Annotated in this window: 43 protein-coding genes and 1 pseudogene (2 of these 44 only partly in view); 19 read left to right on the top strand and 25 right to left on the bottom strand. The window is 71.5% G+C overall.

The features are described 5' to 3' along the window. Both OHB13_RS20180 and OHB13_RS20175 read left to right on the top strand, forming a co-directional pair. Nucleotides 1-568, top strand: partial view of a glycosyltransferase family 2 protein gene (locus tag OHB13_RS20180; protein WP_328378031.1) — the 3' portion only. Its footprint begins 194 nt before the window's first position; only the last 568 of its 762 coding nucleotides appear in the window; its start codon lies off the left edge, out of view; the stop codon is at nt 566-568. A gap of 140 nt (nt 569-708) precedes the next feature. Further along, entirely contained in the window at nt 709-1,641 is a 933-nt protein-coding gene (locus OHB13_RS20175; RefSeq protein ID WP_328378030.1) for an FkbM family methyltransferase, read from the top strand. 210 nt (nt 1,642-1,851) lie between these two features. Here the strand turns inward: OHB13_RS20175 and OHB13_RS20170 are convergent, their stop codons facing one another. Then, a complete protein-coding gene (locus OHB13_RS20170) occupies nt 1,852-3,075 on the bottom strand; it encodes an amidohydrolase family protein (RefSeq protein ID WP_266854859.1) in 1,224 nt (407 codons plus the stop codon). Nucleotides 3,076-3,289: 214 nt separating this feature from the next. On the opposite strand from OHB13_RS20170, the gene OHB13_RS20165 reads away from it, so the two are divergent. Beyond that, nucleotides 3,290-3,739: a DoxX family protein gene (locus tag OHB13_RS20165; protein WP_328378029.1), complete on the top strand. Its 450-nt coding sequence runs from the start codon at nt 3,290-3,292 to the stop codon at nt 3,737-3,739. Between the two features lie 95 nt (nt 3,740-3,834). Beyond that, the gene (locus OHB13_RS20160) at nt 3,835-4,389 is read left to right on the top strand and encodes a hypothetical protein (RefSeq protein WP_266860831.1); all 555 of its coding nucleotides are present in this window, start codon (nt 3,835-3,837) and stop codon (nt 4,387-4,389) included. Between the two features lie 147 nt (nt 4,390-4,536). Here the strand turns inward: OHB13_RS20160 and OHB13_RS20155 are convergent, their stop codons facing one another. Beyond that, entirely contained in the window at nt 4,537-5,490 is a 954-nt protein-coding gene (locus tag OHB13_RS20155; RefSeq protein ID WP_266854862.1) for a nucleoside hydrolase, read from the bottom strand. A 176-nt stretch (nt 5,491-5,666) separates the two neighbouring features. Beyond that, nucleotides 5,667-6,989 carry an MFS transporter gene (locus OHB13_RS20150; protein WP_266854864.1) on the bottom strand — a complete coding sequence of 441 codons (1,323 nt, stop codon included), beginning with the start codon at nt 6,987-6,989 and terminating at the stop codon, nt 5,667-5,669. A gap of 265 nt (nt 6,990-7,254) precedes the next feature. Between OHB13_RS20150 and OHB13_RS20145 the strand changes: the two genes are divergently transcribed. Continuing rightward, nucleotides 7,255-8,073, top strand: coding sequence for a GntR family transcriptional regulator (locus OHB13_RS20145; protein WP_266854866.1), 819 nt, complete (start codon nt 7,255-7,257; stop codon nt 8,071-8,073). A 239-nt stretch (nt 8,074-8,312) separates the two neighbouring features. Here OHB13_RS20145 and OHB13_RS20140 read toward each other — a convergent pair whose 3' ends face one another. Then, a complete protein-coding gene (locus OHB13_RS20140; protein WP_328378028.1) occupies nt 8,313-10,442 on the bottom strand; it encodes a glycoside hydrolase family 3 C-terminal domain-containing protein in 2,130 nt (709 codons plus the stop codon). A 462-nt stretch (nt 10,443-10,904) separates the two neighbouring features. Between OHB13_RS20140 and OHB13_RS20135 the strand changes: the two genes are divergently transcribed. Beyond that, on the top strand, nt 10,905-11,945 hold the full coding sequence (locus OHB13_RS20135; protein ID WP_328378027.1) for a glycoside hydrolase family 16 protein: 1,041 nt from the start codon (nt 10,905-10,907) through the stop codon (nt 11,943-11,945). 144 nt (nt 11,946-12,089) lie between these two features. Here OHB13_RS20135 and OHB13_RS20130 read toward each other — a convergent pair whose 3' ends face one another. The 4 genes and pseudogenes from OHB13_RS20130 to OHB13_RS20115 all read right to left on the bottom strand — a co-directional run. Beyond that, nucleotides 12,090-12,461, bottom strand: coding sequence for a chaplin (locus OHB13_RS20130; RefSeq protein WP_323183755.1), 372 nt, complete (start codon nt 12,459-12,461; stop codon nt 12,090-12,092). A 166-nt stretch (nt 12,462-12,627) separates the two neighbouring features. Further along, a complete protein-coding gene (locus OHB13_RS20125) occupies nt 12,628-17,670 on the bottom strand; it encodes a DNA repair ATPase (protein ID WP_328378026.1) in 5,043 nt (1,680 codons plus the stop codon). A 201-nt stretch (nt 17,671-17,871) separates the two neighbouring features. Then, nucleotides 17,872-19,950, bottom strand: coding sequence for a flotillin family protein (locus OHB13_RS20120; protein ID WP_328378025.1), 2,079 nt, complete (start codon nt 19,948-19,950; stop codon nt 17,872-17,874). A 125-nt stretch (nt 19,951-20,075) separates the two neighbouring features. Further along, nucleotides 20,076-20,696, bottom strand: a pseudogene (locus OHB13_RS20115) (hypothetical protein); the annotation flags it as partial. Nucleotides 20,697-21,089: 393 nt separating this feature from the next. Between OHB13_RS20115 and OHB13_RS20110 the strand changes: the two are divergent. The 4 genes from OHB13_RS20110 to OHB13_RS20095 all read left to right on the top strand — a co-directional run bounded on the left by OHB13_RS20110 (nt 21,090) and on the right by OHB13_RS20095 (nt 26,516). Then, nucleotides 21,090-22,199 carry a PucR family transcriptional regulator gene (locus tag OHB13_RS20110; RefSeq protein ID WP_328378024.1) on the top strand — a complete coding sequence of 370 codons (1,110 nt, stop codon included), beginning with the start codon at nt 21,090-21,092 and terminating at the stop codon, nt 22,197-22,199. Between the two features lie 241 nt (nt 22,200-22,440). Then, on the top strand, nt 22,441-23,739 hold the full coding sequence (locus OHB13_RS20105) for an ArsB/NhaD family transporter (protein WP_328378023.1): 1,299 nt from the start codon (nt 22,441-22,443) through the stop codon (nt 23,737-23,739). 52 nt (nt 23,740-23,791) lie between these two features. Continuing rightward, nucleotides 23,792-25,588, top strand: coding sequence for a S9 family peptidase (locus OHB13_RS20100; RefSeq protein WP_443062961.1), 1,797 nt, complete (start codon nt 23,792-23,794; stop codon nt 25,586-25,588). 88 nt (nt 25,589-25,676) lie between these two features. After that, entirely contained in the window at nt 25,677-26,516 is an 840-nt protein-coding gene (locus OHB13_RS20095; RefSeq protein WP_266854881.1) for an SURF1 family protein, read from the top strand. Nucleotides 26,517-26,568: 52 nt separating this feature from the next. Here OHB13_RS20095 and OHB13_RS20090 read toward each other — a convergent pair whose 3' ends face one another. The 5 genes from OHB13_RS20090 to OHB13_RS20070 form a co-directional block, all read right to left on the bottom strand. Next, on the bottom strand, nt 26,569-27,864 hold the full coding sequence (locus OHB13_RS20090) for a hypothetical protein (protein ID WP_266854882.1): 1,296 nt from the start codon (nt 27,862-27,864) through the stop codon (nt 26,569-26,571). Then, nucleotides 27,861-28,517, bottom strand: coding sequence for a SigE family RNA polymerase sigma factor (locus OHB13_RS20085; protein ID WP_401604863.1), 657 nt, complete (start codon nt 28,515-28,517; stop codon nt 27,861-27,863). The genes OHB13_RS20090 and OHB13_RS20085 overlap by 4 nt, the downstream gene beginning before the upstream one ends. A 305-nt stretch (nt 28,518-28,822) precedes the next feature. Next, nucleotides 28,823-29,911, bottom strand: a complete 1,089-nt coding sequence (locus tag OHB13_RS20080) for an aspartate-semialdehyde dehydrogenase (protein WP_328378021.1) — start codon at nt 29,909-29,911, stop codon at nt 28,823-28,825. After that, nucleotides 29,908-31,191, bottom strand: a complete 1,284-nt coding sequence (locus OHB13_RS20075; protein WP_266854884.1) for an aspartate kinase — start codon at nt 31,189-31,191, stop codon at nt 29,908-29,910. Before OHB13_RS20075 ends, OHB13_RS20080 begins: the two co-directional genes overlap by 4 nt. Nucleotides 31,192-31,386: 195 nt before the next feature. Further along, nucleotides 31,387-32,199 (bottom strand): helix-turn-helix transcriptional regulator, encoded by an 813-nt coding sequence (locus OHB13_RS20070; protein WP_328380344.1) that lies wholly within the window; start codon nt 32,197-32,199, stop codon nt 31,387-31,389. A gap of 250 nt (nt 32,200-32,449) precedes the next feature. Here OHB13_RS20070 and OHB13_RS20065 point away from each other — a divergent pair, with 250 nt between their 5' ends. Continuing rightward, nucleotides 32,450-33,529, top strand: a complete 1,080-nt coding sequence (locus OHB13_RS20065) for a zinc-binding alcohol dehydrogenase family protein (protein ID WP_328378020.1) — start codon at nt 32,450-32,452, stop codon at nt 33,527-33,529. A gap of 40 nt (nt 33,530-33,569) precedes the next feature. Here OHB13_RS20065 and OHB13_RS20060 read toward each other — a convergent pair whose 3' ends face one another. Together OHB13_RS20060 and OHB13_RS20055 are read right to left on the bottom strand one after the other, a co-directional pair. Beyond that, a complete protein-coding gene (locus tag OHB13_RS20060) occupies nt 33,570-34,271 on the bottom strand; it encodes a class F sortase (RefSeq protein WP_266854892.1) in 702 nt (233 codons plus the stop codon). 145 nt (nt 34,272-34,416) lie between these two features. Continuing rightward, complete coding sequence (locus OHB13_RS20055) at nt 34,417-34,695, bottom strand: hypothetical protein (protein WP_266854893.1); 279 nt, start codon at nt 34,693-34,695, stop codon at nt 34,417-34,419. Nucleotides 34,696-34,716: 21 nt separating this feature from the next. Here OHB13_RS20055 and OHB13_RS20050 point away from each other — a divergent pair, with 21 nt between their 5' ends. Both OHB13_RS20050 and OHB13_RS20045 read left to right on the top strand, forming a co-directional pair. Then, on the top strand, nt 34,717-35,382 hold the full coding sequence (locus OHB13_RS20050; protein ID WP_328378019.1) for a hypothetical protein: 666 nt from the start codon (nt 34,717-34,719) through the stop codon (nt 35,380-35,382). Between the two features lie 393 nt (nt 35,383-35,775). Continuing rightward, nucleotides 35,776-36,519, top strand: a complete 744-nt coding sequence (locus tag OHB13_RS20045; protein ID WP_328378018.1) for a phytanoyl-CoA dioxygenase family protein — start codon at nt 35,776-35,778, stop codon at nt 36,517-36,519. A gap of 80 nt (nt 36,520-36,599) precedes the next feature. Here the strand turns inward: OHB13_RS20045 and OHB13_RS20040 are convergent, their stop codons facing one another. The 3 genes from OHB13_RS20040 to OHB13_RS20030 all read right to left on the bottom strand — a co-directional run bounded on the left by OHB13_RS20040 (nt 36,600) and on the right by OHB13_RS20030 (nt 38,301). Continuing rightward, entirely contained in the window at nt 36,600-37,256 is a 657-nt protein-coding gene (locus tag OHB13_RS20040; protein WP_328378017.1) for a DUF5063 domain-containing protein, read from the bottom strand. After that, entirely contained in the window at nt 37,249-37,848 is a 600-nt protein-coding gene (gene recR / locus OHB13_RS20035; protein WP_266854898.1) for a recombination mediator RecR, read from the bottom strand. The genes OHB13_RS20040 and recR overlap by 8 nt, the downstream gene beginning before the upstream one ends. A 117-nt stretch (nt 37,849-37,965) precedes the next feature. Further along, complete coding sequence (locus tag OHB13_RS20030; protein ID WP_164262774.1) at nt 37,966-38,301, bottom strand: YbaB/EbfC family nucleoid-associated protein; 336 nt, start codon at nt 38,299-38,301, stop codon at nt 37,966-37,968. Between the two features lie 626 nt (nt 38,302-38,927). Between OHB13_RS20030 and OHB13_RS20025 the strand changes: the two genes are divergently transcribed. After that, entirely contained in the window at nt 38,928-39,650 is a 723-nt protein-coding gene (locus tag OHB13_RS20025) for an SLATT domain-containing protein (RefSeq protein ID WP_328378016.1), read from the top strand. Nucleotides 39,651-39,791: 141 nt separating this feature from the next. Here OHB13_RS20025 and hemC read toward each other — a convergent pair whose 3' ends face one another. After that, nucleotides 39,792-40,736 (bottom strand): hydroxymethylbilane synthase, encoded by a 945-nt coding sequence (hemC, locus tag OHB13_RS20020; RefSeq protein WP_328378015.1) that lies wholly within the window; start codon nt 40,734-40,736, stop codon nt 39,792-39,794. Nucleotides 40,737-40,834: 98 nt separating this feature from the next. Between hemC and OHB13_RS20015 the strand changes: the two genes are divergently transcribed. Together OHB13_RS20015 and OHB13_RS20010 are read left to right on the top strand one after the other, a co-directional pair. Continuing rightward, nucleotides 40,835-41,329, top strand: a complete 495-nt coding sequence (locus tag OHB13_RS20015) for a PLP-dependent transferase (RefSeq protein ID WP_328378014.1) — start codon at nt 40,835-40,837, stop codon at nt 41,327-41,329. 218 nt (nt 41,330-41,547) lie between these two features. Beyond that, nucleotides 41,548-42,726, top strand: a complete 1,179-nt coding sequence (locus tag OHB13_RS20010) for a benzoate/H(+) symporter BenE family transporter (protein ID WP_328380343.1) — start codon at nt 41,548-41,550, stop codon at nt 42,724-42,726. A gap of 173 nt (nt 42,727-42,899) precedes the next feature. Here the strand turns inward: OHB13_RS20010 and OHB13_RS20005 are convergent, their stop codons facing one another. The 4 genes from OHB13_RS20005 to OHB13_RS19990 all read right to left on the bottom strand — a co-directional run bounded on the left by OHB13_RS20005 (nt 42,900) and on the right by OHB13_RS19990 (nt 48,141). Continuing rightward, the gene (locus OHB13_RS20005) at nt 42,900-43,964 is read right to left on the bottom strand and encodes an NAD-dependent epimerase/dehydratase family protein (RefSeq protein WP_328378013.1); all 1,065 of its coding nucleotides are present in this window, start codon (nt 43,962-43,964) and stop codon (nt 42,900-42,902) included. Nucleotides 43,965-44,078: 114 nt separating this feature from the next. Continuing rightward, a complete protein-coding gene (locus tag OHB13_RS20000) occupies nt 44,079-44,729 on the bottom strand; it encodes a hypothetical protein (protein WP_266854903.1) in 651 nt (216 codons plus the stop codon). Nucleotides 44,730-44,959: 230 nt separating this feature from the next. Then, nucleotides 44,960-47,398 (bottom strand): dolichyl-phosphate beta-glucosyltransferase, encoded by a 2,439-nt coding sequence (locus OHB13_RS19995; RefSeq protein WP_328378012.1) that lies wholly within the window; start codon nt 47,396-47,398, stop codon nt 44,960-44,962. After that, nucleotides 47,395-48,141: a GntR family transcriptional regulator gene (locus OHB13_RS19990; RefSeq protein ID WP_328378011.1), complete on the bottom strand. Its 747-nt coding sequence runs from the start codon at nt 48,139-48,141 to the stop codon at nt 47,395-47,397. Before OHB13_RS19990 ends, OHB13_RS19995 begins: the two co-directional genes overlap by 4 nt. A 295-nt stretch (nt 48,142-48,436) precedes the next feature. Here OHB13_RS19990 and OHB13_RS19985 point away from each other — a divergent pair, with 295 nt between their 5' ends. Continuing rightward, a complete protein-coding gene (locus OHB13_RS19985) occupies nt 48,437-49,660 on the top strand; it encodes an MBL fold metallo-hydrolase (protein WP_328378010.1) in 1,224 nt (407 codons plus the stop codon). 46 nt (nt 49,661-49,706) lie between these two features. On the opposite strand, the gene OHB13_RS19980 is transcribed toward OHB13_RS19985, so the two are convergent. Then, complete coding sequence (locus OHB13_RS19980; RefSeq protein WP_328378009.1) at nt 49,707-51,032, bottom strand: glycosyltransferase family 39 protein; 1,326 nt, start codon at nt 51,030-51,032, stop codon at nt 49,707-49,709. Between the two features lie 511 nt (nt 51,033-51,543). Here OHB13_RS19980 and OHB13_RS19975 point away from each other — a divergent pair. Both OHB13_RS19975 and OHB13_RS19970 read left to right on the top strand, forming a co-directional pair. After that, nucleotides 51,544-52,929 carry an FAD-binding oxidoreductase gene (locus tag OHB13_RS19975; protein WP_328378008.1) on the top strand — a complete coding sequence of 462 codons (1,386 nt, stop codon included), beginning with the start codon at nt 51,544-51,546 and terminating at the stop codon, nt 52,927-52,929. A 97-nt stretch (nt 52,930-53,026) separates the two neighbouring features. Then, complete coding sequence (locus OHB13_RS19970) at nt 53,027-56,500, top strand: WD40 repeat domain-containing protein (protein ID WP_328378007.1); 3,474 nt, start codon at nt 53,027-53,029, stop codon at nt 56,498-56,500. 82 nt (nt 56,501-56,582) lie between these two features. On the opposite strand, the gene OHB13_RS19965 is transcribed toward OHB13_RS19970, so the two are convergent. Further along, nucleotides 56,583-57,671, bottom strand: the 3' portion of a protein-coding gene (locus tag OHB13_RS19965; protein WP_266854910.1) for an aspartate aminotransferase family protein. The gene runs 279 nt beyond the window's last position; the window shows 1,089 of its 1,368 coding nt (coding positions 280-1,368); its start codon lies beyond the right edge, outside the window; the stop codon is at nt 56,583-56,585.

Genomic DNA, 57,671 nt, shown 5'->3' with positions numbered 1-57,671 from the left:
CCGCCACGGTGGTCCCGGAGTCGCGCGCACCATCGCCCTGGCGCGCGCCGACGGCGAGTACGTGAAAGTCCTCGATGCCGACGATCAGCTTCCCCCGGGCGCGCTGGCCCGCGACCTCGCGGCGCTGGAGGCCGACCCGGCCATCGGCTGGGCGACCTCGCGCGTACTCGATCTGCTCCCCGACGGGTCGACCGCCGGCTTCCCGGGCGACCCGGACCACGGGCCGGTCGACCGCGGGGCCGTTCTCGACTACTGGGCGGCGCACGACTTCCGCGCGCAGGTCCACCCGGCGACGCTGTTCGTACGCCGCGATCTCCTCGTTGCCCTCGGCGGCTGGATGGCGCTTCCGGCCTCCGAGGACACCGGCCTGCTGCTCGCCCTGAACTCGGTCGCGCGCGGCTGGTTCTCGTCCGATGTGGGGCTCCTCTACCGAAAGTGGGAGGGCCAGGCCACCGGGCAGGCGGCGCACACCGACACCGCCGAGCGGGACGCCCGCATGGCGATCGTCGAGGCCCGGGCGCGGGCGCTGGGCTCCTTCCAGTGGCGCTATCCGGTCAGCAAGGAGTGACCGGAGGCGCCGGGCAGTTCGGGCCTGTCCCGGCGGTACTTCACGTGTCCGGCTCGGCTTCCGGGCCGGAGCATCGGCTCGGCTTCCCGGCTGGGACATCGGCTGTTGCCGGGGGCCGGTCCGCCTCATACCGTCACGACATGCCTCCTGCCGCCCGCCTTCGCGCATCGGACCTCATGGCCACGCTGGGCCGCGGATACGTCCGCAACGCCCCCGGCTCCTTCCTCAAAGGGCCTCTCGTCGCCACCTACCTGAACCCGTACCTCCGTGACCACCCGCGCCGGCGCGTGGTCACGACCCGGTTCGGCGCGCTCATGGCCTGCGATTCGCGGGATCTCATCCAACGGTTCGTCCAGCTGTCCGGCGTGTGGGAACCGCATATGACCCGTTGGCTTGAGGGGCGCCTGACCAGCGGCGATGTCTTGATAGACGTCGGTGCGAATGTCGGCTACTTCGCGTTGCTCGGATCGCGGCTCGTCGGCCCGACGGGCCGGGTGGTCACCGTCGAGGCGTCACCGGCGTTCCACGAGCGGGTGCTCCAGCACGCGGCACTCAACAACTGCGACAACATTCGCGCGGTGAACGCCGCGGTGTCGGACCGGCACGAGACGCTGACGTTCGTGCTCGCCAGCTCGGCCAACATGGGGGCCAACTCCATCGTGCCGTACGACGGACCGGCCGAGTCGGCCTTTGAGGCGAAGGCGTACCCGCTGGCGGAGTTGTTGGAGGCGGACGAGATCTCCCGGGCCCGTGTCGTCAAGATCGATGTCGAGGGCGCCGAGGGCGGCGTGGTCCGCGGGCTGGCCCCGGTACTCGACCGGATGCGCCAGGACGTGGAGATCGCGGTGGAGGTCACACCGGAGCGCATGACCAAACTCGGCCACTCCGTGGACGAGTTGATGGAGACCATGCGAAGCCGCGGCTTCCACGCGTACCGCCTGCCCAACGACTACCGGCCCGAGAGCTACCCACGCGCCCTGCGCCACCCGGAGCCGCCGCGCCGGTGGAACCGGCCGGTCGTCGGGGAGACGGAGCTGGTCTTCTCCCGCATCGACGCCGACGTGCTGGACTGACGCCGGCGCGGGTCTTCCCTCGACGGGGAAGGGCCGCACCGGCGGGTCTTCCTGCGCCGGGGGAAGGGCGGGCCGCACCGGCGACGATGGTGACCACTGATCGGGGATACGGACCTCCGGGCCGGAGACCGCTTCTCCGCGACCCGCGAAGCAGAGGTCGGATCAGTTGCGCCGCCATACAGACCGGGTGCGTGACGACGCGGCTGATGCCTACGCGATTCCCCCCGGCTTACGGTCACGGTCGAAGGGGAGATCCAGCATCCGGATGGCGTTGCCCCGCAGAAGCTTGTACGTCACCTCGTCGGACAGCCCGGCCATGTGGTCGGCCGCCACCTGCTTCGTGTGCGGCCAGGTCGAGTCGACGTGCGGATAGTCCGTCTCGAAGGTCGCGTTGTTGACGCCGACCGTCTCGATCGCCTCGATCCCGTGCTTGTCCCGGAAGAAGCAGCAGAAGATCTGCCGGTAGTAGTACGTCGAGGGCGGCTCAGGGATCAGATCCTTGACCCCGCCCCATGCCCGGTGCTCCTCCCATACGTCGTCGGCGCGCTCCAGGGCGTACGGAATCCACCCCATCTGGCCTTCGCTGTACGCCAGTTTGAGGCGCGGGAACTTCACCAGGACCCCGGAGAACAGGAAGTCCATCATCGACGCCATGGCGTTGTTGAAGCTCAGCGACGCCTGCACGGCGGGGGGAGCATCGGGTGACGCCGCAGGCATCTGCGACGACGACCCGATGTGCATGTTCACGACGGTCCCGGTCTCCTCGCAGGCCGCGAAGAACGGGTCCCAGTAGCCGGAGTGGATGGACGGGAGCCCGAGGTACGTCGGGATCTCGGAGAAGGTGACCGCCCGCACGCCGCGCGCGGCGTTGCGCCGGATCTCCGCGACGGCGAGGCCGACGTCCCAGAGCGGGATGAGGCACAGCGGGATCAGCCGGCCGCCGCTGTCACCGCACCACTCCTCAACCATCCAGTCGTTGTAGGCGCGGACGCAGGCGAGGCCCACCTCCTTGTCCTTGGCCTCCGCGAAGGTCTGCCCGCAGAAGCGCGGGAAGGTCGGGAAGCAGAGCGAGGCCTCGACATGGTTCAGCTCCATGTCCTCCAGCCGGGCCTTCGGGTCCCAGCAGCCACGACGCATCTGTTCGCGCGTGATGCCGTCGAGGGTCATCTCGTCCCGGGAGAAGCCGACTGCGGCAATGATCCGCTTGTACGGGAAGATGCTCCCCTCGTACTCCCACCAGTCCGTGATCTGCCCGTCCGGATCGGTGGTGAACTTGTACTTCCCGCCGACGTACTCAAGCTCGCCGATGCCCGCCGTGAACGGCTTCGGTCCCCGGTCCCGGTACTTGCTCGGTAGCCAGGTCTCGAAGAGATGCGCGGGTTCGATCACGTGGTCGTCCACGCTGATGACCCGGGGAAGCTCACTGCTTTCCATTTGCTTGCTGGCCTTGCTGACCACGCCACATACCCCCAACTGCCTGCCGGTTTCACCGACTCGAATCTGACGATCCATCAGATTCAGGGTATGGCGTACACCGAACGACGACAAGCACCCGACCGGAACCGACCCCCGGCGCACCCTTGCGGGATCAGGGCGCATCCGTTGAACTGACGCCCCATCAGTTCGATTCTTCGAGGGAGTGCCGCCGATGCATACGATGTGGATCAGCGGAGCCGAGTGGTTCGCCGTGCTCCGGATCGGTCTTGGCCTCTGGTGGCTGGAGAGCTGGCGCCACAAGGACAAGAAGACCTGGTTCGGCGGCGGCGGAGTCCAGTGGGCGGCCGGCATCGCCGACAAGCACCGCTGGGCCCTGGTCCGTTCGGGCTTCGACGTGGTGGTGAAACCCCGGCCGCGCACGATGGCGTACGTCGTCGCCTACGCGGAACTGGCCCTCGGCCTCGGGCTGATCGCCGGTTTCCTCACGCCGATCGCGCTGGTGGCCGGCCTGGTTCTCAGCCTGATCTATCTCGTCCTGATGATCCACGACGTGTCGGAGCAGGGCCAGAACCTGATGATGGCGCTGATCTCCGCCACCGGGCTGCTCGGCATGTGCTGGCAGGCGTGGTCACTCGACGCCGCGATGGGGCTGTTCGTCTGAGAGGTGGAGCCGGAGCGGCGATTCCCTACCCCGCGCCGACCCGCACTCATAAGATCGTCCAGGCCGATTCAGGAGTGGACCGACTGGGGGAATCCGTGGGTACCGGGGCGCAGTTCGTCACGATCGCCGCTGTGCTGCTGGGTGCGCTGACCACACACGTCACGAACTCCCTCATGGAGCGGCGCCGCATGAAGTACCAGCTCATGACGCGGTGGGACGACAAGAAGCTCGATGCGTACGACGGGTACGTGGACAGAGTCCGTGCCTGCATCTTCCTCGCGGTCCAGCTCTACGAGACGACGGAGGGCCTCCGCGAGCGCGAGCAGACCGATGCCGAGATTCTGGCCGAGATGAAAGAGGCCGGCCGTCTGCGCGGGCGGGCCTTCGAACGGGTCATGCTGCTCGGCGGAGATGACGTGATCGAAGCGGCACATGACCTCAGTTCGGCGTCGGTGAAGATCGACTGGCAGGCGAACGGGAAGGTCACGGGGACTCTGGAGGAGTGGCGCGACCTTCACCGGGCTGTGTTCCGTTCGATCAACGCGTTCCATGAGGCGGCGCGCGCGGACCTCGGTGTCAGCGGAAACGTGACCGGCGAACAGCACCCGCACCGCGACCTCCTCCTGCCGCCTCCTCGCACCGATGCGTGACGTACCCGTGGGCCGGCCGGCTCGAAGGACACGGCTCCCCGCACTCACCCTCTCCTCCGCCGCCTGCTCGGTGTTCGCCGCGCAGGCGGGTGCCGGCCAGGGCTGACGGAGGAGCGGGCGGAGGGGTGGGCGGAGCGATCGGACCGGTCAGAGGGTCAGGAGGCGCTCGACGAGGTGTGCGGCCGAGTCCGGGCCTGCCTTCAGTACGACGCGGCAGTGGGCGCCCTTCTGCGGCGGATAGTTGAGGAACTGGCCGCGCAGGTCGCAGATGGTCTGGCCGCGGCCGGGGCCCTGGGTCGCGTCGACCACGACGTCGACGTTGGGCGCGAGCGTCGGCACCACACCGCCGACGGCGATGGCCGCCGCCAGCGGGTCGTGCACCGCGCAGCAGCGGCGGCCGAACGTCTCCAGGTAGAAGTCGTAGTAGAGGTCCATCATCTCGCCCAGGGCGACGGGCAGCGGGCGGCCCGAGTCCAGCAGGCGCCGGCGGTCCGCCTCTTCGAGGGTGTGGGCGAGGGTGACGTCGAGCGGGACGAGCGTGATGTCCCAGGGCGCGGCGAGGACTTCGGCGGCGGCCTCGGGGTCGTTGTGGATGTTCGCCTCGGCGACCGGCGTGACGTTTCCGCTCTGCTGCGCGGCGCCGCCCATGATGGTGATGTCCTGCACCAGGGAGGGCAGTTCGGGCTCACGGCGGAGGGCCTCGGCCACGTTGGTGAGCGGGCCGGTGGTGAGCAGCCGCAGCTTTCCCCGGTGGGTGCGGGCCAGCTCGATGATCATGTCGGCGGCGTCCTGCGCGACGGCCGACTGGGCCGAGTCGGGCACGGTGATGTCGCCGATGCCGTTGTGGCCGTGGATGTGCGGCACGGAGCCCCCGTACGTACCGGCCTGGGGGTCGGCCGCGCCGACGGCGACGGGGATGGTGGCGCGCCCGGCGAGCTGGGTGAGCGCCAGGGTGTTACGGGCCGCCTGGGTGGAATTGACGTTGCCGCTGACGGTGCCGATGCCGGCTATCTCGATCTCGGGGGATGCCAGCAGATAGGCGAGTGCCATCGAGTCGTCGATGCCGGTGTCGCAGTCGAAGTAGAGCGGCTGGGCTGTCATGGGAGGACGTCCTTCGCGGTCGGGGCAGTGGATGCCGGTGGGGTGGGTATCGGGGCGGGTGGGTGTCGGGGCGGGTGTGGGCGCGGGGGCCGCGGTGGATGTGGCGGTGTGTGTCGCGCGGCTGGTGCCGGTGCGGCTGTCGGGCCGCTCGCCGGGTGCCTGTGCGGGTGTGCCGGTCAGTCTGCCCGCCGGGTGATGAACAGGCTGGCCACCAGGGCGAGGACGGTGATTCCCACCGAGATCCACAGGGCCGTGCTGTAGCCGGCGTGCGTGGCGCGGGCCGCGTACGGGGCGACGATACCGATGCCGGTACTCGCGCCGATCCCGAAGGCGGCGCTGTTGAGGCCCGGCAGCGCGGCGGGCGCGTCCTTGGGCGAGTTGAGGACGCCCAGGCCGTTCACCGTGGTCAGGACGAGGCCGTTGTACGTGATGCCGAGGAAGGCGACCGCCGCGAAGACGGTCCACTTCTCCAGCGGGTACGAGGCAATGACGCACAGCGCCACGATGCTCAGGACCAGACCCACGCGGAGTGTGATCAGCCAGCCCCGCCGGTCGGCCAGCCGCCCGGCCATCGGCGCGGCGGCCAGCCCGATCAGCGCCGCGGGTGTGAGGAACAGCAGCGACGACTCCGTGGCGGTCATACCGAAGCCGGTCTTCGGGTTCTGGCTGATGACCACAACGGTGAAGTTGATGACCGCGAAGATCCCGGACAGCGCGATCACGGTCGTCGCGATGACCGGCCACACCTGGCGGGACTTGAGGTGCTTGAGCGCGATCAGCGGGGTGGCCCTGCGGCGTTCGACCATTCCGAAGGCGACGGCCGAGACGACCGTGCCTGCCAGGTAGCCGAGGGTGCTCGCGCTGTGCCAGCCGTCGGCGAAACCGTGCGAGACGAGGTACGTGACGCAGTACAGCGCGATCGACAGGGTGGCCGCGCCCCACCAGTCCATCCGGCCCTTGACGGGCTGCCCGTCCTTGGGCAGGACGAACGCCACACAGACCGAAGCGGCGACACCGATGACCAGGATCACGGCGAAGATCGACCGGTATCCGAGGGCGTCGGAGAGCCTGCCGCCCAGGAGCCCGTCCACGCCGCCGACACCACCGTTGATCGCGGTGATCACTCCGAGGGCGGTGGCGAAGACCTTCTTGCTGAGGCGCTCGTTGAGGACGACGTACGCGATCTGGAAGGCGGCACTCGACGCGCCCTGGAGCACCCGGCCGGTCAGCAGGACCGGCAGGTTCGGGGCGGCGATGCACAGCACCGTGCCCACGGAGGTCACGATCAGGACCGCGATGAGGATCCGGCGGCGTCCCCAGAAGTCGCTGAGGCGGCTCAGGACGACGCCCGTGATCGCTCCGGCCAGGAAGAACAGCGAGGAGACCTGGGCTATCCCGTCCACGCTTCCGTGGAGTTGACGCGCCATTTCCGGCAGCGCCGGGGTGATCATGCTGGCGTTCAACTGGTAGGCGATGACGCTCAGCAACAGCGTCGCCACCAGGACGGCCGCCTTCCTCCCCTGGAGGAGTGGCGTTCCACCTGGTGTTTCACCCGGCTTTTCACCGTTTTTCGACGGGTTTGGGTCTCTGATTCCTGAGCTGCCGCCCGGACTGCCTGTGTTCACAAGGAACCTCATCGTTACATTGAGTCACACTCTTGGCTGATGTGAGATGTTATACCTCTCCGTCCGACATGCGTCTAGTGTCGATGGATTTCTGGTTAGATGGACCGGATCACCGGCCCGTAGCGAAGCGAGGTACGCCGTGACCGGCACCGCCGTCACCGTCGATGGGTTCCTGGCCGAACCCATGACCGTCTCCGTGGGCCAGCCGCTGCGGGTGGCCGTCTACTCCCGCCTCGCACAGGGCATCCGGGACCAGGTCTTCCCGCTGGGCTCGGCCCTGCCCAAGGAGGCCGACCTCGGCACCCGGCTCGGGGTGAGCCGCACGGTGGTGCGCGAGGCCCTCATGCTGCTGGAGGAGGACGGGCTCATCCGCACCCGTCGCGGAGTGGGACGGTTCGTCAGCCAGACCCTCCCGCGCCAGGGCCTGGAGCAGTTGCAGCCCTTCGAGGAGACCCTCACCACGCCCGAACAGCCGGTGCGTGCCGAGCGCCTGGAGATGAACCTCCAGCGCACGACGGACTTCGTCCTCCAGGGCCTCGGGCTGGAAGAGGGCAGCAACGCCTGGTTCTGTGAGACCCGGCTGACCCGTGGTACGGAGCAACTGGCCCTCGTCCAGGAGCACATCGCCTGCGGTTCGGAACTCCGCGCGCTCTCCCCCGTGGTGGCCGACCGGGTGCAGGAGCTGCACGACAGTCCGCGCACCCTGCTCGGCGCCATGACCGGCATACTCGGGCCGGTCTTCGGCCCCGGTGAATGCACGATCACCGCCGGCATCGCCGGAGCCACCCGCGGCAGGCTCCTCGGGCTGCGCCCCACCGATCCGCTGCTCATCATCACGCAGACCGCGCAACTGGGCGGCAAGCCCGCCTACCTGGCTAAATACCTCGTCGCCCCCACCGGCGACCCGCTCTCCATCCTCCAGCCGCCCCAGCCGGGCGCGGCTCCGGCCCGCCCCTGACGCATACGTCTGCGGCTGCGGCTGCGGCTGCGGCTGCGGCTGCGGCTGCGGCTGCGGCTGCGGCTGCGGCTGCGGCTGCGGCTGCGGCTGCGGCTGCGGCTGCGGCTGCGGCTGCGGCTGCGGCTGCGGCTGCGGCTGCGGCTGCGGCTGCGGCTGCGGCTGCGGCTGCGGCTGCGGCTGCGGCTGCGGCTGCGGCTGCCTAAGGATTCGTACGACACGGCCACGTCATCGCTGCCGCCTCAGCCGATCCGCACCTTCGTCTCCAGTGGCAGGTCCGCCGACGACCGGCCGACCGCCACCGTGTAGGTCCCCGGCACCACCGTCCAGCCGGTCTCGGTCGTCTGCCACACCGCGAACGCCTCGCGGGGCAGGGCGAGTCGTACCGTCCGGCTCTCGCCCGGTTTCAGAGTGACCTTCTCGAACGCCTTCAGCTGCCGGGACGGTTCTCCGGCCGCCGCGGGCGCCGTCAGATACAGCTGGACGACCTCGATGCCGGTGCGGTGGCCGGTGTTGCGGAGGCCGACGCTCGCCCGGTAGCCGTCCCCGTACCGATCGAGCCGCAGGTCCGACAGCCGGAACGTGGTGTACGAGAGGCCGTGGCCGAAGGGGAACAGCGGCTTCTCGCCCGAGCTCTGATACCAGCGGTAGCCGACCGCGAGTTCCTCGTCGTAGTAGACCTGCACCCCGTCGCCCGGGTACTGCACGGTCGTCTTCGCCGGGCCCTGCTGCTCGGATGCCGGGAAGGTCTCCGGCAGCCTGCCGCCCGGCTCGGCGTCACCGAACAGCATCGCTGCCAGGGCGCTGCCCTGCTCCTGTCCGCCGTACCAGTTGGCGATGACGGCCCCGGCGCCGTCGAGCCACGGCATGAGGACCGCGCCCGATGTGTTCAGGACGACGACCGTCCGGGGGTTCGCGGCGACCACCGCCGCGATCAGCTCGTCCTGTCCGTCCGGCAGGGACAGCGTGGTGCGGTCCGTGCCCTCGCTGGTGTAGTCGCCCGCCACGACGACGGCCACGTCCGCCGCCCGCGCCGCGTCGGCGGCCCCGGCGAGGTCCTTGGTGTACGTCACCGGGATGTCCCCGGCCCGTGCCCTGATCCCGGCGAGCGGGGTGACGACGTTGCCGTTGGCCTTGACGGCGCCCGAACCGCCGCCGTGCGTACGGGCTCCGGCATCGGCCGCGTCGCCGATGACCGCGAGGGAGGCCGGGCGGGCGAAGGGCAGCACCCGCTCGTTCTTGAGCAGCACGCTGCCCCGGACGCTGATGCTGCGGGCGAGCGCGAGGTGCGCCTCGGTGCTGACCACCTTGGAGAGCACGGTCGCCGGGTCCGGCAGCCGGTGGTCGAAGAGCCCGGTCCGGTACATCGCGGTGAGGACGTGGACCGCCATCGTGTCCACGGTGGCGGCGCTCACCGTGCCCGCGCCGACGGCGTCCTTCAGCTTGCCGCTGAGGTAGGTGGAGCCCGGCATCTCCATGTCGGAGCCCGCCCGGGTGGTGAGCACGGTGCTGTGGGTGCCGCCCCAGTCGGACATCACCAGACCGTCGAAGCCCCAGGCGTCGCGCAGGGTGTCCTGCACCGCGGTGCGGTTCTCGTGCGACCAGTGGCCGTTCACCTTGTTGTACGAGGTCATCACGGCACCGGCGCCGCCCCGCTGGACGGCGGCGCGGAACCCCGGGTAGTAGATCTCGTGCAGGGCCCGCTGGGAGACCACCACGTCGATCGAACCGCGCAGGGTCTCCTGGTTGTTGGCCGCGAAGTGCTTGACGGTGGCCATCACCGGGTTGCTCTGGATGCCCTCGACCACCCGGGCGGCCAGCTCCGCGTTGAGGCAGGGGTCCTCGGTGAAGGTCTCGAAGGACCGCCCCCAGTACGGGACCCGCAGGATGTTGATGCAGGGCGCGAGGGCGATGTTGTGCCCCTTGGCCGCCTGCTCGGCGCCGTAGGCGGCACCGTAGGTCCGCACCGTGTCCGGGTCCCAGGTCGCCGCCAGGGTCTTGCAGTCGGGCCACTGGGTCACGCCGGTCGAGCCGTTGCCCACGCCGTTCGGCCCGTCGCCGAGGTACAGGGCCGGAATGTCCAGCCTGGTGTTGGCGAGGACCCGGCCCGCGTACCCCACGGTCCCGGTGGACCAGCCCTCACCGTGCAGCAGGGCGATCTTCTCGTCCAGGCTCATCTTCGCGACGAGTGCGGCGGCCCTGGCGGCGGCATCGGACGAGCCGGTCCGCGCCGCCGGGGCCGTACGAACCGCCCCGGGGGCGACGCCCGGTACGGCCGCGGACGCCCCGGTGGCCGAGGCCACCGTGGTGACGCCGGCGGCCACTGTGCCCGCCCCGGCCAGCTTCAGTACCGATCTCCGGTTGACGTTCATGTGCCCTCCCGAGTCGCTGTCATGGATGCGCGCATGGCGTGTCATGGGTGAACGAGTGCACGGACGTGGACGCACGGGTGCACGCCCACACGGGTGCAGTGAGCAAGAGCTACAGAAGTGACATGTACATGAGCACAGAGATCGCCCGAGGCGTCAATGGTTCTTACGCGCTTCGCCGAATCCGGCCCCTCTGCGGCCCCTCCGGCCTCGACAGCGGAACATCGAACGCCAACTGGCTCGATTTATGGCCCAGTTGGCTTCAGGGAGTGAACGCGGCACGCCCCTTGACGGGGTCAGCCGCGGTGCTCGACAGTCGTCCGGAAGGCGGATGAGAGCGCTCTCATCCGCACGGTCCCACCCGCGCACTCCCGTACGTGCTCTCTCCTACGTGCTCTCTCCTACGTGCTCTCAGACGGCTTCATCCCCCACACCCCCACGAAAGCCCCCACGAAAGCAGCCCCCATGAACAGGATCGCTTTCTCCGGCTCATCCCCCGGCTCCTCCCCCAGCACCTCCCGCGCTCCGGGCCGCCGCCGCGGACACCACCCCCGGCGCCGCCTGCTGACCGTGCTCGCCGCGCTCGCCCTCCCGCTGGCCGGGCTCACCGGTCTGGGCGGTCCCGCCGGACTCTCCGGCTCCGCCGCTGCGAGCGAACCGGCCGCACCGGCCCGTACGGGCGCTGCCGCCGACTGGACCACGGTGTTCAAGGACGACTTCGACGGTGCGGCCGGATCGGGCCTGAACACGGCCGACTGGCTCTACGACAAGGGCACCGGCTACCCGGGCGGCGCCGCCAACTGGGGCACCGGCGAGATCGAGACATCCACGGACTCGACCGACAACGTCTACCAGGACGGCTCGGGCCATCTGGTGATCAAGCCGGTACGCGACGGGTCCGGGCACTGGACGTCCGGCCGGGTGGAGACCCAGCGCACCGACTTCGCCGCACCGGCGGGCGGACAGCTCCAGCTCAGCGCCTCCCTGAAGCAGCCCGACCCGGCGAGAGGGCTCGGCTACTGGCCCGCCTTCTGGGCGATGGGCGCGGACGCCCGGCCGGCCGGGGCCACCAACTGGCCCAGCATCGGCGAGCTGGACATCATGGAGGACGTCAACGCGCTCAGCCAGCACTCGACCACGTTCCACTGCGGCCAGTGGGCGGGCGAGTGCCACGATCCGGACGGGATCAGCAGCGGGTTGCAGGCGTGCACGGGCTGCCAGTCCGGCTACCACACGTACTCGGTGGTCGTGGACCGTACGAACGCCTCGGCCGAGCAGCTGCGCTTCTCCCTCGACGGCGTCCAGACCTTCGTGGTCAACCAGAACGAGGTGTCCGACGCGACCTGGAAGGCAGCGGTCGACCATGGGTTCTTCGCGATCTTCGACGTGGCGATCGGCGGCTCGTACCCCAACAAGGTCTGCGGCTGCACCTCTCCTTCGGCCGACATCAGCTCCGGTGCGGGGATGAGCGTGGACTGGTTCTCGGCCGAGGTCAGCCAGTCATGAGCCCGTCGTAAGCCGGTCGTAAGCCGGTCCTGGTCCGGTAGCGGCAGCGGACAGCGCCGTGCCCCGGAAGGCCGGGAGGATGGCCGTCCGGGGCACGGTGCTCACTGATTCACTGCCGGTGCACTACTGGCCCGGTGAAGGTGCTCAGTTCCAGCCGTGGTTACGGCCGTGGTCGCGGCCGTGGTCCCAGCCGTGGTTCCAGCCGCCGTTGTCACGGCCGTGGTCGCGCCCGTGGTCACGGCCGTGGTCGCGGTCGTGGTCACGCCCGTGGTCGCGGCCGCCGTTCACGCAGGTGTTGCCGAACGCCGGGTTGAGCAGGCCGATGACGTTGACGCTGTTGCCGCAGGCGTTGATCTGGGCGTCGATCGGCACCTGGACGACGTTGCCGGAGAGGACACCGGGCGAGCCGATGGCCACGCCCTCGGCCCCGCTGTCCGCGGAGGCGACCGACGCACCCCCCAGCACAGTGGCGGCCGCGATGGCAGACAGCACGGTCATCCGCACGATTCGAGACATGGACACAAACCCTTCCGTTGGAGCACTCCAGGGCCGGTTGCACACGGGCCCTTTTGTGTGGTCCTCCGCAATGCCTGCCCGCTGGGGTGCGTCCCGCATCGTCTCTTCACCCGAAGAGACGCGGTGCTGAACGGGCACACCCGTGGTGGGCTGCGAAAACGTCCGGCTACCCAGGGCCAGTTGCCCGGCTGATCGCCGTCTCGACCGCAGCGATCCGGTCCGCCAGCAGCCCCAGCGCCGCCACCGCGCGCGGCAGCGGATCGTCGTCGGGTCCGCCCCCGAGCGTGCGGGTGCGGACGTCGGCCGCCTTGACCTCCGCCCAGCGCGCCGCCTGCGCCTGCGTCAGCGTGCCGCGCAGCTCGGCCAGTTTCAGCAGGTTGGACTCGGCTCCGCCGGCCAGCGTCTGGGCCTCGCCGGTGTAGTGGTCGTCGATCACCGCGGCAAGCTCCGCGCCGTTCATCACCGGGTCGATCCGCGCCGCGATCTTGTTCATGTTGCGGTACGAGCCCTGGAGCTGGAACGGCGGCTCGGTGCGGGCCGCGTCGGACTGGGCGGCCGACGCGATGTACGCGGCGTTGACCGCGAGCACCGTGGCCCTGGCCGCCAGCAGATGGCGCAGCACCGCCACGATCCGGTCCAGCTCTCCGGGTGCGTACGGGTGCTGGAGCCGGTCGCGCTGTGCGGTGGGATCGTCCGCCGCCAGCCGTACGAGCAGCGCCAGGTCGTCGCGGTCCCGGCCCGCGAGCGGGGCGAGCACCGGGTTGGCGGTGAGGGCGTTCTCCACGAAACTCAGCGCGAAGACGTCCTCCTTGCCGGTGAGCACATCGCCGAGGTTCCAGACGTCGGCGCGGTTGGCCAGCATGTCGGGTATCCGGAAGCGCTGCCCCGACTCCGTGTACGGGTTGCCCGCCATGCAGACCGCGAACCGTTTGCCCCGCAGGTCGTAGCTGCGCGCCTCACCGTCCCTGACACCCTCGATCCTGCGCTGGGCGTCGCAGAGCGGGATGAACTTCTGGAGCAGCTCGGGCGAGGTGTGCTGGATGTCGTCCAGATACAGCAGGGTGTTGTTGCCCGCGGCCAGCGCGAAGTTGATCTTCTCGACCTCCTGGCGCGCGGTGGCGTCCGGCGCCTGCGCAGGGTCGAGCGATGTCACCCGGTGGCCGAGCGCCGGGCCGTCGACCTTGACCAGGACCAGGCCGAGCCGGTCGGCGACGTACTCCATGAGCGTGGTCTTGCCGTAGCCGGGCGGCGAGATCAGCAGCAGCAGGCCGTTGCTGTCGGTGCGCTTCGAGTCGCCCGCGGTGCCGATCTGCTTGGCCAGGTTGTCGCCGATCAGCGGGAGGTAGACCTCGTCGATGAGCCGGTTGCGTACGAACGACGACATGACCCGGGGGCGGTAGTCGTCCAGCCGCAGCCGCGCGCGCTCGGCGGCGACCAGGGCGGTGCGCTGCCGCTGGTAGGCGCGGAAGCCGGGCACCTCGGTCCGGTGGAACTCGGCCGCTGCCGAAAGGAGTTCGTCGATACGGACGGTCAGGCGGCGGCGTTCGATGCGCGGGTGTGTGCCGAGCAGCCCCTCCACCGTCTCCGCCAGCGGGGCTGCCGACTCGTAGCGCGTCAGGCCCGGGCAGAGCTCGACGGCGACCGCCTCGGCTAGCGCCGCGGCAGGCAACGTTTGCCCGTCAAGGAGCGGCGTCCGGTGCGTGCTCTCGGCGTGCCGGCCGGAAGCCCTCGTACTGGACGTACTTGGGCTTTCGGCCGGTGCGGCGAGAGTGCGTACCGGACGTCGCGACGGGGCAAACGTTGCCTGCCGCGGTGCTGGATCGCCGGGGCGGGTGTTGTCCTGGCCGCCGGAGAGGGTGTACGCGGTCAGCCAGTTCTCCACCAGCTGGCGGCGGGCCGCCGGGTCGTCGTCGCCGATGCCGGCCAGGTCGTCGTCGTACGCCGAACTGCCCACCGCACGGCGGAACTTGTCCAGCAGCGTGCGGGCCGCCGCATGGGTGACGAAGCCGTCGGGGCCGCAGGTCAGCTCCTCGAAGAGGTACGCCGCGGCGTCCGGCGCGTCCGGCCCTCCGATCACTCCCGCCAGCTCGGCCTGCCAGTCCGCGATGGCCGGGGCGAGGCCGAAGGTCTCGCGGGCGCGGGCCATCGAAAGCGCCCTGCGGGTCCAGGCCTGCCGTGCCGTGTCCGTCGCGGAGTGCGCCCAGAACAGCTGGGCGGCTGCGCGGGCCTGCGGCGGGAAGCGCAGCGGCCCGGCGTCGGAGTGCAGTCGCAGCAGGGCGCCGAGGATCAATGTGGCGTCGTGGTCGTGGACGCCGCGTTCGTACCCCTCGTCGTACGCGGCCTCGGCCGACTGCCGTACCAGCGACGGGAGATCGGCGGCGGCGAGTGCCGCGGCGCCGTGTTCGGCGAGCAGCCGGGCCGCCAGGTACTCCGCCCGGTAGAGCGCGGGTGACTCGGACGGCAGGGTGCGGCCCCAGTACGGGCGGCAGGCGGCGAACGCGGGGTCGGTGACCGGGGAGCGGTAGTCGGTGCCGGTCAGCGCGAAGGCCAGGCCGGCATCGGCGCCGTTCTCGCCCTTGCCGTCGCTGTTCCCCGACCCGCCGTACGGGACCAGGGTCAGGTCGAGCGGCTGGGAGTTGACTGCGAAGCGGTGCCGGCCGAGCCGGATGACGGCGCCGTCGTCCGCGTACAGATCGGTGCGGTCGCGCAGCGCGCGGACCGCCTCCTGGCGGGCGGCCGCGATCCGGCCCGCCAGCTCTTCGGCCCGTACCCGGTCGCCCAGTTCGCGCAGCTCGGCGGAGGTACGGCTGACCTTGGCGACCAGCGGGTCGGATGCGAAGAACGTGCTGATCGCGTCCGCGGAGCCGAGCGAGGCCGCCCGGCGGGCGATGGTCTCCAGGACGCGCGAGGCCGAAGCGCCGAGCCGTTCCGCGCGGCGGGCGCGGTCGTCCTGGAGGGTCTGCTTACGGGCCGAGAACGCCTCGTACACCTCGGTACGCTGCGCGCCCAGCTCGGCCAGGAAGTCGTCGGACCCGGCGAACCGCGACTCCAGGTCCTCCACCCGCAGCAGCAGGCCGGCGAGCTGGTCGTCGCAGGCCTCCGGGGTGCCGGCGGCGGCCAGCGCGCCGGTGACCGACTGCCCCAGCAGGGCCCGCTCGGCGGCGAATTCGGCGCGCCCCTCGTGGTCGAGCAGCTCCCGGCGGCGCGCTTCGAGCGTCGCGCGGGCCCGGTTGACCGCGCCGACGACCTCGGCGATCCGCTCCAGCACCGAGGTGCGGACCGTGGTGTCGCCGATGTCGAGGCCGGTGACCACCTCGGTGACGGTACGCAGCCCCTCCGCCAGCTCGTCAAGACGCCCGGTGACCGGCGCGGCCCCGGCGACCGTCCCGATCGCCTCCGCGTCGGCGGTGAGCTGCTCGGTCTCCGTGTGGTACCCGGCGAAGGCGTCGTCGCGCCGCAGCTGCCCGACGGCGCGCTGGGCGAACGCGGCAATGTCCGCCTCCACTTCGCCCGCGAGCGTGTCGATGCGCGCGGTGTCCGCGTACCGCTGCTCCTTGAGCGTCAGAACATGTCCGTGGGCGCGGCGCAGTTCGGTCAGCCGGGTGACCCACTCGGCGGCCGAACCGGGCACCTCGCCGCGGATACGGCGCACCAGACCGGCGATCCGCGCCTCGGCGGCGTCCAGTGCCTCGGCGGCCTGCCGGGTCAGCGTCCGGACGGTCTCGAACTCGGCGAGCACCTGCCCGGCCGTGGTCCGCAGCCCGTCGAGCGGTTCCAGCAGGTCGCCCGTGCCCTCGTCGCCCAGCCAGTGGTGGGTGTCGGCGGCCCGTACGCAGGAGGCCAGCAGCGTCTCGTACACACCGGTGGTGGGCGCGGTGTTCTCGGTGACCGCGCGGGCCAGCGAGAGGCAGTCGGAGATCCCGCGCACCAGGTCGGCGTTGCCGATGCGCGCGAGGGGGCCTTCGCCTGCCGGGGCTGTGTCGGCGTAGGTGTCCGAGACGTACGGTGAGCGCCAGCGCTGGAGCGGGTGGACGCGGGCGGGCTCGTCGGACTCGCCGCGCAGGACGATGAGGGTGCCGTCGTCGAAGAGCGCGTACCCCCGGCAGACGACCGGGGTCCCGGTCTCCTTGCGGATCAGGTTGTACGGCAGGAGCAGGGTGCGGCCGTCGCCGCGGGCGTGGAAGACATACAGCACGTCCTCGCCGTTCGGGGAACGGATCTGCCGCTCGAACTCCAGCCCGGCCGTGTCGAGTTCGAAGGTCTTGTACGCGCCGCTGGCCAGGCAGTATCCACCGGGGAAGACGATGCCCTGGTCCTCGGGGAGGCTGCGGCAGGCCTGCCCGATGCCGTCGAGGCGGACGACTGCGCGGGTGACCGTGTTGAAGACGAGGTGGCGCCGGTCCTCCTCCTTGTACGGGCGTACGCGCAGCAGGAGGAGGGTGCCGACGCGGGCGTACTCCACCTCGGCGTCGGCGAGCGACTGGAGCGGTTCGTCGACCGGCTCGGCCCAGATGCCGTCGGGCGTCTCGGTGTTGTCCTCGTCCTTGACGGTGAGGGAGCCGCCGACGGTCGTCACGTACACGTCACCGGGCAGGGCGATGTGCGGGTGGCGGCCGAGCACCTGGTCCTGGCGTGTGGTGGCCGTCCACTCGAAGTCGTGCGACGGCGGGAGGACATGGTCACGGTCGCCGCGCGCGTCCAGGTACGCGGCGCTGCCGTCGGCGGCGAGCGTCCAGCGCAGCACGCGGATGTCGTCGGCGGTCTCGCCGGTACGGAACACGGCGAGCAGCTTGCCGCCGATGTGGCGGAGCTGGAGGAGGCTGGCGTCGCGGTAGTAGCGGTAGAGCTCCGCGAACTCCCTGGTGAAGGCGGGGTCGTCGAGCAGGCCGGGCACGGCGGTGTCGGGGAGCCGGCCGAGTGCGGTGTCGTGCAGGGCGAAGACGTCGGCCGGCTCGGAGGTCTGCTTCTGCCCTGGCGGGATGTTGCAGCCGATGAGCAGGCGGTTGCCGATGGCCACGGTGTCGCGGGGGACGCAGGTGCTGTCGGTACGGAGGTGTTCCGTGCCGGTGAGGGCCAGCTCCATCGAGCCGAAGGTCTCGGTCCTGCGGGTGTTGAGGACGGTGGCCCTGCGGGCCAGCTCGGCGGCCTGAACGGTCAGCCGGTCCCGGAGCACCTCGTAGGTGCCGGCGTCTACGGAGGTGGTGGTCATCGGCTGCTTTCTGGGATGGGGTGTTGGTGGGCTGGGCTGGGCTGGGCTGGGCCGGGCCGGGCCGGGCCGGGCCGGGCCGGGCCGGGGATGGTTGGGTCCGGCACCACCCAACGCATCGCGGCACAATCAAGCCCGTCCTGGGGGCACCTCCCAGCGGTGGCTGGGGGAGATTGAGGACCAGGGGGGCAGCGCCCCCGCTCCTCAGACCTTCGCCGCCCCGTTCAGCGCAGCGACCGGCACATCCGAAAGCCCCAACCGAGCTGCCTGGTCCAGAAGTTGCTGGACCGGGCCCGCCTCCGCACCCCCCGACTTCAGCAGCTGCATCAGCACCGCCGACACCGTCAGATTCCGTACGCCACCGCTCGACACCGACCCGAGCATCTTCGTCAGGTCCTCCGGGAAGCTGGCCGAACCGTCCAGCCACGGCTTGGCGAGCGTCTGGGCCGTCTTGGAGTTCTCCATGAAACCGTCGAAACCCTTGCCGAGCGAGATCGACGACACCAGGCGGTCGAAGAAGACCGACTCGCCGCCGACGATGCTGATGTCGGCGTTCTCCAGGCCGGTGGCGAGCACCGTGGCCTGCGCCTCCGCGACCTGGCGCTGGACGTCGATCCCGGCCAGCCTGATCTCCTTCTCGGCCGCGACCCGCAGCCGGTACTCCTCGTGTCCTCGTGACGCGTCGTCCAGTGCGGCCATCGCCGCCGCCTTCTCGGTGAGGCCCGCGGCCTCCGCCTTCAGCTTCTCGCCGATCATCGCGGCGTCCGCGGTGGCCTGGGCGCTGGTGCCCTCCGCCGCGGCCAGTGCCTTCAGACGCGCCCCCGACGCCTCGGCCCTGAGCCGGGCCTCGGTGGCCTCCGCCTCGGCGCGGCCCGCCTTCTCGATGACGTCGGCCTCCTTGTCGCGGACCTGGACAGCAGCCAGTCCGGGTGCGGCGGCCTCCGCCTGGATCGCCTCGGCGAGACGCAGCTTGGCCTGCGCGTCGAGGTCAGCGGACTTCAGCCGGGCCTCGGCCAGGGTGAGTTGCTCGGCCGCGTGGTGCGTGGCCGCCGCCTCCGCGGCCTCGGCCGCCTTGATGTCCTTGACCAGCCGCTCCTGCGCCTCCGCCTCGGCCGCGATGATCACGGCCTGCCGGGTGCGCTCGGCCTCCTCGACCATCCGCAGCTTCTTGATCGACTCCTCCTGCTCGGCGACCGTACGGTCCACCGCGATCCGCTCCCGGATCACATCGGCCACCTCGCGGCGCTCCGCCTCGACCTCCTTGTCCCGGGAGATCATCGAGAGCTGCGTCTCGCGCTCACGGCCGATGACTTCGAGGAGCCGGTCCTTCTCGATCCGCTCGTTCTCGACGGCGATGACCCGCTCGCGGTTCTTCTGCGCCACGGCGATCTCGCGCGCCTGGTTCTCGCGCTGCACCCCGAGCTGCTCCTCGGTGCGCAGGAACGCGGTCTGCGCGCCCAGGCGTTCCTCCTCCTGGACCTTGGCCGTCACCGCCTCCTCGCGGGCCCGCAGCGTGTCGACCTCACGCTTCTGCTTGATCTCCGCCTCGGCCTGCCGGCGCTCCAGCTCCAGGATGGTCTCCCGGGCGTCGACGTTCTGCCGGGTGATCTCCTTCTGCTCGGTGCGCTGGAACTCGTTGGTGCGGACGTGCTCGACGGCCGTCAGTTCGGTGATCTTGCGGATGCCCTGGGCGTCCAGGATGTTGGCGCCGTCGAGCTGCGCCATCGGCGTCTGCTCCAGGAAGTCGATGGCCGCGTCGTCCAGGTGGTAGCCGTTGAGGTCGGTGCCGATGACCCGGATGATCCGGTCCCGGAACTCCTCGCGCTTCGTGTACAGGTCCACGAAGTCCAGCTGCTTGCCCACGGTCTTGAGCGCCTCGGAGAACTTGGCGGCGAAGAACTCCTGGATGGCCGCCTTGTCGCTGGCCCGCTGGGTGCCGATCGCCTGGGCGACCTTGGCGACGTCCTCGACGGTCTTGTTGACCCGTACGAAGAACGAGATGTGGATGTCGGCCCGGATGTTGTCCTGACAGATCAGGCCCTCGCGCCCGGTCCGCCTGATCTCGATGATCTTCACCGAGATGTCCATGTACTCGGCCTTGTGCAGCACGGGCAGCACCACGGCACCGGTGAAGGTGACGTCGACCTTCTTCGTCTTGGAGATGATCAGTGCCCGGCCCTGCTCCACCTTGCGGAACAGCCTGCTGAGCACCAGGACGAGTGCGACGGCTATGAGCAGGACAACGGCGACGAGCACGCCGATGCCCAGGGAGATGGCATCCATGAACATTCCTCGAAGGGTGTCTTGAACGGTGGCTTGTGGTGCGGCTGCGCGCAGCGCGAGTGGGGGTCCCCCGGCCGAAGACTGGGGAGGGAGGGCCGCCGGGCGCGGGCTCAGCCGGTGCCGCGTGGATCGAGCGCCGCGTCGAACGGCGCGATCCAGAAGAACTCGCCCGGTTCGTCGTAGGCGTACAGCAGCGCGGTGTCACCGGACCGGAGCCCGCGCAGGACGTCGTCGCCCTGGACCCTGACCTGGACCACGGCGGTCGAGCCGTCGTCGGACGCGACCTCGGCCTGCCCGAAGTCGGTCGTCACCGAACCGGTGCGGACGGTGCAGACGAGCCCGACGAAGTCCAGCCGGGAGGGCGGTGGTTGGGCGGGCAGGAGGGCGCGCAGCCGGCGGACGGCGAACCGCGTCACGATCCAGGCGGCCAGCAGCGCGGCGACCAGCACGGCGGCGTCGAGCGCGGTCCGTACCCCGTCCGGCAGCTCGGCCCTGCGCACCAGCACCGAGCCCGCGAGACTCGCGAACCAGGCGAGGAGGGTGAAGAGCGATACCGGCACGGTGACGGGCACGCCGCTGCCCCCCGCAGCGGCCGTGCCCGTGTCCCCCGTGCCGAGGTGCAGATGGAAGGCGTCGTGCTCGGCGGCCCCCACCAGTACGAGCAGCCAGAAGGCGATGACCACCAACAGCGCCGCACCGAAGAGAACCGCCGGAAAACCCAGCGCGGCGCCCATGAACTCATCCATCGGGCAGCCCCCTTTTCCCCCGTTGCTCCCCCGTGTTTCCCCCGCGGTTTCCCCGTGCAGAGCGGCCCCGGCGCCGGGCATACGTTTCCGTATCCCGGCACCGGTCCGCTCTCCCCCGTTTCCGCAATGCCCATTCTGGAGGGACTCCGCCCGTCGCCGCATTGCCGTAACCCGGCAATGTTCGCTGTCGCCGGGTGCCGGGGCCGCGTCCTCCGGCCCCGGCAGCTTTCCGGCATCCGTCGCGGTCTGTCACTCTTGCCGCTGTGCGGCGGCGCGACCACCGCCCGAGCGGCCGCCGGGCGGCCGTCCGGACCGCCGCCGGGACGCGGACCACCGCCGGGACACGACCCGGCCGTACCGCCGCCGGGACGACAGGCAGAAGCAGGAGAGCGCGTGACAGGGCCCGACATATCCGAGAAGCACCCCGGGACAGATGGGACATACGGGGCATATCTGGAGGGGTACGCCCACCTGCTGGCCGATGTCCTGGCGACCGGCCGGCGCCCGACCCGGCCCGAACTCGACGCGCGTCGCGCCTTCGGCGAGCAGGCGGCGGAGGACGGCCACTCGCTGCGCTCCCTGGTCGCCGCGCATCTCGCGGCCGCCCGTACGGCCTGGCCCACCGGGGCCGCCGCGGTGAGCGGGAGCGCGGCGGGCACGGTGCTCACCGCCGTCGAGCTGGCCGTCGACGCGTTCGCGGAGGGGTACGAGCGGGCCCAGCGCATGGCCGTACGCCAGGAGGAGGCCGTGCGGCGGGAGTTCATCGACGACCTGCTGTACGGGGGCAGCGACCTGGGACGGCTGGCCGAGCGTGCCGAGCGGTTCGGGCTGCGGCTGTCCCGTACCCACGCGGTCGCGGTCGCGCAGTGCGCCGGCGCGTACGACGAGGGCGCCGCCGCCACCCGCACCGTGGAGCTGGCCCTCTTCAGCCGGTTCGGCAACCGCAGCATCCTGCTGACCACGAAGGACGGCCGGCTGATCTGCATCGCCCCCGGCGACCAGGACGACGTCCTGACGTACTTCGCCAAGCAGGCGTACGCGGCCACCGCCGACGACGGCGTACAGGTCGCGATAGGCCGCCCGCACCCGGGCTCGGGCGGCATCGTGCACAGCTACGAGGAGGCGCTCAACGCCCTGGAACTCGCGGCCAGGATGGACCTGGAGGGCCCGCTGCTGCGCGCCGCCGACCTGCTCGTCTACCCGGTGCTCACCCGTGACCGGGAGGCCCTGGTCGATCTGGTGCACAGCGCGCTCGGCCCGCTCCAGCAGGCCCGGGGCGGCGCGCAGCCGCTCGTCTCGACGCTCAGCCACTACTTCGACGCGGGCTGCGTGGCGGCCGAGGCCGCCCGCCGGATGTCCCTGAGCGTACGGGCGCTCACCTACCGGCTGGAGCGGATCCGCCAGCTGACGGGCGCCAACCCGGCCGATCCCGGCCACCGTTACACACTCCAGACCGCGGTCATCGGCGCCCGGCTGCTCAACTGGCCGGCCCAGGAGATCTGACCGCAGGTCCGGCCGCTCAATGCCTGCTCCCGGCAGCGTTCTTCTGTCCCGTTCTGCGGGGCCCGGACCTGTCGTCGCGGCACGGCACGGCCGTAGCGTTCCCCGAGGCACGCCGGGCCGGCCCGGCGCGTGCCTACGCCCCGGACCTGGGGCTGCCGCCGCTGAACGTCCCGCGGGACCGGCCGGTTGGAAAATCCGCGAGCTGCCTGCGAGCTGTCTGTGAGTGAGCTGTGAGTTATCTGTGAGTGACTGGCATGCCTGGGCGGCCGTCGCCGTCTTCGCCGGCACCTATGTGCTGATCATCAGCGAGAAGGTCCACCGGGTCGCCGCCGCGCTCGGCGGTGCCGGGCTCATGCTGGCGCTCGGGGCGACCGACGACGGGGCTGCCTTCTTCTCGCAGGACACCGGCATCGACTGGAACGTCATCTTCCTGCTGCTCGGCATGATGGTGATCGTCGGTGTGCTGAAGCGGACCGGCGTCTTCGAGTACCTGGCGATCTGGTCGGTGAAACGCGCGCGGGGCAGACCGTTCCGGGTGCTGGCCATGCTGGTGGCGATCACCGCACTGGCCTCGGCGCTGCTGGACAACGTCACCACCGTCCTGCTGATCGCCCCGGTCACCCTGCTGGTCTGCGAACGGCTCGCGCTGGCCGTCGCGCCGTTCCTGATCACCGAGGTCTTCGCGTCCAACATCGGCGGCATCGCCACCCTCGTCGGCGACCCGCCCAACATCATCATCGCCGGGCGGGCCGGGCTGACCTTCAACGACTTCCTGGTCCATCTCGCGCCGCTGGCCGTGCTGTTGACGGCCGTACTGATCGGAGTGTGCCGGTTCCTGTTCCGCGGGGCGTTCACGTACGACGCGGAGCGCGCCGCCCGGGTGATGGAGCTGAACGAGCGGGACGCGATCCGCGACCCGCGCCTGCTCGGCCAGGGTCTGGCCGTGCTCACCCTGGTCATCGTCGGATTCATCCTCCATCCGGTGCTGCACTACGCACCGAGCGTCGTCGCACTCCTCGGGGCGGGGCTGCTCGTCGCCGTCTCGACGGTCCGCACGGGCGAGGTGCTCGCCGAGGTCGAGTGGCCGACGCTGGCCTTCTTCGCGGGCCTCTTCGTGATGATCGGGGCGCTCATCGGCACCGGTGTCGTCGGCGAGGTCTCCACGGCGCTCTCGCACGCGGTGGGCGGCCGGGAACTCGGCGGCTCGATGCTGCTGCTCGGGGCGTCCGGGGTGCTGTCGGGGGTGGTCGACAACATCCCCTACGTCGCGACGATGGCCCCCATCACCGCGGGCCTCGTGCACAGCGTGGGCGGCGGCAGCGACCACGTGATGTGGTGGGCACTGACACTCGGCGCGGACCTCGGCGGCAACGCCACGGCGATCGGCGCCAGCGCGAACGTCGTGGTCCTCGGCATAGCGGAGCGCAACGGCACCCCCATCTCTTTCTGGCAGTTCACCCGCTACGGCCTGGTGGTCACGGCGGCCACCCTGGCGCTGTCGGCGGGGTACATCTGGCTGCGGTACTTCGTACTGGGGTGAGGGACCGGTGGCCCGGCCGTCCGGTCCGGTCCGCCGCTGCCGTGCGGCCACAATGGGGCGCATGAGTGACGACGAGAAGTCCATGCCCGACTGGGAGAAGCGCTTCCGGGCCCCGCGCGTAGGGCTGCCCGACTGGGCCGAGGACGCCCCGGACCGCTCGCTCTTCGTCTCCAACGCGACCGGCACGTACGAGCTGTACGCCTGGGACCGTACGAGCGGCGAGCAGCGCCAGGCCACCGACCGGCCGCAAGGCACGACCGACGGGACTCTCTCGCCCGACGGCGAGTGGCTGTGGTGGTTCAGCGACACCGACGGGGACGAGTTCGGGGTCTGGATGCGCCAGCCCTTCGGCGGCGGACCCGACGAACCCGCCACCCCCGGCCTTGAGCCCTCCTACCCGGGCGGTCTGGGGATCGGCCGGGACGGCACCGCCGTGGTCGGCCGGTCGACGGACGAGGACGGCTCGACGGTCCACGTCGTACGGCCCGGCGCCGATCCGGTCGAGATCTACCGGCACCGGGAGTCCGCCGGGGTCGGCGACCTCTCGTACGACGGGACGCTCATCGCGCTGGAGCACACCGAGCACGGCGACGCGATGCACTCCGCGCTGCGGGTGGTCCGCACCGACGGGTCCACGGTCGCCGATCTTGACGACACCAAGGGCGGCACCGAGGAGCTGGGGCTCCAGGTGCTCGGGTTCGCGCCGGTCGCCGGGGACACCCGGCTGCTCGTCGGGCACCAGCGGCGGGGCCGCTGGGAGCCGATGGTGTGGGACGTGGCGGCCGGCACCGAGACCGCCCCGGCGATCGAGCTGCCGGGCGACGTCAGCGCCGAGTGGTATCCGGACGGGTCCGCGCTGCTGGTCGTGCACAGCTTCGAGGCGCGCAGCGAGATGTGGCGGTACGAACTGGCCACCGGGCAGCTCGTCCGCGTCGAGACCCCGGCCGGTTCGGTGTCCGGCGCGACCGCCAGGCCCGACGGCACGGTCGAATACCTGTGGTCGTCGGCCGCGCTGCCGCCGGTCGTGCGCTCCACGTCGGGCGCGGTCGTGCTCGACCCGCCCGGCATGAAGGCACCGGAGTCCGTGCCGGTGCGGGACGTCTGGGTGGAGGGTCCGGGCGGCCGGATCCACGCGCTGGTGCAGCAGCCCGCGGGGGACGGCCCGTTCCCCACGGTCTTCGAGATCCACGGCGGCCCGACCTGGCACGACAGCGACGCGTTCGCCTCGGGCCCGGCGGCCTGGGTCGACCACGGCTACGCGGTCGTACGGGTCAACTACCGGGGCTCGACCGGCTACGGCCGGGCCTGGACCGACGCGCTCAAGCACCGGGTCGGGCTGATCGAGCTGGAGGACATCGGCGCCGTCCGCGCCTGGGCGGTCTCGTCGGGCCTCGCCGACCCGGCCCGGCTGATCCTGGCGGGCGGCTCCTGGGGCGGCTATCTGACGCTGCTCGGGCTCGGCACCCAGCCGGACGCGTGGGCGGCGGGGCTGGCGGCGGTGCCGGTCGCGGACTACGTCACGGCGTACCACGACGAGATGGAGGGGCTGAAGGCGATGGACCGGACGCTGCTCGGCGGCACTCCGGAGACCGTGCCCGAGCGGTTCGCCGCTTCGTCGCCGCTGACATATGTGGACGCGGTGCGGGCGCCGGTCTACATCTCGGCGGGCGTGAACGATCCGCGCTGCCCGATCCGGCAGGTCGAGAACTACGTGGCCCGGCTGGCCGGCCGCGGGGCGGTCCACGAGGTGTACCGGTACGACGCGGGCCACGGCTCGCTTGTGGTGGAGGAGCGGATCAAGCAGGTCCGCCTGGAGCTCGACTTCGCGGAGCGGCATGTGAAGAAGTAGCAGGCCGTACGGGGCGGGGTCCGGGACGGAACGTACGGGGCGGGGTCCGGGGCACCGGCCCTGAACCGCGCCCCGTACCGTAAGAGATGTGTACCGGTTCCTGCTGACACCCCGCTGGCTGGGGATCACCGTCTTCGCCCTGCTCGCCATCCCCTTCTGCATCTTCATGGGGTCCTGGCAGCTGAGCAGGTTCGAGGCCCGGGTGGCCACCCACCGGACAGACGAGCACAAGCCCGACCCGGCCCGTCAGGCGTCGGCGCCGCTCGACTCCCTGCTGCCCGTGAACCTCGACACGTCCGGGCGGCAGGCCGGCGCGACCGGTAAGTACGGCGAGCAGTTCCTGGTGCCGGACCGGGTCGTGGACGGCAAGGAGGGGTCGTACGTCCTGACCCTGCTCCGCACCGACGGCGGCAAGGCACTGCCCGTGGTGCGCGGCTGGCTGCCGCACGGTGCGAAGGCGCCCGCGGCGCCGAAGGGCGATGTCAAGGTCACCGGTTCGCTCCAGCCCTCCGAGAACAGCGGGACCGACGGCGCGTACACCGGGGCCGGGCTGCCGGCCGGCCAGATCGGGGTCATCAGCGCGGCCTCTCTGGTGAACGTCGTGTCGTACCCCGTGTACGACGCGTGGATCACCCTGCCGCGCGCCTCCCCTGGTCTGAAGCCCGTGCCGGCGGCGGCGCCGCAGAACAGCGGGCTCGACCTGCAGTCCTTCCAGAACCTCGGCTACACCGGCGAGTGGTTCGTCTTCGCGGGCTTCGTGGTCTTCATGTGGTTCCGGCTGGCCAGGCGCGAGGCCGAGGCACTCAGGGACCTGGAGCTGGGGATCACACCCGAGGACGTGGAGCCGGCCACCGCGGCGGTGACCGCGGAAGCCGGAGTGGCGTCGTCCGACGCGGCGGCCACTCCGGAGGTGTCCGGCCGCCGGTAGGGCCTGGAGCCGGGCTGCTAAGAGGGCGCTACGGAGCCGGGGCAGCGGCCCGTCACGGCGCGGTCAGCAGCCCGGTGCGGTAGATCGTCCCCGCGCACGCGTTGGGGATGGTCGCCTCCGCGGCCGGTACGCCCGGCTCCGCCTCGTGCACCACGGCCACGCTGCCGTCCGACGTACCCTCACCGCTGCCGAGCTGGGGGGTGCTGTCCGGGCCGCCGCCGTCGGCCGGCGGGCCGCCGTCTCCCGTTCCCGCCGAGCCCGCCGATCCTCCGGTGCCGGCGGAGCCTCCCGACGGGGTCGGGTCGGGGGTGGCGCCGCCTCCGGTGGGACAGGTCTCGGTCGGCACCCAGGCGAACTTCACCTCGTACGCCTGGGACGGGCCGAGGACCAGACCGGTCGCGTCCTGCGAAGGGTCGGGCAGACCGGCCGCCGCGTCACCCGACGTGTGGTCGACCACGGTGATGCGGGCCGCGTCGGCCGCGCCCAGCGCCTGGAAGTTGACGGTGCCGGCGTCGCTGACCGCGCACTGGCTGTGCGAGACGTTGGAGACCCGGAAGGTTCCGTAGACCGTGCCGTCGGCGTTCGGTGCGCCGGTGGCCGCCGATGTGACCCCGAGCTGCTGGGCCGCGCAGGCCGGCAGCGTGTCGAGCGCCTTGCCGGACGGGTCGGTGGCCCCGCCGTCAGAACCGCCGTGGCTGCCGCTCCCGGACCCCTTCGCCGCGCCCTTCTTTCCGTCCCGGCCATCGTGGCCGCTGTCGTCGGACGCCTTGCCCTTGCCCTTCTTGCCGCCGTCGGGGGCCGTGGCGTCCGGGCCGCCGGGCGTGCGGTGACCCTGTCCCGCCATCGCGGGGCTGTTCGTGACCCCGTCACCCGCACCTGCGACATGGATGAAGGCCGGGATCGCGGTCCCGACGAGCAGCGCGGCCGCGGCCGTGCCGACGACGATCTGCCGCCGCCGGGCCCGGCGCGCGGGTACGGCCCTGCGCAACTGGTCGAGCGCGTCATCGGACGGGGTGAGTCCCCGTACGGCGCCGTGCATCATCCTGCGCAGTTCGAGTTCGTCCTCGTCGAGGCCGTCAACAGCGTCGTCGGAACCGTCGTTCTGCATTCCGTTCCCCGCCTGGTTGTCCACGGACCGGATGGGCCCGCCGTACCGCTTGCGCCACTCGGCGGGCATGTCCCACTCGTCGGGCGTGCGAGGGCCCTGGGGCCTGTCGGAGCCGTCCTGCCCGCCGTCTGCGCCGCTTCCGTTGTCCGTGTCGCTTCCGTTGTCCGCGCCGTTCGCGTCGTCCGCGCCGTTCGCGTCGTGGTCCCGGCCGTACCGCCCGAATCGATTCTTCTCGCTCATGCCGGTGCCTCCATGGCCACCCGCAGCGCGGCGATGCCGCGCGAACCGTACGCCTTCACCGAACCCAGCGATATCCCCAGCGCGTCGGCCACCTGCGCCTCCGTCATGTCACCGAAGTAACGGAGCACCAGGACCTCGCGCTGGCGGCGCTGGAGGTTGCGCATGGCCTTCTTGAGCGCGTCGCGCTCCAGGAGGTCGTACGCACCCTCCTCCGCGCTCGCCATGTCCGGCATCGGCTTGGAGAGGAGCTTCAGCCCGAGGATGCGCCTGCGCAGCGCGGACCGGGACAGGTTCACCACGGTCTGGCGCAGATACGCGAGCGTCTTCTCGGGGTCCCTGACCCGTTTGCGTGCCGAGTGGACGCGGATGAATGCCTCCTGGACGACGTCCTCGCAGGAGGCCGTGTCGTCGAGAAGGAGCGCCGCGAGCCCCAGCAGCGACCGGTAGTGGGCGCGGTAGGTCTCGGTGAGGTGATCGACGGTGGTACCGGCGGCCATGGAGTCGTCAGCGCCCTCGCCGGACGCGACGGCGCTGGGGCGGGTGGTCGGCACGGGCGCTATCACCGGCATTCCGCCGGGCACGCGCGGTCGTCGGAGCGGGCGGACCACTCCGCCCCGTCCTGACACCGCTGCAATATCGAGAACCTCTGCCACGCCAGTTGGACACGCTTCCCCCCGCCAGGGTTGTACGCGTATGGCATCGCCTTTGACGATGCGGCCAATGCCCTCATGCGTACCCGATCTCCCCCAATGCCCCTTTTTCCACGGCATCTTGCGCAGGAAGGAGCCTCTCCCCAAAGACGCACCCGCCCCGACTGCGGTTGCAGACGCTCGGGAGACTGAATCGTGTAACAGGCGCGAGCCTCAGTACAAGTGGTTCAGACGCACGTCTTGCTCACAGGGCACACACAGATCCTACAAAGGATCAGTGACGGGACGCGGGGGCGCCTGATCCCGGATCAGGCCTCCGGCACCCACAGCTCGGCCGCCACGGCCTCCGCGATCTGAGCGGCGTTGAGCGCGGCCCCCTTGCGGAGGTTGTCGGCGCAGACGAAGAGGTCGAGTGCCTGCGGATCGTCCAGCGACCGCCGTACGCGCCCCACCCAGGCCGGATCCGTGCCCACCGCGTCGGCCGGGGTCGGGAAGTCCCCCGCGTCCGGGTCGTCGAAGAGCACCACACCGGGCGCGGTCGCCAGGATCTCGTGCGCCCGCCCCAGCGTCAGCTCGTTCTCGAAGCGCGCGTGCACGGAGAGGGAGTGCGTGGTGACGACCGGAACCCGTACGCACGTCGCCACCACCGGAAGCGCGGGCCGGTCCAGGATCTTGCGGGTCTCGGCGCGGAGCATCAGCTCCTCGGACGACCAGCCGTCGGCGGCGGGCGAGCCGGACCAGGGCACCACGTTGAGCGCGATGGGGGCCGCGAAGGGCCCGGTGTCGTCGCCCACGGCCCGGCGTACGTCGCCGGGGTGCGTCCCCAGCTCCGTACCGGCGACGAGCGCGGTCTGGCTGCGCAGGGCCTCCACACCGGGGCGCCCCTCGCCGCTCACCGCCTGGTACGTCGAGACGACCAGCTCACGCAGCCCGAACTCGGCGTGCAGCGCACCGACCGCGACGATCATCGCGAGCGTGGTGCAGTGCGGGGACGCGATGATGCCGCGCGGCCTGAGCCGTACGGCGTGCGGATTGACCTCGGGCACCACGAGCGGCACGTCCGGGTCCATCCGGAAGGCGCCGGAGCTGTCCACGACCACCACGCCCTTGGACGCGGCGACGGGCGCCCACTCGCGCGCGACGTCGTCGGGGACGACGAAGAGCGCGACCTGGACGCCCTCGAAGGCTTCCTCGGTGAGGGGGAGCACTTCGGACTCCTCCCCGCGCACGACCAGCTTGCGGCCGGCCTTGCGCGGGGAGGCGATGAGTCTGATGTCGCCCCAGATGTCGGCGTGCTGCGACAGCATCTGGAGCAGCACGGTGCCCACGGCCCCGGTCGCTCCCACGACCGCGAGTGCAGGCTTACGGCCTCCTGCCCGGAGGCCGGTGCCGGTCATCGCCCGGTGCCCCCATAGACGACTGCCTCGTCGGAGTCGCTGTCGAGACCGAAGGCGGTGTGCACGGCGCGCACGGCCTCGTTGACCTCATCCGCACGGGTGACCACCGAGATGCGGATCTCGGACGTCGAGATCAGCTCGATGTTCACGCCGGCGTCCGAGAGCGCCTCGAAGAAGGTCGCGGTGACGCCGGGGTTGGTCTTCATGCCGGCGCCGACCAGGGAGATCTTGGCGATCTGGTCGTCGTAGCGCAGTGAATCGAAGCCGACGACCGGCTTCGACTTCTCCAGCGCGTCGACGGCCTTGCGGCCCTCGTCCTTGGGGAGCGTGAAGGAGATGTCGGTCAGACCGGTCGAGGCCGCGGAGACGTTCTGCACGACCATGTCGATGTTGACCTGGCTGTTCGCGATGGCGCGGAAGATCGCGGCGGCCTCACCCGGCTTGTCGGGCACACCGACGACCGTGATCTTCGCCTCGGAGGTGTCGTGCGCGACACCGGAGATGATGGCCTGCTCCACTGTCGGTTCCCCTTGTGCTTCGACTCGTGCTTCGTTGCTGACCCATGTGCCCTGGAGCCCCGAGAACGAGGACCTGACATGGATCGGGATGTCATAGCGGCGTGCGTACTCCACGCAGCGGTGCAGCAGCACCTTGGAACCGGAGCTGGCGAGCTCCAGCATGTCCTCGAAGGAGATCCGGTCGATCTTCCGGGCCTTCTTGACGACCCGGGGGTCGGCGGTGAAGACACCGTCCACGTCCGTGTAGATCTCGCAGACCTCGGCGTCGAGGGCCGCCGCGAGTGCGACGGCAGTCGTGTCCGAACCGCCGCGGCCGAGGGTGGTGATGTCCTTCTTGTCCTGCGACACACCCTGGAAACCGGCGACGATGGCCACGTTGCCCTCGTCGAGAGCGGTACGGATCCGCCCCGGCGTGACATCGATGATCCGCGCTTTGTTGTGGACCGAGTCGGTGATGACACCGGCCTGGCTTCCCGTGAACGACTGGGCGTCGTGGCCCAGGTTTTTGATCGCCATGGCCAGCAGGGCCATGGAGATCCGCTCTCCGGCGGTCAGCAGCATGTCGAACTCCCGCCCGGCAGGAATCGGCGACACCTGCCCGGCAAGATCGATCAACTCGTCCGTCGTGTCGCCCATCGCTGACACCACGACAACCACCTGGTTGCCACTCTTCTTGGCGTCGACGATTCGCTTGGCAACCCGCTTGATGCCTTCGGCATCGGCTACGGAGGAGCCTCCGTACTTCTGCACGACAAGGCCCACGTGCGCTCCTCGATCCAGTCATTTCTGCGGTCGGCTCAGTCTAACGAGCGGCCGCACGACACCCCGTATGTATCAGATCGTGAGATGTCCCGCTCACTCAATGATCACCGTCTGGTGGCACGGCCGCTCGGTGAGAATGCCTGCCCGGGATCAACCAGGACACTCGGAACGTGGGGCGCGTCACACCCGTGCGGGTCACTCCGGAGTGGCGGCCTGGCCGTCGACCGGTGTGCAGACCGTGAGCCGCAGCGCAGGGTCGTCGTTCGCCTGGAAGGTCGCGTACTCGAAGCGGAGCAGACCCCGCCGGGGATGGTGCAGAACCTTCTGTCCCGCCTCACCGCCGGTACGGATGTCGTGCTCCTCCCACCAGGCGGCGAACTCCGCACTGCCCCGCCGGAGGCGCTCGGCGAGGCCGAGAAAGGCCGGATCGCCGGCCCATACGTCGTGCGCCGCCCGGAACTGGCCCACCACGCGCCGCGCCTCGTCCGGCCAGGCGGGCCCGAAGAGGCGCCGGGCGTCCGGGTCGGTCAGCAGATAGACGAGGACATTGCGGTCCGGGTCGGCCAGCCGGGCGAAATCGGTGAAGGTGTCCGCCGCGGCGGCGTTCCAGGCCAGGACGTCCCAGCGGCGGCCCGTGACATAGGCGGGCTGACCGAGACCGGCGACCAGCCGCCGGATCGCGTCCGGCACGGTCTCACGGGCGAAACCGCGGCGGCCGGACTGTCCGGCCAGGGTGCGCAGATGGGCGTGTTCGGCCGGGCCGAGACGCAGCGCACGGGCCAGCGAGTCGACGGTGGCGGCCGAGGGACTGACCGCCCGCCCCTGCTCCAGCCGGACGTACCAGTCGACGCCGATGTCCGCGAGTTCTGCCACCTCCTCACGCCGCAGCCCGGGTGTCCGGCGCCGCCCCCCGCTCGCGAGCCCCACCGCCTCGGGGCTCAGCCGCTCGCGCCGCGACCGCAGGAAGTCGCCGAGCCCGCCGGGGACCGTATCCGCCATGGACGCCATGGACACACCAATCTCCTCACCCACGCTGCCCCCGCCGGTGGTTGGCCGGCGAACTCCCAGGAAGTCGCCGGGAAGTTGCCAGGGAGTCGCCAATCCTAGGATCGCGCCGGTCCTGGATACGACCGCGAGGCCTGGTGAAGCTGGCACCGGCACAAGGCCCGCACCACGCGCAGCGCACCACGCGCACCACGCGCACGCCCCCCGTGCAGCGCACCGCGCACCCCGTACAAGGACAAGAAGGAGTACCGCGATGAAGGCCGCAGTCCTGAAGGCATTCGGATCACCCCTGGCCATCGAGACCCTCCCCGACCCGGTGCTCGGGACCGGCGAGGTGATCGTCGACGTCGTGGCAGCGGGCGTACTGCCCTATGCCGGCGAGGTGTTCAGCGGCGAGCGGGGCTATCTGCTCGACCTGCCGGTGGTGCCGGGCGCCGGGGCGATCGGCCGGGTACATGCGGTGGGACCCGACGCCACCCGGCTCTCCGTGGGCGACTGGGTCCTCTGCGACCCCATCGTCCGCGCACGCGACGGCGTGCCGACCCCCGACATCACGCTGCAGGGACTGAGCGCCCGCGGCGACGGCGGCCTGCTCCTCCAGCGGTACTTCCACGACGGCGCCTTCGCCGAGCAGATCCGCATCCCGACGGAGAACGCCGCCCCCATCGGCCCGCTCGACCCTGCGGACGCCGGACGGTGGGCCGCTCTGCACCTGCTCCTCGTGCCGTACGGCGGTCTCCTCGCGGCGGACCTGCGCGCGGGCGAGACGCTCCTGGTGAGCGGCGCAACCGGGAACTTCGGCAGCGCCGCCGTCGCCGTGGCGCTGGCCATGGGGGCGGGCTGCGTGGTCGCGCCCGGCCGCAACGAGAAGGCCCTGGCCGACCTGGCCGAGCGCTTCGGCCCCCGGGTCCGCCCCGTACGGCTCACCGGCGACGGGGACGAGGACCGCGAACGGATGAAGCGCGCGGCCCCGGGTGGGATCGACTGCGTCATCGACCTGCTGCCGCCCCAGGCCGGGACGGCGCCGGTCCGGGCCGCGGCGATGACGGTTCGCGAGTTCGGCAGGGTCGTCCTGATGGGCGGCGTCGGTATGGGGGGCGGCGACGACCTCGGCCTGCCGTACCCGTGGTTGATGCGCAACAGCATCACGGTCAGGGGCCAGTGGCTGTGCTCCCGCGAAGCAGTCCCCCGGCTGACCGCCCTGATCCACTCGGGCCTCCTGGACCTGAACCACTTCACGGTCACGGACTTCGCCCTGGACGACGCGAACGAGGCGGTGGCTCATGCGGCGGATGAAAAGGGGCGGTTCCGGCTCACGGTGATCAGGCCGTGAGGACGGCCCCCCGGTACGGGTGGCGTCAACAGGCCGCCCCTCAGGCCCCCTTGAACGAGTCGAGGTGGGCGAAGACGACCACGTTGTCCTCGTAGTCCTGGGCCGCCCTGTTGTACTCGCCGCCGCAGGTGATCAGGCGGAGCTGGGCGTCGGGGGTGTCGCCGTAGACACGTTTGTCGGGGAAGTCGGCCTTGCTGAACGTCTCCACGGAGTCGACCTTGAACGTGGCGACCGTGCCGTCCTTCCTGGCGATGTCCACCTCGTTTCCCCGTTTGAGGGTCCGCAGCAGCAGGAACACCGCCGGGCCGGTCTTCGTGTCGACGTGGCCCGCGACGATCGCCGCGCCGCGCTCTCCGGGAGTGGCGCCGCCCCGGTACCAGCCGACCATGTTGGTGTTGTCCGCGGGCGGCGGGTTGAGCTTGCCGGATGTGTCGAGGTCCAGCGGCGTGAACGGTGCGTCGACCGCGATCGTCGGGATCGTCAGCCTCGTCGGTTCGGAGCGGGGCAGCGGGGCCGCGGCTGCGGGCAGGGGTGTCCGGGGGGTCGCGGAGGCCGCGGCCGCGGACTGCACCTTGGCGTCGCCCGCCGGGTTTCCGAACCCGATTCCGAAGGAGTTGCAGAGCAGGAGAGCGCCCACGCCCGCTGCCGCGACAGGCCACAGCAGTACGCGGTGGAGGGGTCGCACAACGTTCTTCGGGGACGGGACGGAAGGCTTCGGCTGGGGAAGCTTCTCAGCGGCCATCGGGTGATGCCTTTCGGGCGCGGGGGGGGCGGCGGAAAAGGTGGGGCGGGGGGTGTTGTGGTGCGGGTGCGGCGCACAACCGTTGCGGCCACCGCCCCTCGGGGCGGTGGCCTCGTCAACGCCGGATCTGCAAGCGGTGTGGCGGTCAGGCCATCGACAGGCCCGAGGCGTTGCGACGGCGGCGGACCAGGTAGATGCCCGCGCCGACGCCGCCGAGGAGCAGCACCGAACCGGCGGCCACTCCGCTGTTGGTCGCGAGGCCGCCACCACCGGTGTGCATACCGCCGTGCGGCCGGTGGTCACGGCCACCGTCGTCGTTGTTCCAGCCGTCCTGGTCGTTCCAGGAGCCGTCCTTCCAGGAGCCGTCCTCGTCCATGCCGGAGGACGAGCTGCCGTCGTCACCCGTGGTCAGCGCCGTGTTCATGGCGAGGGCGCCACCGCCGGTGTGCATCCCGCCGTGCGGGCGGCCGTGGTCGTGGTCACCGTGGTGGTCACCGTGGTCGTGGTCGCCGTGGTCCCCGTGGTCGTGGTCACCCTGCCCGTGGCCGTCATCCCCGTGCCCGTCGTCCCCGTACGCGTCGCCGCCGTCATCGCCCCTGCTCACCGCCGGAGTCATGGCGAGAGCGCCACCGCCCGTACGCATCCCGCCGTGCGGGCGGCCGTGGTCGTGGTCACCGTGGTGGTCACCGTGGTCGTGGTCACCGTGGTGGTCGCCGTGGTCCCCGTGGTCGTGGTCACCCTGCCCGTGGCCGTCATCCCCGTGACCGTCGTCCCCGTACGCGTCGCCGCCGTCATCGCCCCTGCTCACCGCCGGAGTCATGGCGAGAGCGCCACCGCCCGTACGCATCCCGCCGTGCGGGCGGCCGTGGTCGTGGTCACCGTGGTGGTCACCGTGGTCGTGGTCACCGTGGTGGTCGCCGTGGTCCCCGTGGTCGTGGTCACCCTGCCCGTGGTCATGGCCGTGGTCGCCACGGCCGCTGCCGTCGCTGTTGCCGGGGGTGTCATGGTCGCTACTGGAGGAGGCGCCGCTGTCCGAGGCCGGCGCGCCGGCCGTCGTCAGGGCGTACGCGGCGGGAGCGGAGAAGGCAAGGGCGGCAGTCACAGCAGCTGACGCGAGCAAGGTACGGGCAGTGCGCATTGAGACGATTCCTTTCGCCACGACTGCGAAGGCTGACACTCCGTCGGCTCATCGATTCGCAGAAGCGACGTCCTCACCATCAGCAGGAATCTGACGCCCCGCCACTGGAGACCGGGGCATCCGAGTGAAGCCATGGGCTCAATGAGTTCAGGACCGGCCGATATTCACCCGATGGACGGCACGTCGTACCCCAGCGGCGCCGCCGCGATGAGGTAGGGACACGGGTGAGCGAGAGGGAGAGCACCCCCGTGCATCCGGCGCTGATGTTCGCCGAGACCCCCGGCGCCGTGGCCGGGTCGTCAGCGCCCCGCACCGCCCGCGAAATTCGGTCGCCCCTGCCGCGGGGGCCGAACTAGCTTGGCCCCCATGCCGGATGACATACGACTGAGCCAGGCACAGGTGGCCGAGTTCGCGCAGCGCGGATTCCTGCTGATCCCGCGAGCCGTTCCCGGAGAGCTGGTGGCCGCCGGGACGCGGGTCATCGACCGGATGGCAGAACGCCGTCCGCCCGGCCCCGATGTACGCGGACCGCACAACTACTTCCCCGCCGCCGAGCGCGTTCCGGCCCTCGCCGCGCTGCTGACCGGCAGCCCCGCCTGGTCCCTGGCCGAGTCCCTGACCGGCCCCGGCACGCTGGAAGCGCCCGGCCAGGTGCAGGCCGTGCTCAACATCCCGCCATACCCGCAGCAGCCCGGTATGCACCACCTCGACGGCTTCCCCGCCGAACCGGACGGGCGGCCGGGCACCTTCACGCTGCTCGCCGGGGTGCTGATGTCCGACCAGCTCGACGAGGACGCCGGCAATCTCTGGGTGTGGCCCGGCACCCACCTGACACATGCGGCGTACTTCCGCGAGCACGGCCCCGACGCGTTCCTCGCGGCGGGCGGCTACCCGCCGATCCCGCTCCCCGAGCCGGAGCAGATCCGAGGCCGGGCCGGGGATCTGCTCCTGGCGCACTATCTGCTGGGCCACAACATCGGCGGCAACACCTCCCGGGCGGTCCGGCGCGCCGTCTACTTCCGGGTGAAGCGCACCGGGCACGACCCCCGCTGGCGGGAGTTCCTGCAGGACCCCTGGCTCGACTACGACGCCGTACGCACCGCCGCCTGATCCGGCCCGGCGGCACGGCAGCCGCATTCGGCACTCAGGACTCAGCCCTCAGCACCCGGCGCTCACCGCTCAGCCCGGGATCAGACCGACGGAAGCCCCAGCGGAGCCCCGATCTCCTCTGCCATGACCCGGCCCGCCTCCTCGGCCAGCGTCTCCTCGCTCAGGTCCTGGTCCGTGTCCAGTCCGTCGAGAGCCGGGAGCGGCTGGTCGAGACGGACGTGGGCGACCAGGGACTGGAGTGCGCGCAGCGCGGCCGCCGCGGTGGAGCCCCAGTTGGAGAAGTACGAGAACTGCCACCACCACATCGCCTCGGTGGTCCGGCCCGCGCGGTAGTGGGCCATACCGTGGCGGAGGTCCGTGAGGATGTCCGCGAGGTCGTCGCTGATACGGCAGGCCACGGGGGCCTTGCGCGGCTCGTACGGGTCGAACACCTCGGAGTACACGTCGACCGGCTCCAGGAGCTGCGCGAAGCGCTCCCGCAGGTCGTCGGCATCGGGTTCCGGGCCGAGGTCGGGCTCGTACCGGTCGGCCGGGAGGATGTCCTCGTGCGCGCCGAGGCGCCCGCCGGCCAGGAGGAGCTGGGAGATCTCCAGCAGCAGGAAGGGCACCGCGCTGTCCGGCTCGTCGCCCTTGGCCACCTCGGTGACGGCGACGATGAAGGACTCGACCTGGTCGGCGATCTGGACGTCGAAGTCGTTCGGGTCTTCCGTGACCTTGTTCAGCGTTGCGTCAGACATCGAGTAGTCGTCTCCCCTCAAAGGCACGACCGAGCGTGACCTCGTCCGCGTATTCCAGATCTCCACCAACAGGAAGACCACTCGCCAGGCGGGTGACCTTCAAACCCATGGGTTTGATCATGCGCGCGAGGTACGTCGCCGTGGCCTCGCCCTCCAGATTCGGGTCGGTCGCCAGGATCAGCTCAGTGACGGCGCCGTCCGCGAGCCTGGCCAGCAGTTCCCGGATCCGCAGATCGTCCGGGCCGACGCCCTCGATGGGGCTGATGGCGCCGCCGAGCACGTGGTAGCGGCCCCGGAACTCACGGGTCCGCTCGACTGCCACGACATCCTTCGGCTCCTCGACGACACAGATGACCGTCTGGTCGCGGCGGGTGTCCCGGCAGATCCCGCAGAGCTCGGCCTGCGCGACGTTGCCGCACACCCCGCAGAACCGGACCTTGTCCTTCACTTCGAGCAGCGAGTGCGCCAGGCGGCGCACGTCGGTGGGCTCGGCCTGGAGGATGTGGAAGGCGATCCGCTGCGCGCTCTTGGGACCGACGCCGGGCAGCCTGCCCAATTCGTCGATGAGGTCCTGGACCACGCCTTCGTACAACGGAGCGCCTCTTTCGTTCTGCTGTGGAACGTACGGTAGTTGGTGCGAGGTTCCGTTAGAACCTCGGGAGCGTGAAGACCTTCGGAAGCTCTCGCGTCACGCGACGCCCCGCACGCCTCAGATACCGAGACCCGGCATACCGCCGAGCCCCTGGGCGAGCGGGCCGAGCTTCTGCTGCTGGAGCGCCGAAGCGTTCTCGTTGGCGGCGTGGACCGCGGCGACGATCAGGTCCGCCAGGGTCTCCGTGTCCTCGGGATCGACGGCCTTGGGGTCGATCACCAGGCCGCGCAGTTCACCGGAGCCGGTGACGGTGGCCTTGACCAGACCGCCGCCCGCCTGGCCGTCGACCTCGGTCCGTGCCAGTTCCTCCTGAGCCTGCGCGAGATCCTGCTGCATCTTCTGGGCCTGCTGAAGCAGCTGCTGCATATTGGGCTGGCCACCACCGGGAATCACGGGTCACTCCGAGGCTGTTCGACGACATTCCGACTGCGCCAGGACTGTGCTCCTGCCGCGTTTCCACTGCTTGCTCACTGCATACCCATGGGGTACTTGCTGCTTTCCGCCGCGTTGCCGCAACGTTCCGGCGGGGGTGCTCCGGGCCTTTCCGATGCTCCTCAGCCGGTAAAACGAGCCTACGTGGTCCCCGGGCGGCCCGCCCTCCGCCGTGAGGACCAACTCTTTCGGGTGAGAGTACGACGGCTCATATACCTGATCACAGCCCGCTTACAGTCGTAAACCCTGGCATAACGGCGCCATCGCCCACCATTCGGCGGTATGAAGGGCACTCGCATCAGCAGCGTTCGGTACGGCCGGTGCCCAGCGGCCGGTGTCCAGCACGGTCCAGCACGGTCCGGCGCGGCCCGGTAGGCACGCGCGCACCGTACGTGACGGAGGGGAGAAGCCTGGTGGGCCAGCCGGAGATGCCGCAGCCCGAGGAGGACGCCGTACGGCCCGGGGGCGGCCCCGGCGCGGGCCCCCGGGCGGATACGGGGCCGGACACGGGGGCCTCCGCCCCGGGGACGGAGCCTGATCACGCGGCCGGTCCGCACACGGATACGGACACAGCCGAGGATCCGGGCATGGACACGGGCACGGACACAGGCACGGGCGCCCTCGCCGGTCCGGGTGCGGACCTGACCGGTGAACCGTTTCCGGCGGGCGACTGGGGTGAGCCCGTCGAGCGCCTGGACGAGCTGTACCGGTGGGTGGAGTCGGCCGCGCTGCGGACCGCGGGCTGGTATCTGGCCGACCGGGCCTGGAAGCGCCGGGGGGCGCGGGCCCTGCGGGCGGGATCGGCCGGGGGTGCGCTCGTGGGGGCGTTACTGCCGCTGCTCGATCTGGCGGCCGGTCTGCACGGTGCGGCGGAGTGGGGCTATCCGGCGCTGCTGGCCGGAGTGGCGTGCGCGGCGGGCGACCGCTGGTTCGGGCTGACCGCCGGCTGGATGCGCGACGTGGCGACGGCGCAGGCGGTGCAGCGGCGGCTCCAGGTGCTCCAGTTCGACTGGGCTTCGGAGAGCGTCCGCGAGGTGCTCGGCCCGGCGGAGGGCACGGCGAGCGAGGCGACCGAACGCTGCCTGGGCGTGCTGCGCAGGTTCTCGGACGACGTGACGGATCTCGTACGGGGTGAGACGGCGGAGTGGATGGTCGGATTCCGTACGGGCGGCGCGGTGCCCGTATCGGTGCGGGGCCCCGGAGAAGCACGCGGCGGCGGCGAGCCGATGTCCGTGGGCCGCGCGGTGCCGGCGATGGGCGTACGCCCGAACATGCCGCGCCAGCGCCCACCGGAATCGCCGTCGCGGTAACCACGACGGCGCGGTGCCCGGGTCGCCCGCGCGGTGACCGCGTTCGCCGCAGTCGCCCGCGCGCCGCAGTCGCCCGCGCGCCGCAGTCGCCCGCGCGCCGTGGTCGGCGCGCGGCGCAGTCGGCGCGCGGCGCCCGGAAGATCAGGCGCCGCCGCCGGCCGTGGCGGCCCGCACCGCGTCGAGCAGGGGCAGCGCGCCCTGGTCGACGAGCAGAGCGGCCAGGGCGGCTCCGAGCTTCTCCGGTTCCGTGACCGAGCCCGTGAGCGTCGCCGAGATCTGCTCGGTGCCGTCCAGTGACGTCACCTGGCCGGACAGCACGAGGCTGCCGTCCGGAAGGCGTTCGGCATACGCGCCCACCGGGACGCTGCAACCCCCGTGCAGCTCGGCGAGCAGGGAGCGCTCCGCCCGTACGGCCGCGTCCACGGTGAGGTCGCCCGCGGTGGCGAGGATCTCGCGCAGAGCCGTGTTGTCCTCACGCACCTGGATCCCCAGCGCTCCCTGGCCGGGGCTCGGCGGAAACCGGTCGAGCGGCAGCAGTTCACCGATCGCGTCCCCGAGGCCGAGCCGGTGGATCCCCGCGGCGGCGAGGACCACGGCGTCCAGGCCCATCGTTTCGATCTTCTTCAGCCGGGGCGGGACGTTCCCCCGGATCGGCACCAGTTCGAGATCGGGCCGCACGGCGAGCAGTTGGGCGATACGGCGCGGCGCACCGGTACCCACGCGGGCCCCCTTCCGGAGCCCCGCGAGGGTGGAGCCGCAGAGCGCGTCCCGCACGTCCTCGCGCGCCGGCGGGGGCAGCAGGACGAGTCCGGGCGGATTCGCCGTGGGAAGGTCCTTGAGCGAGTGAACGACGACGTCCACGTCCCCCCGGACCAGGGCCGCTTCCTGCTCAGTGCTGAAGGCAGAACCACCGCTGGCGGCGCTCACACTGGACATCCGCGACGTGCGGTCCTTGTCGCCCCCTTCGAGGATCACCCGGTGGGTGAAGGAGACGTCGGGATACCGCTCCCGCAGGGGCTTCAGATATCCGCGGACCTGAGCTTTGGCCAGATTGCTCGCGCGCGAGCCGACGAGGTACTGCGCCACGGTGATCACTCTCCAAGCTGACGGGGTGCCGTCAGGCTAGGACGCGCGGAGGGGCGCTCATACAGACACGGGGTCGGCATGGCACGGCCCGCGAGGCGGTGTGGGAACGGCTGCGGCTGCACCGCAGGCTGACCGGGCCCATACTCGGCCCGCTGGAGACGTATCTGCTGGTGCGCGGGATGCGTACGCTCTTCCCCCGGATGCGCCAGATCTCGGCCACCGCGATGACCGTCGCCGAGCACTTCGACGGCCACCCGCTGATCAGGAGGGTCACCTACCCGGGCCTTCCGTCGGACCCCGGACACCGGATCGCGGCCCGCCAGATGACCGGCGGATTCAGCGGGATGCTGTCCCTGCATGTGGCGGGAGAGTGGCAGACCTCGCTGCGCGTGGCGAAGTACTGCGAACTCTTCATCCGCGCCACCTCGCTGGGCGGCGTGGAGAGCCTGATCGAGCACCGTTACACCTTCGAAGGGCCGGACAGCGCCTCGCCGAAGGACATGCTGAGGCTGTCCATCGGTCTGGAGAACCCGGCAGACCTCGTCGCCGACCTCGAACAGGCCCTGGAACGGGCCGTGAAGGAAGACCATTGAGCCACCCCACCCCCACCCCACGCGACGGCGCGCCACCGGCGGGCCCCACGCCGCCCGGGGACGCCGCCGGGCCCGGTCCCTTACCGGAGCAGGAGACGGCCCCGGCACAGGAGACAGCCCCGGAGCAGGAGACCCCGGAGCAGGAACAGGAAGCGGACGGCGGCGCGGGTGAACCCGCCCGTCCCCCGGGCCAGTTCACGGGCCGCCGGTTCACCGGTCTGTTCCGCGACGCCTCGGTGTCCGCCGTGCTGGCCGGACTCGTGGCGGTCGTCGTGTCGTACTCGGGACCGCTGGTCATCGTCCTCTCGGCGGCGTCCAACGGGCATCTGACCGCCGCGCAGACCAGCTCCTGGGTCTGGGCGATCTCCATCGGCAGCGGTGTCACCTGCATCGGCCTGAGCCTGTGGACCAGGATGCCGGTGATCACGGCCTGGTCCACACCGGGTGCGGCGCTGCTGGTCACCAGCCTGGGCTCGTACTCGTACCCGGAGGCCATCGGGGCCTTCCTCGTCAGCGGAGTGGTCATCGCGCTCGTCGGGATGACCGGTGTGTTCGGATGGCTGATGCGGCAGATCCCGGGCGCGGTCGTCTCCGCGATGCTCGCGGGCATCCTGTTCTCGTTCGGCACCGGGGCGTTCAGCTCGCTCAAGTCCGCCCCGTACATCGCCGGTTCGGTCCTGATCGGCTATCTGCTGGCGAAGCGCTGGCTGCCCCGTTACGCGGTCCTGACGGCCCTGGCCGCGGGGGTGATCGCCACCGCGGCCGGTTCGCGGCTCCATGCCCACCTCGGCGGACTGGAGCTGGCACGGCCGGTGTTCACCACACCGCACTTCTCGGCGGCCTCGCTCGTCGGCATCGCGGTGCCGCTGATCCTGGCGACGCTCGCCTCGCAGAACGCGCCGGGCATGGCGGTGCTCAGCGCCTCCGGGTACGAGCCCGAGGACCGGCTGCTGATCGGCTCGACCGGCGCCGTCTCCACCGTGCTGGCCCCGTTCGGTGCGCACGCGATCAATCTGGCCGCGATCACCGCCGCGATCTGCACCGGCCCCGAGGCCCACCGCGACCCGCGGCGCCGGTATGTGGCGGGCGTGTCGTGCGGGGCGTTCTACCTCATCGTCGGCTCGTTCGGCTCGGCGCTGGTGGCCCTGTTCGCCGGGCTGCCCAAGGAACTGGTGGCGGCGATCGCCGGAGTGGCCCTGCTGGGGGCGCTGGCCGGGAGCCTCACGGGCGCGGTGAAGGAGGAGAAGGACCGCGAGGCGGCCCTGATCACCTTCCTCGCGACGGCCTCGGGCCTCACCCTCTTCGGTATCGGCTCGGCGTTCTGGGGGCTCCTCTTCGGGGTCGTCACCCACCTCGTGCTGACCTACCGGCGGAAGGCGGCAGTGGCGGCCGCGTAACCGGCGGCCTTACGGCGGTGCCCCGTCCGGCAGCTGCCCGGACGGGGTTCTGCCACGCCCGGACGGGGTTCTGCCACGCCCGGCTCACGCCGGAGCGGGCACCGGAAGCGGGCACCGGAGCGCACACCGGAGCAGGCGGCGCCGCGGCCTGGCCGGTGCCTCAGACCGGTGCCTCAGACCGGAGCCACGGCCGACGGCCGCATCGACGCATGGGCGAACTCCGCCACCCCGTCGGCGAACGGCACCGAAGGCAGCCAGCCCAGTTCGGACCGGATCCGCGCGGAGGACGCGGTGATGTGGCGGACGTCCCCCAGCCGGTACTCCCCCGTGACCAGCGGGGCAGGCCCCGGGTACGCCGTGGCGAGCTGCTGTGCCATGTCCAGGATCGTGTGCGGTTCCCCGCTGCCCACGTTGTACGCGCGCAGCTCCCCGGCCGCGCGGCCCGGGACTCCTTCCAGCGCCGCCGTGTTGGCGGACGCGATGTCCCGCACATGGACGAAGTCCCGCCGCTGCCCGCCGTCTTCGAACACGACCGGTGCCGTGCCGCGTGCCAGGGCCGAGCGGAAGAAGGACGCCACCCCCGCGTACGGGGTGTCCCGGGGCATTCCGGGCCCGTACACGTTGTGGTAGCGCAGCGCGACCGCCCGGCCGCCGGTCGCCCGCGCCCACGCCGCGGCCAGATGCTCCTGGGCGAGCTTCGTCGTCGCGTACACGTTCCTCGGGTCGACCGGCGCCTCCTCGGTGACCAGGCCCGGCGCCACGTCGTCGCCGCACTGCGGGCAGACGGGCTCGAACCGGCCCGCTTCGAGATCGGCGGGCGAGCGCGGGCCCGGGCGTACGACGCCGTGCCGGGCGCAGTCGTAACGGCCCTCCCCGTACACCACCATGGACCCGGCAAGCACCAGGTCGCGTACGCCCGCGCTCTCCATGGCCGCGAGCAGCACAGCGGTACCGAGGTCGTTGCAGCTCACATAGTCCGGCGCGTCCGCGAAGTGCTTGCCGAGCCCCACCATCGCCGCCTGGTGGCAGACCGCGTCCACACCGCGCAGGGCCTTCTCCACCGCGGCCCTGTCCCGGACGTCGGCCTCGATCCACTCCGCGCCGGTGGGGGACGGCCGCTGGGGGTGCGCAGCGGCCAACAGGGCGTCGAACACAACCGGTTCGTGACCCCGGGCGGTCAGGTCGGCGACGATGTGCGAGCCGATGAAACCCGCGCCTCCAGTGACAAGTACACGCATGTCCTGAAGCGTACGTCCGGCCGGGCTGAAGGCGATGGTCAGCCCGGCCGGGTGAAGGCGCCGGCGGTCCGGACGCCCCGCCGGCGGTGGAGCCGAGCTCCGGTGTGGATGAACTCAGCTGAAGACGATCATCGACCCCTGCGCGAGGCTGCGGGTGGCCGCCGCGTGCAGTCCCAGCCATACATGCCGTTCCCGGGCGAACGGGCTGTCGTCCGGCGGGACCGGGCCTGCCGGTTCCTCCAGCGATGTCGGACGGGACGGAGCCTGCGGGGTCGCCGGAGGGTTCGCCGCGTCGATACCGATGGACCCGGCCACCACCTCCAGCTCCCGGAGCAGGCCGTGGGCGGAGCCCAGCGGGCCGCCGCCTTCGAGGAGTTCGTCGTTGGACAGCGGTGCGGCGAAGTCGACCGGGACATAGGCCCCCGCGTGGTCGTAGTGCCACACCAGGTGGGACTGCTGCGCCGTGGACTCGAACATCTCCAGGAGCTGTTCGTAGTCGCCGCCCAGGTGATCGACCGGGGCGACCTCCAGGCCGCAGATCTTCAGGAGGTACGCGCGCCGCAGGAAGTGCAGGGCGTCGTAGTCGAAACCGGCCACCGGGGCCACGTCGCCCGAGAGGCCCGGCATATAGGCGTAGACGGGTACGGACGGCAGACCGGCTTCGCCGAGTGCCTTGTCGTAGACGGCTATCTCTTCCGCGAAGGGGTTGTCGGGGCTGTGGCACAGCACATCGACGAGGGGGACCAGCCACAGGTCACAGGCCAACGGGGCTCCTAGCGGGGTTCGGGGGTCACCCCCCGAGCGGGCTTGTCCGGCCAGCGTAATGCGCGGTTCACTCTGCGCGAAGACCCCCGGTCGTCCAGGCCTCTCCCGGCGCGGAAGTCCTCAGGTCGTCATGGGCGCTTCCCGCCCGGAAGACCGCCGGTCGTCGCGGACGCTCCCCGCCGGAAGACCCCCGCTCGTCCTGGGCGCCCCCGCCCCGCCGCCGTGCAGGGTCAGCTGCTGCCCTTGCCCACCGGCCAGACCCACGCGCCGCCGATCCGCTGCCCCGGCCGGCCGAGCAGTTTCTCCACCGTGACGTACAGCGCCGCGTCGTTGTCCTCGGGCGGTATGACGACCACGCCGGCCTTCCAGTACGCCAGGTCGTAGCGCGCCTGCGCCTGCCAGTTGGGGCCGATCGCCGGGATCTTCGCGCCGTAGCGGACGTCCCGGAAGAGGTTCGACGTGTAGCGGGGCGGCGCTCCGTAGATGCCGGTGCGGTCCGGCCCGTACGGCCCGTTGAAGTAGCCGCCGGGCACCGGGAAGTGGACGCCGGTGGCCGACTGCCAGTGCAGGGCTTCCGCGCTGCCCGGGTCGGGCAGCGGCACCGGGACCACGGACTCGCCGGGGCCCACGTACTTCTTCCACATACCGTCGGCGATGAACGCCGGGACGTCCGGGCGGCTCTGCACCGGCATCGAGGTGGGCACGATCGGGACCAGCGCCGCCGCGACGGCCAACCCCCCGAAGGCGCGGTACGCGCGAACACGGGTGCGGATCAGCCGGTCGGCCGCCAGCGCGACCAGCACGCCGAGCGCGGGGGCGCAGATCATCGCGACCCGGCCCTCGATCACCGACTCGAAGAGCGGCCGGTGCGCCAGCAGCCGCCACGGGCCGGGGAGCACCACGTCCGTGTACGGGATACGGATCTTCTGGCCCAGCGAGAGGACCGCGGCGGCCACCGCGGTGAACGCCAGTGCCTTCACCAGCGGGTGCCGCCACAGCCGTACCGTGATCGCGAAGGCCAGCGCCACCAGCGGCCAGCCGTAGAAGGCGTTCTGCTCGGTCCGGTTGAGCGCCAGTTTGTCGGCCGTCGCGTCGCTGCCGAACAGGGCGCGCCCGGAGAACTCCAGGAGGGCGCGCGGGCTGTTGCCCGCGTTGTTCCCGTGCAGCACGCTGTGGTAGCTCTGCGCGCCGAAGAACTGCCAGCCCAGCGGGTACGCGACCAGCGGCAGCGCGGTCAGCGCGGCGACCCCGAGCCCCTTGAGCAGCGGGCGCCACGCCGCCCGAGCCACGTCCCTGCGCAGCAGCCCGTAGGCGAGCGCGAAGAGCAGCATCCCGAGGGCCGCGAGCAGGAACGGCTCCTCGCCGAGGAAGACCTGGTACGTGGCGAAGAGGCCGAGCAGCACCCCGTCCCGTACGACGTTTTCCCCCTCGCAGAGCCGCAGCGCCCGGTCGATGATGACCGGGATCATGAACAGCACCAGGAAGTTGGGGTGCGCGTTGCCGTGCGAGATCATCGGCGGCGCGAAGGCGGCGAGCGCGGCGCCGAGCGCGGCTGCCCACCGGTTGCGGACCAGCCGCCTGGCGATCAGCCAGTACCAGGCGGCGGCCGTCGCGGCGAGCCCGCCGGTCAGCACCAGCGCCCAGGTCACGGTCGGCCCGAACGCCAGCGTCACCGGGGTGAGCGGGACGGAGAGCCCGAGCATGGGGGTGTTGCCCATGAGGTTCACCCCGGCCGGGAAGTTCTGCGCGGTGGTGAAGAGCGGGTTGTGCAGATGGGCGACGTTGTCCGCGGTGACCGCGAAGAACCACTCCCACTGGTTCTGGTCCTGGAGCGAGTCGCGGAGGTAGCCGTGTCCGAGGTCGGCCCAGAGGTTCTTGTAGAGCAGCACGGACGCCAGCAGGAAGAGGCCGCAGACCGCCAGGTCGGTGCCGCGCACCGCGCGGGCCTTCAGCCGGATCAGCTCGGCGAGGACCCGCAGATAGTCGAGCGGCCCGACCTTGGAGCCCTCCTGGTGCGACCAGCGGACCGGGACCTCGGCGACCGCCCATCCCTGGCGCCGGAAGTACTGGAGGATCTCGACGTCGATGCCCCAGCCGTCGAGCCGCGCGTCGGCGAACGCCTCGCGTGCCTTGTCGCCGTCCAGGAGCTTGAACCCGCACTGGGTGTCGCGGATGCCGGGGACGGCGACGGCCCGTATGAGCCGGTTGCCCATCCGCCCCATCGACTCGCGCAGCCGCCCCTGGTGCACCTCGACGGTGGAATCGGGGTGCGCCCGCGAGCCGACCGCGGCCTCGTACCCGGTCTCCAGCTCCTGGGTGAGCCGGTCCAACTCCTCGATGGGCGTGGCCAGATCGGCATCGGTGACCAGCACCCGTACGCCCTTCGACGCGGCCACACCGAGCCGCAGGGCGTGCCCCTTGCCGCGGTTGCCGGGGCTGCTGACCAGCCGGACCCGGGGGTCGGCTGCGGCGGCCTCGCGGGCGATGCGCGCGGTGCCGTCCGCCGAACCGTCGTCGACGACCACCAGCTCCCAGCTGCCGGACCGCCCGTCCAGATACGTACGGACGGCCTCCAGCGTGGGGCCGAGCCGCCCCTCCTCGTTGTAGGCGGGCACGACGACGGACAGCGCCACCGTCAGCTCCGCCGCCTGCGGCTCCACGACGCTCACCGGGCATCCTCGTCGGTCGTACGGTCACCGTCGGACGGGCTGTCCCCGCCGGAGGGGCTGTCCCCGCCAGGGGGCGGGGCGGTGGCTCGCAGCTGCTCCGCCCAGCGGACGGCGTGCGCGTTGTACGCGTCGATCACCGCGTGCGCCTGTTCGCCGTCGCCGCTGGTCACGGCATCGACCAGCTCCTCGTGGCCCTGCCACAGCGCGTCGGCCAGTTTTGCGCGGCCGCGCAGATACGGCACGGCGAACACCCAGCACTGCACGCGCAGCCGGTGCAGGAAGTCGGAGATGTAACGGTTGCCGGTGAGCGCACCGAGCTCACGCCAGAAACGCAGGTCGTACCCGATGAGGATCTCCAGACTGCCGGTCCGCGCGGCCTGCCCGGCCTCCTCGGCCCGGCGGCGCACGGACAGCAGCGCCTCACCCGCCACACCCCGCAGCGTGAGCCGCCGGAAGATCCCGTCGATGATCAGCGACCGGGCCTCGACCATGGAGCAGTAGTCGTCGACCGAGAACTGGTGGACCCGGAACCCCTTGTGCTGGTCCGAGTCGAGCAGCCCCTGCGCGGACATCTCGACGAGCGCCTCACGGACCGGGGTCGCCGAGACCCCGTACCCTTCGGCGATCTGCTTGACGGTGAAGATCTCGCCCGGCTGAAGACGGCCCGCAAGCACTTCGTCACGCAGCGCGTCGGCGATCTGCTGCCGCAGAGTACTGCGGGTCACCGCTCCGCTCGCGGGCATGGTCTTGATTCCCCTCGTCCGACTCTGGGACACCCTACGGCCGACCGGGCCTTCCGATCGGCTCAGCCCGGATCGGAGACAGGCCCCGGCGGTACTGGCCGACGGGGCCGGCCGGCGGTACTGCCCCACAGGGTTGTGACGCAGGGTTGTTGAAGAAAGTTCGTTGACGAAAGTTCGTTGACGCAGGTTCGTTGACGCAGGTTTGTTGACGCGGCCGCATCTTCTCTAACCCCTTAACTATCTCTATGCTCGACGCGTCCGTCGCCTCCACGCCCGCCTGCCGAGGACTGGTCCCATGACACCTGATCGAGGCCGCAGCCAAGACCGCTCCGATCCGTCCGGCGAGGACCGGCCCCGCACCGCGGACGGGCCCCTCTCCCGACGTCAACTGCTGGGCGCCTCCGCTGCGGTGCTCGCCGCGGGCGGGACCGCCGCGACCGCCCTCGGTACGGAAACGGCTGAGGCGGACACGGCCCGAGCGGCCGAGGTCTCCCCGGCGTCGAACGCGCGCCCCGCGCGGGTCTCCCCCGCCGGAACCGAAGTGTTCCTGCTGGGCACCGCAGGCGGCCCACCACCGGTCACCACCCGGGCCGGAACCGCCTCCGCGCTCTCCGTCCGCGGAAAGGTCCACGTCGTCGACTGCGGGCGCTCCGCCGTCACTCAGTACGGCAGGACCGGACTGAGGTTCCAGGACCTGACGTCGGTCTTCATCACCCACCTGCACATCGACCACATAGCCGACTACGCCAACTTCGTGCTGCTGGCCGCGCACGGGGTCAACGACGTGGGCGACGCCGTCCTGTCCCCGTTCGACGCCTACGGCCCCGGCCCGGCGGGCGCACTGCCGGACGCCTTCGGCGGCGGGCGGCCGGGGACCGTCGACCCGGCCGATCCGACGCCCGGTCTCAAGGACCTGACGGAGAAGTCACTCGAAGCCACCGCGTACAGCAGCAACATCTTCATGCGCGAGTCCGGCCGCCCCGACCCACACACGCATGTCGACGTGCACGAGATCGAACTGCCTCCCGGGACAGGTGCCGACCCGATCGGGAACACCGCGCCGGACATGGAACCGTTCCTGGTCATGGACGACGGAACGGTTCGCGTCAGCGCGGTCCTGGTCCCGCACGGGCTGGTCTTCCCGTGCTTCGCGTACCGCTTCGACACCCCGGACGGCTCGGTGGTCTTCTCCGGGGACACCGCGCTCTCCGACAACATGGTCCGCCTGGCGCGGGGCGCCGACATCCTCGTGCACGAGGTGATCGACCTCGACTTCTACCGCAACAGCACCGGCTACAGCGAAGCGCTGCTGCACCACATGGCGGCGGCACACACCGACGTCACCGAGGTCGGCCCGCTGGCCCGGCGCTGCGGGGTGCACACGCTGGTGCTCACGCACATCACCCCGGCCGACACCTTCCTGGTCCCCCACGACTCCTGGCGGCGCAGGGCCCAACAGGGCTTCCACGGCCGGGTACTGGTCGGCAACGACCTCGACCGGATACGGCTGGGCAGGTAGCGCTGCTCAGCAGATGAGCCGCAGGCAGCTCGGACCCGCCCTGCGGTCAGGTGGGCGGGCAGCCTCCGGGACGGGCGTAGACGGTGATCAGGGCCGAGGTGATCTCCCGGCTGCCGCAGCTCACGAAGTACGTGCGCAGCGTGCGGCGCTTCACTGCCTCCCGGGCGTCGGTGTCCAGCGGCTGGCCGGGCAGGTCGGAGACGACCACGATCCGCGTGACGGCGAGGATCCGGTCGCGGATCCGGTCCGGCGGAAGCTCGGTGCCGGACAGCGTGTGGGAGGAGCGTGGCGCGCGGCCCAGGGAGAGATCGGTCAGCCCGCGGAAGTCGGCGGGCCGCCACAGCGTCCACACCCGGCGCCTCGCGGGGGTGAAGAGCAGCCCGTCCCCGGCGTGCCCGGCAGCTTCGACCGCCGCGGACACCGCCGTCACGTCGTTCTTCCGGCTCTGCGGAGTCCGCATCTCCAGACTCACGGGAAGCAGCGCACCCAGAGCGGCGACGACCGCCACGAGCGCGACCGCCCGCGACCAGCAGTGGTCCAGGACCGCACGGTCCGGGCAGGAACGGTCCGGGAAGGAACGGTCCAGGACCGCACCGGTCAACAGCGCGAGTCCGGCGGAGCAGAAGAGGACATAGCGGTCGACGTACAGCGGGTGGATGTACGACACCGCCAGCAGCAGCCAACTGGGGACGAGCAGCAGCGGAAGCGCGAGTGCCCGTACGCCGGGAGCCGGCCGGAAGCGGCGGCAGACCAGCGCGGCGGCGGTCAGTGCCGCGTACCCGGCGAGCGTGCTGACACCGGGTCTGCCGATCCATTCGACCTGGGCGGACTGCGTGGTGGAGAACACGGCGAGCGGTGCGAGACCGGCCGCGACACCTCCGGCCGCCCAGGTGAACGCCCGCCGCGACAGCGGGAACCCACGCTGCCCGGCCCGCCGCGCGAACACCGTCACACCGTGCGCGACCACCGCCAGCACCGCGAACTCGTGCAGCAGACAGGCCGCCAGCATCACCGCGCCGTATCCGGTCCAGCGTTCCGCGAGCAGCAGCCACGTCGCCCAGACGACCAGGGCGCAGACCAGCGCGTACGAACGGCCCTCCTGCGCGTACCGCTGCACGGCCGGGAGCAGCGGCATGACGAGCCCTGCGAACAGCCCCGCGCGCGGCCCGGCCACGCGGTGCCCGATGAGCCCGACCTCGGCGGCGGCAGCGGACGTGGCGAGCACGGACGGCAGCCGCAGCGTGGTGAGGCCGCCGTCATGGAGCGCGAACAGGGCGTGCATCAGCAGGTAGTAGAGGCCGTGGACGGCGTCCACGGTGCCGAGCGTCCGCCAGATCCCGGCGACGCTGCGGTGCGCCATCTCGTAGGTCACCGCCTCGTCGCCCCAGAGCGTGCCCTCGCGCCTGATCCCCCACAGCCCGACGGCGAGCGCCAGCAGCGCCGGGACGACGGTGGCGGCGATGGGCCACCACCGTGACGACGGACGGGGTGCGCCCGTGATCGGGGCCGGGGCAGTGGCAGTGGCAGTGGCAGTGGCAGTGGCCGGGCTGACGGCCCGCAGAGCGGTGGCGATGACGGGCTCCGTTGTTCGGGAGGGCTACGTAGTGCCAGCTCAACCCCACCAGCGTTGATGGGCAGCCCCCTCCCGCCACGCACATCAATGACCTGAGCCGGCACCGTCGGCAGCGAACGAAGCCACCACGGCCCGTGCGGGGATGCGACGCCCGCCCTCCAGAGGGAAAATGGGGGCGTCAGCCCTGTGGCGGCCGGCCGCTGCGCGGTCACGGCACCGGGGCACTGGCGAGCACCTGTACACCCGGTGTCCAGCAGGGGGCAGGCCCGGACGGTCACCGAACCGTTCCGGGCTCCGCGAGGAGTGCACCATGGACAACACCGTGCTGGAGGGGATGCGGGACGCACTGCGTGGCCCGGTCATCACCCCACCGGACGACGAGTACGAGGAGTCCCGGAAGATATACAACGGAATGATCGACCGGCGCCCGGCCGCCTTCGTACGGTGTGCGGACGCCGGGGACGTCATGGACGCGGTGGACTTCGTCCGTGCCCACGGGCTGGCCCCCGCGGTCCGCGGCGGCGGCCACAGCGGCTCCGGTCTGTGCCTGGTGGACAACGGCATCACCATCGACCTGTCACCGATTCACGGAGTGCGGGTGGACCCTGCCGCCAGGACCGCCCAGGTCGGCGGCGGCAGCCTGCTCGGTGAACTCGACCATGCCGCCCACGCCTTCGGCCTCGGTACCCCTTCGGGCATCGTCTCGACGACCGGCGTCGGGGGCCTCACCCTCGGCGGCGGCCACGGCCACCTGACGCGCAAGTACGGGCTGAGCGTGGACAATCTGCTCTCCGCCGATGTGGTGCTGGCCGACGGCAGCTTCGTCACCGCGAATGAGCACGATCACCCGGACCTGTTCTGGGCGCTGCGCGGCGGCGGCGGGAACTTCGGCATCGCCACCTCGTTCACGTTCCGGCTGCATCCGGTACACACCGTGACGCTGGCGATCACCCTCTGGCCGCTGGAACACATCCGTGAAGTGCTGCAGTGGTACCGCGACTTCCTGCCGGACGCTCCCGACGACCTGAACGGCTTCTTCGCGGAACTCACCGTTCCGCCGGCCCCGCCGTTCCCCGAGGAGATCCACGGGCAGCCGATGTGCGGTGTTGTCTGGTGCTGGACCGGGGACCAGGACCGCGCGGAGGACATGTTCGCCCCCGTCGGCGAACCGGCCGCTCCAGCCTTCCACTTCACCGCGCCGATGCCCTACCCCGCGGTGCAGACGATGTTCGACGCTCTGCTGCCCTCCGGCCTGCAGTGGTACTGGCGCGGTGACTTCTTCGACCGCATCACCGACGACGCCATCGACGTACACACGAAGTACGCCCAGGCCCTGCCCACCGGCCTGTCGACCATGCACATGTATCCGGTCGACGGCGCCGCCGGCCGGGTGGGCCGGGACGACACCGCGTGGAGCTACCGGGATGCCCACTGGTCGGGCATCGTCGGCGGCATCGACCCCGACCCGGCCAACGCCGGGGCCATCAGGCAGTGGTGTGTCGACTACTGGGAGGAGCTGCACCCGCATTCGATGGGCGGCGGCTACGTGAACTTCATGGGCTCGGGCGAGGGCCAGGACCGGGTCCGGGCCACCTACGGCGACCACTACGACCGGCTGGCCGCCATCAAGAGAACCTACGATCCGCAGAACCTCTTCCGCGCCAATCAGAACATCGCGCCTGCCGCGCCGGTCTGACGGACTCCGTCGCCCGGGAGGGTATGTAGTACCGGCTCAGCTCCAGCAATACTGACCGGCACGCCCTCCCGTCATACCCATCAACTACCGTGATCCCATGGGGCGTCCGGAGAGGCCACTGGATCCGGCGGCGGGCCAGGTGCAGCGCTTCGCCCACGAGTTGCGCACACTGCGGAGCGAGGCGGGCGGCCCCACCTACCGGGCGATGGCCGCCGACGGGCGGTACTCGGCCCCGACGCTCTCCGCAGCGGCGTCCGGCGAGAAGCTCCCGTCGCTGCCGGTGACGCTCGCCTATGTGGCGGCGTGCGGCGCCGACCCGGCGGAGTGGGAGCTGCGGTGGCGGCAGGCGTCAGCAGCAGCTGATGAGCCCGCACCGGACGGTCCGGGCGGCGCGGACGACGGATCGCCGTATCCGGGGCTGGGGCGCCTCGAACCGGGCGACCACTTCTTCGGCCGGACCGATCTCGTCGCCGACCTTGTCCGGTTGACCGGGCGGCACCGTTTCGTGGCGGTCGTGGGCGCGTCGGGCAGCGGCAAGTCCTCACTGTTGCGGGCCGGTCTGATCCCGGCACTGCGCACGGCCCCGGCACTGCGCACGGCGGAGCACCCCCGTCCTGCGGCGATCCGCATTCTGACGCCGGGCGGACAGCCGGTCCGGATGCACGCCGCGCGGGTCGTGCCGGGCGGCGAGCAGTCCGGAAGCGCGGGCGACGGCGCGGAGACGGGCGGCACCCTCGTCGTGGTCGACCAGTTCGAAGAGCTCTTCACCCTCTGCCACGATCCGGCCGAGCGCGCCGAGTTCATCGATCTGCTGCTGACCGGCGGGGCGCGCGTCGTCGTCGCCGTACGCGCGGACTTCTACGGCCGGTGCGCCGAACACCGGGCACTGGCCGACGCGCTGCGGGACGCGACCCTGCTGGTCGGGCCGATGACCCGGGCGCAGCTGCGGGAGGCCGTCGTCGGCCCGGCGACGGCGGAGCGGCTGATTGTCGAACGGTCGCTGACGGCACGCGTCGTCGCCGATGTCGCGGACGAGCCGGGCGGCCTGCCGCTGATGGCGCACGCCCTGCGGGAAGTGTGGCGCAGGCGGCGCGGCCGGACGCTGACGGTCGCCGCGTACGAGGCGGTCGGCGGGGTGCAGGGCGCGATATCCCACACCGCTGAGGAGGTCTTCACGGGATTCACCGCCGACCGGGCCCGTACGGCACGTGCGTTGCTGTTGCGGCTGGTGGCCCCCGGCGACGGCACCCAGGACACCCGGCGCCCGGTCACCCGCGCCGAGCTGGGGACCTCGGAGGAGACCGCCGTTGTACTGGAACAGCTGGTCGCAGCACGCCTGTTGACCGCGGGGACCACGACCGTGGAACTGGCCCACGAGGCACTGATCAGCTCCTGGCCCCGGCTGCGGGGCTGGATCGACGAGGACCGCGAACGCCTGCGGCTGCACCGCCGGCTGACGGATGCGGCCCGCATGTGGGAGGAGCTGGGGCGGGATCCGGGTGCGCTGTACCGGGGGGTGCGGCTGGCATCGGCGCGGGAGACGTTCGGGCCCGGAACGCGCCTGTCCGTGCCCCGCACACCTGATCCCACCGGGGACGATCCGATCACACCTGGTCCCCCCGCATCCGATCCCACCGAGTCCGCTCTCACCGCAGCTGAACTCACCGCGTCCGATCTCACCGAAGCTGATCTCACCGCGTCCGAGCGGGACTTCCTCGCCACGAGCCTCGACGCGCACGACGCCGCCCTGCGTACGGCGGCCCGCACCACCCGCAGGCTGCGCGGCCTGACCGTCACGCTCGCCGTCCTGCTCTGTGTCGCGGTCGTCGCGGGTCTGACAGCCGGCCGGCAGAGCCGGATCGCCGCACAGCACGCGGACCGGTCCGAGGCACGGCGGGTGGCAGCGGCCGTCTCCGCCCTGCGGGCGACCGACCCCCGCACGGCCATGCGGCTCAGCGTGGCGGCCTGGCGGATCGCCGATCTCCCGGAGACCCGCAGCGCGCTGTACGGGGCTGCCGCCCAGCGCGACCTGGATGTGTTCGCCGGCCCTTCGACGGAGTTCGCGGCGGACAACAGCGACACCTGGCGCCGGACGAGCGACGACGGCCGCACCCTGACGGTCATCGGCCCGGCGCACACCGAGCGGTGGGACGTGACCACGCACCGCCGGCTGCCGTCCTACGCGGGGCTCGGGGCGTACGCGAAACGGATCGCCGCGGTCAGCCCGGACACCAGGACCGCCGTGGTGCACGTCCCGGGCGGGCTGCGGGTGTGGGATCTGGCGGCGGGACGGCTGACCGGCCGGACCTTCGGAGGTGCGTGGAAGGGGGGCGGCGAAAGCTGGTTCATGGCGAGCGGGCGGACCTACGCCGTCAACGACCTGAGGCGCGACCTCCAGTTGTGGGACCTGCGCACCGGGCGTCTGCTGCTCACCGTCCCGGAACCGCACGACGAGGTGCGTGCGGTCCGGATGAGCCCGGACGACCGGCTGATGGCGTACTGCGCGGGCGGGCCGCTCCAGGTCTGGGACGTCCGCCGGCACCGGAAGGTGCCGGTGCCGTGGGCGGCGCGCGATCTGTGCGACACCCAGGACTTCGTGTTCACACCGGACAGCAGGGCGCTGGCCTTCACGATGCACACAGGAACAGGGCAGGGGGCGCTCCGCACCTGGGACGTACGGTCCGGGCACGAGGGCCCGCGCCTCTCCGTACCCGGCCTGTCCGAGGCGGAGTTCAGCCCGGACGGCGCGTACGCGGCGACCCTCACCAGCGACGAGGTCCAGCTCTGGCGGCTCGCCGACCCGGCCGCACCGGTGCTGCGCCGGTCGGCGACGGGTTCAGGACTCAACGGGATCACCCTGGACATGGCGCACCGGGTCCTGCGGTACGAGGAGAGCGGCGCGGGCGCCCATGCCCTGCACTCCGTCGCGCTGGACAGCGCGGTCGGCGTGGACCGGAGCACGAGACGGGCACCGCGCCCGCGCCCCGGCCCGGTGAAGGTGACCGGCCCGCAGGGGCAGACCCTCACCGGCGACCGGGAGTTGACCGATCCGCGCACCGGCCGCACGAGACGGGTCATGCACGGCGAGAGCGTGCTCGCCAGTGCGGCTTTCAGCCCGGACGGCCGCTGCCTCGCGATGAGCGACATCAACGGACGCGTGACGCTGTGGGACGGCGCAGGGACCCGTCTGCTGGCTGTGCTCGATCCCGGTGTGCCGTCCAGCGGGGCGGTGCCCGGCTGGCACGTACCGGCGCTCGCCTTCTCGGCCGACGGCAGCAGGCTCGCCGTGGGCGACAAGGGCGGCGGGCTACGGATGTGGGACACGGCGGACCCCGGAACGGCCGGCGCGGAGCTGCCTCCCGTGGACGGTCCCGTACTGGCACTGGCCTTCACCCCCGACGGCTCCGGGCTGCGGGTGACGACCCCGCACACGCCGTCGCGCACCGTGGAGCTGCGTCCGGTGCGAGTCGCCGCCGAGGTGTGCGCGCGGGCGGGCGGCGGACTGTCGCCCGCGCAGTGGCGGACCTACCTGCCGTCGGTGGCGTACCGGAAGACGTGCGGGGGACGCTGAGACGCCGAGCGCCCCCGCGTCCCCCTCTCTGCTGCCCGCCGGCTAGGTCCTGTCCGGCCCACGAAGACCGGCCGGACAGGACCTACGCGACCACGTGCTCGTCGGCCACCGAGAGCGCCGCGTCCAGGGCCGCCAGGCCCTCCTTCGCCTCCGCGTCGGTGATGTTGCACGGGGGCACCACGTGCGTGCGGTTCATGTTGATGAAGGGCCAGAGGCCGTGCTTCTTCGCCGCCGCGCCGAACGCCGCCATCGGGGCGGCGGCCTCGCCCGTCGCGTTGTACGGGACCAGGGGCTCGTGCGTCTCCCTGTTCCGTACGAGGTCCAGCGCCCAGAACGCGCCCACACCGCGCACCTCGCCGACCGACGGGTGCCGTGCGGCCAGGTCCGCGAGGGCCGGGGCCAGGACGTCGGTGCCGAGGCGGGCGGCCTGGCCGACGATGTCCTCCTCCTCCATGGCCTTGATCGTCGCGACGGCTGCCGCGCAGGCCAGCGGGTGGCCCGAGTAGGTGAGCCCGCCCGGGTAGGGACGCTTGGCGAAGGTCTCGGCGATCTCGCCGGAGATCGCGACGCCGCCCAGCGGGACGTACCCCGAGTTGACGCCCTTCGCGAAGGTCAGCAGGTCGGGGGTGACGTCGAAGAGGTCGGCGGCGAACCAGGTGCCGGTCCGGCCGAAGCCCGCCATCACCTCGTCGAGGATGAAGACGATGCCGTACCGGTCGCAGATCTCCCGGACGCCCGCGAGGTAGCCGGGCGGCGGGGTCATGATGCCCGCGGTGCCCGGAATGGTTTCGAGGATGATCGCGGCCACCGACTGCGGACCCTCGAAAGCGATGGTGTCCTCAAGGTGCTGGAGGGCGCGGGCGCTCTCCTCGGCCTCGGTGCTCGCATAGAACGGCGAACGGTAGAGGAACGGCGCCCAGAAGTGCACCACACCCGCCGTCGCGGTGTCGGAACCCCAGCGGCGCGGGTCGCCGGTGAGGTTGATCGCGGTGGCGGTGCCGCCGTGGTACGAGCGGTAGGCGCTCAGCACCTTCGCGCGGCCGGTGTGCAGCCGGGCCATCCTGGCGGCGTTCTCGACGGCCTCGGCGCCGCCGTTGGTGAAGAAGATCTTGTCGAGGTCGCCGGGGGTGCGCTCGGCGATGAGGCGTGCGGCCTCGGAGCGCGACTCGAC

The organism is Streptomyces sp. NBC_00440 (assembly GCF_036014215.1).
In the GTDB taxonomy this organism is placed as follows: Bacteria; Actinomycetota; Actinomycetes; order Streptomycetales; family Streptomycetaceae; genus Streptomyces.
Note: the sequence above shows the minus strand (reverse complement) of the source record. Positions and strands in the feature narration are given on the sequence as shown.

Bases quoted from the DNA above. Each gene is read 5' to 3' on its own strand.
- OHB13_RS20175 (WP_328378030.1), top strand. From the start codon at position 709: ATGCCTCCTGCCGCCCGCCTTCGCGCATCGGACCTCATGGCCACGCTG.
- OHB13_RS20170 (WP_266854859.1), bottom strand. From the start codon at position 3,075: ATGGAAAGCAGTGAGCTTCCCCGGGTCATCAGCGTGGACGACCACGTG.
- OHB13_RS20165 (WP_328378029.1), top strand. From the start codon at position 3,290: ATGCATACGATGTGGATCAGCGGAGCCGAGTGGTTCGCCGTGCTCCGG.
- OHB13_RS20155 (WP_266854862.1), bottom strand. From the start codon at position 5,490: ATGACAGCCCAGCCGCTCTACTTCGACTGCGACACCGGCATCGACGAC.
- OHB13_RS20140 (WP_328378028.1), bottom strand. From the start codon at position 10,442: ATGAACGTCAACCGGAGATCGGTACTGAAGCTGGCCGGGGCGGGCACA.
- OHB13_RS20135 (WP_328378027.1), top strand. From the start codon at position 10,905: ATGAACAGGATCGCTTTCTCCGGCTCATCCCCCGGCTCCTCCCCCAGC.
- OHB13_RS20130 (WP_323183755.1), bottom strand. From the start codon at position 12,461: ATGTCTCGAATCGTGCGGATGACCGTGCTGTCTGCCATCGCGGCCGCC.
- OHB13_RS20125 (WP_328378026.1), bottom strand. From the start codon at position 17,670: ATGACCACCACCTCCGTAGACGCCGGCACCTACGAGGTGCTCCGGGAC.
- OHB13_RS20120 (WP_328378025.1), bottom strand. From the start codon at position 19,950: ATGGATGCCATCTCCCTGGGCATCGGCGTGCTCGTCGCCGTTGTCCTG.
- OHB13_RS20100 (WP_443062961.1), top strand. From the start codon at position 23,792: ATGGGGCGCATGAGTGACGACGAGAAGTCCATGCCCGACTGGGAGAAG.
- OHB13_RS20090 (WP_266854882.1), bottom strand. From the start codon at position 27,864: ATGAGCGAGAAGAATCGATTCGGGCGGTACGGCCGGGACCACGACGCG.
- OHB13_RS20080 (WP_328378021.1), bottom strand. From the start codon at position 29,911: ATGACCGGCACCGGCCTCCGGGCAGGAGGCCGTAAGCCTGCACTCGCG.
- OHB13_RS20070 (WP_328380344.1), bottom strand. From the start codon at position 32,199: ATGGCGTCCATGGCGGATACGGTCCCCGGCGGGCTCGGCGACTTCCTG.
- OHB13_RS20065 (WP_328378020.1), top strand. From the start codon at position 32,450: ATGAAGGCCGCAGTCCTGAAGGCATTCGGATCACCCCTGGCCATCGAG.
- OHB13_RS20060 (WP_266854892.1), bottom strand. From the start codon at position 34,271: ATGGCCGCTGAGAAGCTTCCCCAGCCGAAGCCTTCCGTCCCGTCCCCG.
- OHB13_RS20055 (WP_266854893.1), bottom strand. From the start codon at position 34,695: ATGAACACGGCGCTGACCACGGGTGACGACGGCAGCTCGTCCTCCGGC.
- OHB13_RS20045 (WP_328378018.1), top strand. From the start codon at position 35,776: ATGCCGGATGACATACGACTGAGCCAGGCACAGGTGGCCGAGTTCGCG.
- OHB13_RS20040 (WP_328378017.1), bottom strand. From the start codon at position 37,256: ATGTCTGACGCAACGCTGAACAAGGTCACGGAAGACCCGAACGACTTC.
- OHB13_RS20025 (WP_328378016.1), top strand. From the start codon at position 38,928: ATGGACACGGGCACGGACACAGGCACGGGCGCCCTCGCCGGTCCGGGT.
- OHB13_RS20005 (WP_328378013.1), bottom strand. From the start codon at position 43,964: ATGCGTGTACTTGTCACTGGAGGCGCGGGTTTCATCGGCTCGCACATC.
- OHB13_RS19990 (WP_328378011.1), bottom strand. From the start codon at position 48,141: ATGCCCGCGAGCGGAGCGGTGACCCGCAGTACTCTGCGGCAGCAGATC.
- OHB13_RS19985 (WP_328378010.1), top strand. From the start codon at position 48,437: ATGACACCTGATCGAGGCCGCAGCCAAGACCGCTCCGATCCGTCCGGC.
- OHB13_RS19975 (WP_328378008.1), top strand. From the start codon at position 51,544: ATGGACAACACCGTGCTGGAGGGGATGCGGGACGCACTGCGTGGCCCG.
- OHB13_RS19970 (WP_328378007.1), top strand. From the start codon at position 53,027: ATGGGGCGTCCGGAGAGGCCACTGGATCCGGCGGCGGGCCAGGTGCAG.